At 70.8% G+C, this 44,811-nt stretch carries 49 protein-coding genes; 23 read left to right on the top strand and 26 right to left on the bottom strand.

The genetic code is table 11. From position 1 onward, the window contains the following. Positions 1–168 precede the first annotated feature (168 nt). Positions 169–1,140, top strand: a complete 972-nt coding sequence (locus MTF69_RS40480) for a spherulation-specific family 4 protein (RefSeq protein WP_243341812.1) — start codon at positions 169–171, stop codon at positions 1,138–1,140. On the opposite strand, the gene MTF69_RS40475 is transcribed toward MTF69_RS40480, so the two are convergent. The 3 genes from MTF69_RS40475 to MTF69_RS40465 all read right to left on the bottom strand — a co-directional run bounded on the left by MTF69_RS40475 (position 1,126) and on the right by MTF69_RS40465 (position 2,657). Continuing rightward, positions 1,126–1,572, bottom strand: coding sequence for a hypothetical protein (locus MTF69_RS40475; protein WP_308401517.1), 447 nt, complete (start codon positions 1,570–1,572; stop codon positions 1,126–1,128). The two genes, MTF69_RS40480 and MTF69_RS40475, sit on opposite strands and share 15 nt — an antisense overlap. Continuing rightward, positions 1,565–1,813 carry a DUF6332 family protein gene (locus MTF69_RS40470; RefSeq protein WP_243341811.1) on the bottom strand — a complete coding sequence of 83 codons (249 nt, stop codon included), beginning with the start codon at positions 1,811–1,813 and terminating at the stop codon, positions 1,565–1,567. Before MTF69_RS40470 ends, MTF69_RS40475 begins: the two co-directional genes overlap by 8 nt. An 88-nt stretch (positions 1,814–1,901) precedes the next feature. Continuing rightward, positions 1,902–2,657 (bottom strand): maleylpyruvate isomerase family mycothiol-dependent enzyme, encoded by a 756-nt coding sequence (locus MTF69_RS40465; protein ID WP_243341810.1) that lies wholly within the window; start codon positions 2,655–2,657, stop codon positions 1,902–1,904. Positions 2,658–2,702: 45 nt separating this feature from the next. On the opposite strand from MTF69_RS40465, the gene MTF69_RS40460 reads away from it, so the two are divergent. Further along, the gene (locus tag MTF69_RS40460) at positions 2,703–3,455 is read left to right on the top strand and encodes an alpha-ketoglutarate-dependent dioxygenase AlkB (RefSeq protein WP_243341813.1); all 753 of its coding nucleotides are present in this window, start codon (positions 2,703–2,705) and stop codon (positions 3,453–3,455) included. A 270-nt stretch (positions 3,456–3,725) separates the two neighbouring features. Then, positions 3,726–5,024, top strand: coding sequence for an ROK family protein (locus MTF69_RS40455; RefSeq protein WP_243341809.1), 1,299 nt, complete (start codon positions 3,726–3,728; stop codon positions 5,022–5,024). Between the two features lie 46 nt (positions 5,025–5,070). Here the strand turns inward: MTF69_RS40455 and MTF69_RS40450 are convergent, their stop codons facing one another. After that, positions 5,071–5,691, bottom strand: a complete 621-nt coding sequence (locus MTF69_RS40450) for an ATP-binding protein (RefSeq protein WP_243341808.1) — start codon at positions 5,689–5,691, stop codon at positions 5,071–5,073. 228 nt (positions 5,692–5,919) lie between these two features. Here MTF69_RS40450 and MTF69_RS40445 point away from each other — a divergent pair, with 228 nt between their 5' ends. Next, positions 5,920–7,050 carry a PLP-dependent cysteine synthase family protein gene (locus tag MTF69_RS40445; RefSeq protein ID WP_243341807.1) on the top strand — a complete coding sequence of 377 codons (1,131 nt, stop codon included), beginning with the start codon at positions 5,920–5,922 and terminating at the stop codon, positions 7,048–7,050. A 79-nt stretch (positions 7,051–7,129) separates the two neighbouring features. Then, positions 7,130–7,792 carry a hypothetical protein gene (locus tag MTF69_RS40440; protein ID WP_243341806.1) on the top strand — a complete coding sequence of 221 codons (663 nt, stop codon included), beginning with the start codon at positions 7,130–7,132 and terminating at the stop codon, positions 7,790–7,792. Between the two features lie 61 nt (positions 7,793–7,853). Here MTF69_RS40440 and MTF69_RS40435 read toward each other — a convergent pair whose 3' ends face one another. Beyond that, positions 7,854–8,330: an SRPBCC family protein gene (locus tag MTF69_RS40435; protein ID WP_243341805.1), complete on the bottom strand. Its 477-nt coding sequence runs from the start codon at positions 8,328–8,330 to the stop codon at positions 7,854–7,856. Between the two features lie 188 nt (positions 8,331–8,518). On the opposite strand from MTF69_RS40435, the gene MTF69_RS40430 reads away from it, so the two are divergent. After that, positions 8,519–9,091 (top strand): GNAT family N-acetyltransferase, encoded by a 573-nt coding sequence (locus MTF69_RS40430; protein WP_243341804.1) that lies wholly within the window; start codon positions 8,519–8,521, stop codon positions 9,089–9,091. Here MTF69_RS40430 and MTF69_RS40425 read toward each other — a convergent pair. From MTF69_RS40425 to MTF69_RS40405, 5 genes are all read right to left on the bottom strand, one after another. Next, complete coding sequence (locus MTF69_RS40425; protein WP_243341803.1) at positions 9,064–11,613, bottom strand: right-handed parallel beta-helix repeat-containing protein; 2,550 nt, start codon at positions 11,611–11,613, stop codon at positions 9,064–9,066. The genes MTF69_RS40430 and MTF69_RS40425 overlap by 28 nt on opposite strands. 287 nt (positions 11,614–11,900) lie before the next feature. Continuing rightward, entirely contained in the window at positions 11,901–12,512 is a 612-nt protein-coding gene (locus MTF69_RS40420) for a hypothetical protein (protein WP_243341802.1), read from the bottom strand. Positions 12,513–12,755: 243 nt separating this feature from the next. Continuing rightward, positions 12,756–13,580 (bottom strand): MOSC domain-containing protein, encoded by an 825-nt coding sequence (locus MTF69_RS40415; protein WP_243341801.1) that lies wholly within the window; start codon positions 13,578–13,580, stop codon positions 12,756–12,758. Positions 13,581–13,652: 72 nt separating this feature from the next. After that, entirely contained in the window at positions 13,653–14,237 is a 585-nt protein-coding gene (locus tag MTF69_RS40410; protein ID WP_243341800.1) for a DUF6643 family protein, read from the bottom strand. A gap of 257 nt (positions 14,238–14,494) precedes the next feature. Continuing rightward, entirely contained in the window at positions 14,495–15,916 is a 1,422-nt protein-coding gene (locus tag MTF69_RS40405) for a glycosyltransferase (protein WP_243341799.1), read from the bottom strand. A gap of 457 nt (positions 15,917–16,373) precedes the next feature. On the opposite strand from MTF69_RS40405, the gene MTF69_RS40400 reads away from it, so the two are divergent. Further along, positions 16,374–17,198: a glutamate racemase gene (locus MTF69_RS40400; RefSeq protein ID WP_243341798.1), complete on the top strand. Its 825-nt coding sequence runs from the start codon at positions 16,374–16,376 to the stop codon at positions 17,196–17,198. Between the two features lie 56 nt (positions 17,199–17,254). Here the strand turns inward: MTF69_RS40400 and MTF69_RS40395 are convergent, their stop codons facing one another. Next, positions 17,255–18,193 carry a GlxA family transcriptional regulator gene (locus MTF69_RS40395; RefSeq protein WP_243341797.1) on the bottom strand — a complete coding sequence of 313 codons (939 nt, stop codon included), beginning with the start codon at positions 18,191–18,193 and terminating at the stop codon, positions 17,255–17,257. A gap of 212 nt (positions 18,194–18,405) precedes the next feature. Between MTF69_RS40395 and MTF69_RS40390 the strand changes: the two genes are divergently transcribed. The 11 genes from MTF69_RS40390 to MTF69_RS40340 all read left to right on the top strand — a co-directional run bounded on the left by MTF69_RS40390 (position 18,406) and on the right by MTF69_RS40340 (position 26,670). Beyond that, positions 18,406–19,095, top strand: a complete 690-nt coding sequence (locus tag MTF69_RS40390; RefSeq protein ID WP_243341796.1) for a DJ-1/PfpI family protein — start codon at positions 18,406–18,408, stop codon at positions 19,093–19,095. Positions 19,096–19,174: 79 nt separating this feature from the next. Then, positions 19,175–19,363 (top strand): hypothetical protein, encoded by a 189-nt coding sequence (locus MTF69_RS40385; RefSeq protein WP_243341795.1) that lies wholly within the window; start codon positions 19,175–19,177, stop codon positions 19,361–19,363. Beyond that, complete coding sequence (locus MTF69_RS40380) at positions 19,360–19,890, top strand: hypothetical protein (RefSeq protein WP_243341794.1); 531 nt, start codon at positions 19,360–19,362, stop codon at positions 19,888–19,890. Before MTF69_RS40385 ends, MTF69_RS40380 begins: the two co-directional genes overlap by 4 nt. A 240-nt stretch (positions 19,891–20,130) precedes the next feature. After that, positions 20,131–21,327 (top strand): hypothetical protein, encoded by a 1,197-nt coding sequence (locus tag MTF69_RS40375; protein WP_243341793.1) that lies wholly within the window; start codon positions 20,131–20,133, stop codon positions 21,325–21,327. Between the two features lie 548 nt (positions 21,328–21,875). After that, the gene (locus MTF69_RS40370) at positions 21,876–22,280 is read left to right on the top strand and encodes a WXG100 family type VII secretion target (RefSeq protein WP_374325559.1); all 405 of its coding nucleotides are present in this window, start codon (positions 21,876–21,878) and stop codon (positions 22,278–22,280) included. Positions 22,281–22,324: 44 nt separating this feature from the next. Then, positions 22,325–22,630, top strand: a complete 306-nt coding sequence (locus tag MTF69_RS40365) for a WXG100 family type VII secretion target (protein WP_243341791.1) — start codon at positions 22,325–22,327, stop codon at positions 22,628–22,630. Then, entirely contained in the window at positions 22,630–24,330 is a 1,701-nt protein-coding gene (locus tag MTF69_RS40360) for an RNase A-like domain-containing protein (RefSeq protein ID WP_243341790.1), read from the top strand. Before MTF69_RS40365 ends, MTF69_RS40360 begins: the two co-directional genes overlap by 1 nt. An 11-nt stretch (positions 24,331–24,341) precedes the next feature. After that, complete coding sequence (locus MTF69_RS40355) at positions 24,342–24,926, top strand: hypothetical protein (protein ID WP_243341789.1); 585 nt, start codon at positions 24,342–24,344, stop codon at positions 24,924–24,926. 146 nt (positions 24,927–25,072) lie between these two features. Beyond that, positions 25,073–25,648: a hypothetical protein gene (locus MTF69_RS40350; protein WP_243341788.1), complete on the top strand. Its 576-nt coding sequence runs from the start codon at positions 25,073–25,075 to the stop codon at positions 25,646–25,648. A gap of 33 nt (positions 25,649–25,681) precedes the next feature. Beyond that, positions 25,682–25,981, top strand: a complete 300-nt coding sequence (locus tag MTF69_RS40345; RefSeq protein WP_243341787.1) for an RNase A-like domain-containing protein — start codon at positions 25,682–25,684, stop codon at positions 25,979–25,981. Between the two features lie 14 nt (positions 25,982–25,995). Further along, entirely contained in the window at positions 25,996–26,670 is a 675-nt protein-coding gene (locus tag MTF69_RS40340; RefSeq protein ID WP_243341786.1) for a contact-dependent growth inhibition system immunity protein, read from the top strand. A 659-nt stretch (positions 26,671–27,329) separates the two neighbouring features. On the opposite strand, the gene MTF69_RS40335 is transcribed toward MTF69_RS40340, so the two are convergent. Further along, positions 27,330–27,857 (bottom strand): hypothetical protein, encoded by a 528-nt coding sequence (locus tag MTF69_RS40335; protein WP_243341785.1) that lies wholly within the window; start codon positions 27,855–27,857, stop codon positions 27,330–27,332. A 496-nt stretch (positions 27,858–28,353) separates the two neighbouring features. Between MTF69_RS40335 and MTF69_RS40330 the strand changes: the two genes are divergently transcribed. Beyond that, positions 28,354–28,926: an NYN domain-containing protein gene (locus tag MTF69_RS40330; RefSeq protein ID WP_243341784.1), complete on the top strand. Its 573-nt coding sequence runs from the start codon at positions 28,354–28,356 to the stop codon at positions 28,924–28,926. Between the two features lie 257 nt (positions 28,927–29,183). On the opposite strand, the gene MTF69_RS40325 is transcribed toward MTF69_RS40330, so the two are convergent. The 11 genes from MTF69_RS40325 to MTF69_RS40275 form a co-directional block, all read right to left on the bottom strand. Then, a complete protein-coding gene (locus MTF69_RS40325; protein ID WP_243341783.1) occupies positions 29,184–29,540 on the bottom strand; it encodes a hypothetical protein in 357 nt (118 codons plus the stop codon). Positions 29,541–29,648: 108 nt separating this feature from the next. Continuing rightward, complete coding sequence (locus tag MTF69_RS40320; RefSeq protein ID WP_243341782.1) at positions 29,649–31,238, bottom strand: ISL3 family transposase; 1,590 nt, start codon at positions 31,236–31,238, stop codon at positions 29,649–29,651. Between the two features lie 41 nt (positions 31,239–31,279). Then, positions 31,280–31,558, bottom strand: coding sequence for a hypothetical protein (locus MTF69_RS40315; RefSeq protein WP_243341781.1), 279 nt, complete (start codon positions 31,556–31,558; stop codon positions 31,280–31,282). 288 nt (positions 31,559–31,846) lie between these two features. Next, complete coding sequence (locus tag MTF69_RS40310) at positions 31,847–32,305, bottom strand: NUDIX hydrolase (protein ID WP_243341780.1); 459 nt, start codon at positions 32,303–32,305, stop codon at positions 31,847–31,849. Beyond that, positions 32,302–32,961, bottom strand: a complete 660-nt coding sequence (locus MTF69_RS40305; protein ID WP_243341779.1) for a hypothetical protein — start codon at positions 32,959–32,961, stop codon at positions 32,302–32,304. The genes MTF69_RS40310 and MTF69_RS40305 overlap by 4 nt, the downstream gene beginning before the upstream one ends. Then, on the bottom strand, positions 32,951–33,760 hold the full coding sequence (istB, locus tag MTF69_RS40300; RefSeq protein WP_243341778.1) for an IS21-like element helper ATPase IstB: 810 nt from the start codon (positions 33,758–33,760) through the stop codon (positions 32,951–32,953). The genes MTF69_RS40305 and istB overlap by 11 nt, the downstream gene beginning before the upstream one ends. Next, positions 33,757–35,097, bottom strand: coding sequence for an IS21 family transposase (locus MTF69_RS40295; protein ID WP_243341777.1), 1,341 nt, complete (start codon positions 35,095–35,097; stop codon positions 33,757–33,759). The genes istB and MTF69_RS40295 overlap by 4 nt, the downstream gene beginning before the upstream one ends. Positions 35,098–35,220: 123 nt before the next feature. Beyond that, positions 35,221–35,481, bottom strand: coding sequence for a hypothetical protein (locus MTF69_RS40290; protein ID WP_243341776.1), 261 nt, complete (start codon positions 35,479–35,481; stop codon positions 35,221–35,223). A 295-nt stretch (positions 35,482–35,776) separates the two neighbouring features. Then, the gene (locus tag MTF69_RS40285) at positions 35,777–36,415 is read right to left on the bottom strand and encodes an HAD-IA family hydrolase (protein ID WP_243341775.1); all 639 of its coding nucleotides are present in this window, start codon (positions 36,413–36,415) and stop codon (positions 35,777–35,779) included. A gap of 216 nt (positions 36,416–36,631) precedes the next feature. After that, a complete protein-coding gene (locus MTF69_RS40280; RefSeq protein WP_243341774.1) occupies positions 36,632–37,006 on the bottom strand; it encodes a transposase in 375 nt (124 codons plus the stop codon). Positions 37,007–37,155: 149 nt separating this feature from the next. Next, on the bottom strand, positions 37,156–38,235 hold the full coding sequence (locus tag MTF69_RS40275; RefSeq protein WP_243341773.1) for an ISL3 family transposase: 1,080 nt from the start codon (positions 38,233–38,235) through the stop codon (positions 37,156–37,158). Between the two features lie 524 nt (positions 38,236–38,759). On the opposite strand from MTF69_RS40275, the gene MTF69_RS40270 reads away from it, so the two are divergent. Both MTF69_RS40270 and MTF69_RS40265 read left to right on the top strand, forming a co-directional pair. Next, positions 38,760–39,200: a peptidase inhibitor family I36 protein gene (locus MTF69_RS40270; RefSeq protein WP_243341772.1), complete on the top strand. Its 441-nt coding sequence runs from the start codon at positions 38,760–38,762 to the stop codon at positions 39,198–39,200. A gap of 1 nt (position 39,201) precedes the next feature. Further along, complete coding sequence (locus tag MTF69_RS40265; protein WP_243341771.1) at positions 39,202–40,095, top strand: hypothetical protein; 894 nt, start codon at positions 39,202–39,204, stop codon at positions 40,093–40,095. Positions 40,096–40,258: 163 nt separating this feature from the next. Here the strand turns inward: MTF69_RS40265 and MTF69_RS43240 are convergent, their stop codons facing one another. Continuing rightward, complete coding sequence (locus MTF69_RS43240) at positions 40,259–40,387, bottom strand: hypothetical protein (protein ID WP_279346847.1); 129 nt, start codon at positions 40,385–40,387, stop codon at positions 40,259–40,261. Between the two features lie 240 nt (positions 40,388–40,627). Here MTF69_RS43240 and MTF69_RS40260 point away from each other — a divergent pair, with 240 nt between their 5' ends. Further along, positions 40,628–40,885, top strand: a complete 258-nt coding sequence (locus tag MTF69_RS40260; protein WP_243341770.1) for a transposase — start codon at positions 40,628–40,630, stop codon at positions 40,883–40,885. A gap of 171 nt (positions 40,886–41,056) precedes the next feature. Here the strand turns inward: MTF69_RS40260 and MTF69_RS40255 are convergent, their stop codons facing one another. After that, entirely contained in the window at positions 41,057–42,619 is a 1,563-nt protein-coding gene (locus MTF69_RS40255; protein ID WP_243341769.1) for an alpha/beta fold hydrolase, read from the bottom strand. A gap of 252 nt (positions 42,620–42,871) precedes the next feature. Here MTF69_RS40255 and MTF69_RS40250 point away from each other — a divergent pair, with 252 nt between their 5' ends. Next, entirely contained in the window at positions 42,872–43,447 is a 576-nt protein-coding gene (locus tag MTF69_RS40250) for a recombinase family protein (protein WP_243341768.1), read from the top strand. Positions 43,448–43,537: 90 nt separating this feature from the next. Here MTF69_RS40250 and MTF69_RS40245 read toward each other — a convergent pair whose 3' ends face one another. Further along, positions 43,538–44,083: a hypothetical protein gene (locus tag MTF69_RS40245; RefSeq protein ID WP_243341767.1), complete on the bottom strand. Its 546-nt coding sequence runs from the start codon at positions 44,081–44,083 to the stop codon at positions 43,538–43,540. Positions 44,084–44,811 lie beyond the last annotated feature (728 nt).

Raw genomic sequence — 44,811 nt, 5'->3', positions numbered from 1 at the left:
CCGATCAACCAGTCAAGCGGTCACTAACCGCCTACGATCACTGACCGCAACGACACCCCTTGGACTCATTCATCTAGTGTTCCTCGGGCCGGGCTCCCGCCCGGGCTGTCGTCCCCGGCGCCCGGCCATCGCCCCGCCGCCGCCCTGCCGTCGCCCCGAGGAGCAGTCATGACCCGCGCCGCGAAGGCCGTTTACGCCGTCCTCGCCACCCTCTTACTGGCCGCGCCGGCGCCGGCCGTCACCGCGTCGGCGAGCTCGGAGCCGGGCCGGGCCCAAGCCCGGGACCGTACCCCGGCCCCCGCCCCGGCCCCCGAGGTGAGACCGACCCCCCGGGCGGCCGGTGTACGGGGCCTGGAGATAGCCGTCCCGGCCTACGTCTGGGCCGACGACCCGATGCTCGTCGATCTCACCGCCACCAGCCCCGCCGCCTCGGTCGTGGTCCTCAACCCGGGCAACGGCGACTCCCCGTTCGACGCCCCCTGGCGGGCCCGCGCCGACGTCCTGCGCACCGGCACCACCGCCACCGGCGAGAAGACCAAGGTGCTCGGCTACGTCCACACCGACCACGGCAACCGCGACATCGCCGCGGTCAAGGCCTCCGTGGACAACTACCTGAAGACTCCCGACGGCCGCCTCCACGTGGACGGCATCTTCTTCGACGTCGTCAGCCGCGACTGCGGCCCGGCCGACGCCGTCCGCGACCACTACGCGGAGCTCCGTGGCTACGTGCAGGACACCATGGAAGCCATCGCCCCCGGCACGGCGGACCTCGTCGTCAACAACCCGGGTACGGCCATCGCCGACTGCTTCCTGGAGCCCGGCCACCGCACCGCCGACGTCTTCGTCACCTTCGAGGACACGTACGCGGCCTACGCGGGTACCGGCTGGCTCGGCGGCAACGTCTTCAACGCGCTCACCGGCTACCGCTCCGGCGCCGAACTCGACCCCAGCGGCACCGCGTTCTGGCACCTCGTACACGACGTCCCGGACGCCCCCGCGATGCGCGCGACGCTCCGCACGGCCTTCGAACGCGGCGCGGGCTACGCCTACGCCACCAGCGCGCGCATGCCGAACCCCTGGGACGCCCAGCCCGGTTGGAAGTACCGCGCCCAGACCTGGTACGCCTCAACCCTGGGCTGAGCCGCACCCCGTCCGCCCGACGGCGGTGATCTCGACGGTACGGCCGTCGGGGTCCACGAGCCGGTGGCGGCCCGGGGCGAGCGGCGGACTGGTGACCTCCGCGTCGACGGCCAGCCCCAGGCCCAGCCGCAGGGCGCCGGTGAGACGGTCGTCGCGGGCCGGGTAGAGCTCGAGGACCAGGCCGTCCGGGAGGACGGCCGCGTAGTGCTCCGGTCCGCGCCCGTGGCGTTCCGCGGTGAACGCAAGGCCCAGGTCCGCGTAGAACCGGCGGCAGTCCTCCAACCGCGGTGTGTACAGCACCAGGAGCGAGACCCGGACGGTGGACGTCCGCCCGTCACCGCCGGGAACGCCGGCCTCCGCCGACGACGCGGGCCGCACGGCCGGGGAGTCCGTGCCGCCCGGTCCAGGAGCATCCGGGGCCCTGTCAGCCACCGTTCTCCGGGCGGCGGGTGAAGCGCCACAGGACGTGGGTGATCCGGAGCAGGAACACCGCCGCGGCCAGGGCGCCGCCCACCGTCGCAAGGGTTCGGCCGGCGGCGGGGGAGAGGTCGAAGGCCAGGGCGGGGGCGTACAGCGCCGCGAAGGTGAGTCCGGCCGCGAAAGCGCCGCTGACGAAGGCGTACACGATCTCGATGGTGATCGCGTCCCGGTCGGCCTGACTGCGTTGTTCCATGCACGCAGTCTCTCCGCGCGGGACGCACCGCCACAAGGGTGCCCCCGGTGCGGCGGGCCGCCGCACCGGGGTTTCGCGGGCCGAGGGGTCAGATTCCGGCCGTTTCCACCCAGAGCCGGGCCAGTTCCGCGTCGCCCGTCACACCCGGTCCGGTGAGCGGCTGCCGGTTCCACAGCGCCGAGTAGAGCCAGGCGGCCTCGCCCGTCAGCGTGCAGTCGGCCTCCGCGCCGTCCGTGCCGTCTGCCGATCCGCGCACCGTGCGCGCCGGCTCCTGGGACAGGTGTACGGTCCATACCGCGCCCGTGTCGGAGGCCCGTACCCGCATCACCCGCGGCTCCGCCGTCCGTACCCGGCTCTGCGGCCGCGCGTGGAACCCGGTCAGCAGCTCGTCCACCCCGTCCTCCGCGAAGGCGGGATCCACCGGCCCGAAGGGCACGCCCAGCGCGGCTTCCGCGTCCATCCGGTGCACGGTGGTCTCGTGTGCCTGGCGCCGCGCCCAGAAGGCCAGCGGCGAAGGCGGCGCGGTCGGCAGGAAGGTCCAGCACTGCGCGTCGGCCGACGTGCCGGTCAGCGTCCGCACCAGCGTCGCGTGGCCCTCGCGGAACCAGGCCAGCAGTTCCGCGCCCACCAGCTCCGGAGCCTCCGGGAACGGCGCCCGCTCGGTCAGGCCCTGCGCCACGTACCCGGTGGCCCAGCGGTGCACGGAGCCGGTGTGGCGCAGCAGGTCGGCGACCCGCCACTGGGGGCAGGTGGGCACCAGGGCGTCCGTACCGGCCCGTTCAGCGGTGTCGGCGAGCTGCTCGCCCTCGCGGGCCACGGTCTTCACATAGCTGATGATCTCCATGCCGGGAGTCTCGCAGCCGCCCGCGGGGACGCACAACGATGGATGATGGAGGTCGCGGAGCGGGCTGTAGAGGAGGCGCTGGTGGTCATGGAGCATCCGGGAGGCGAGCTTTTCCCGCGCGAGCGGACCGAGATCGTGCCCGGCGCCGTGCACGTGCCCGACTGGCTGGGGCCCGGGCGGCAGCGGGAGTTGGTGGAAGCCTGCCGGGGATGGGCCCGGCCGCCCGCCGGGCTGCGGACGGTGCGCACCCCCGGCGGGGGGACGATGACCGCCCGCCAGGTGTGCCTGGGGCTGCACTGGTACCCGTACGGGTACGCGCCCACGGCCGTCGACGGGGACGGCGCGCCGGTCAAGGCGATGCCCGACTGGCTCGCACGGCTGGGACGCAGCGCCGTGGCCGCCGCTTACGGGCAGGCTCCGGATCCGGCCGTCGCGTACGACATCGCCTTGGTCAACTTCTACGAGGGCGACTCCCGCATGGGCATGCACTGGGACGCCGAGGAGCGCTCCGAAGCCCCCGTGGTCTCGCTGAGCCTGTGTGATTCCTGCCTCTTCCGCTTCGGCAACACCGCCTCGCGCGGGCGTCCGTATCGGGACCTTGAGCTGCGCAGCGGGGATCTGTTCGTCTTCGGCGGGCCGGTCCGACGGGCCTTTCACGGGGTGCCGGAAGTCCTGCCCGGCACCGCTCCGCCGGACCTCGGGCTGACCGGGCGGCTGAACATCACGCTGCGGGTCGGCGGGATACGCAAAGAGGTGTTCCGTAATTCCGGTACGATCGCCGAGTCCCGTGAGGGGTAGGGCGAGAAGACGCCCCGTGGGAGTCAACCGCATCGTGTCTGTCCCCGGCTTGCCGGTACGGATCACGCGGCAGCACGGCGTTTGGGCTGTGCCTCTGCTCCCCGAATGCCGGACCAGCGCCCTGAGCGACCCCGGATGAGCCGCCTCCGGGCGACCACGCCGGACAGCCCAGGAACCGCCCCGGCTGCAATCCGTTGTCCCGACAGGAATAACGGATCAAGTCTTGGCGGGCGGCGTCCTCGATGCTTCGACCATGCGAGGATCGCTGTCATGAACGGCAACGGGGCCCCGCGGAAGGCGGGGGATGTGACCACGGTGTCCGCTGGGACGCACGGGGCCGACAGGACCGAAGCGTCCACCACCTCCGCGCGGACCAAGCTGGAGCGGGGCCGTGGCGCGCTCGGGCCGGCGCTGGAGCTCGTCCACACCGGCCGGGCCCCGACCCGCGCGGTCCTGACGGCCGAGCTCGGCGTCACGCGCGCCACCGCCGGCGCCGTCGCCGCCGAGCTGGAGGCGCTCGGCCTGATCCGCGTGGACTCCCGCCCCGGCGGGGCCGGCGGAACCCAGGGCCGCCCTTCGCACCGGCTCTCCGTGGACGAGAACGGCCCGGTGGCCCTGGCGGCGCAGGTGCACTCGGACGGGTTCCGGGCCGCCCTGGTCGGCCTCGGCGGCCGGATCGTCGCCACGGCTCCCGGAAGGGTGCCCGTGTCGGCCGACCCCGCGCAGGTGCTCGGCGCGGTCGTCGAAGCCGGGGCCGCGCTGCTCGCGCAGACCGGCCGGCGCTGCATCGGCGCCGGCCTCGCGGTGCCCTCGGCGGTCGCGGAGCCGGAGGGTACGGCCCTGAACCCGCTGCACCTGGCCTGGCCGGCCGGGTCCCCGGTCCGGGCCATCTTCGCCGACTGCGTGAAGGAGGCCGGCATCGACGGCCCGGCGCTGACCGGCAACGACGTGAACCTCGCCGCGCTCGCCGAGCACCGCCACGGCGCAGGCCGCAGCGCGCAGCACCTGCTGTGCGTGGCCACCGGGCACCGCGGGGTCGGCGGGGCGCTGGTTCTGGACGGCCGTCTGCACAGCGGGAGTTCGGGCCTGGCCCTGGAGGTCGGCCACCTCACCGTGAACCCGGAAGGGCGCCCCTGCCACTGCGGCAGTCGCGGTTGCCTCGACGTGGAGGCCGACCCGCTGGCCTTCCTCACCGCCGCCGGGCGCACCCCGGGCCCCGAGGTGTCCCTGCTCCAGCAGGCCCGCGACCTGCTGCGCGAGGAGGCCGCGGACCCCGGGGTACGGGCGGCCACCGAGGAGCTCATCGACCGGCTCGGCCTGGGCCTCGCGGGCCTGGTCAACATCCTGAATCCGGACCGCATCATCCTGGGCGGACTCCACCGAGAGCTGCTCTACGCCGACCCCGAGCGGCTGCGCGCGGTGGTCGCGGACCGCAGCCTGTGGGGGCGCAGCGGCGGCGTGCCGATCCTGCCCTGCACGCTCGACCACAACAGCCTGGTCGGCGCCGCCGAGCTGGCGTGGCAGCCGGTGCTGGACGACCCGCTCGGGACCCTGGGCGCGGCGGCTTAGGCCGTCTGTCCTGACGGCCCCTCCGGGCGGCTGCGGCGGCCGGAGGCTACCCGGGCCGGGCGCCGACCGAGGCGGTCACCGACAGGCCGGCGGAGACCGGCTCGGGAGGTGCGGCGGCGGGCGGGGCCGGCGCGGGGTCCCGTACGGCCTTCTTCTCGGGCGGCGACGCCGGTTTCTCGGCCAGGAGCACCGGGTGGCGCTCCGGTGCGGCCGGGCCGGGGGTGGCGCGCAGGGAGAACCACACCACCTTGCCCGGGCAGTCGTCCTGCCGCCGGGCGCCCCACGCCTCGCTCAGCGCCTCCACGAGCGCGAGCCCGCGTCCGGAGGTCTCCAGGGCGTCGACAGGGGCAACGTCCGCGGGGCGAGCGGCCCCACAAGCCCCGGCGGCCCCGGAATCCCGGAGCATCGGGAGGCGGGGGTCGCTGTCGTAGACGGAGACCGTCAGCCGGCCGAGGCGGAGCTCGATCTCGACCGTGCAGGTCTTGTCCGGCTGCGCATGGCGGTGGACATTGCTGAGCAGCTCCGTCACGCCGAGCGCAGCCCGGTCTATGAGCGGATCGAGCTGCCAGTGGCGCAGTTGCGCCGAAACGATTCGGCGGATCTGTCCGATCCGCAAGGGCAGGGCCTGCAGTTCGACGACGCAGTGCCTGCGGGAATGACTGATCACGGCTGCGACTCCCCGACATCAGTGTTACGGGTGCTGCACCCTCGGTGACGCCTCCCCAGGGTCACCCACAGTGGGCCGGTGTGCAACCGAACGCGATCGAAAGCGATTCGCATAGATACCCAAAGTGACCGTTTGTGCAGGTGGGCGGGGTACATTTCGAAAGCGGGCGGTGCGCAGACACGCCCGGCGCGCACTCGGGACCTCGGGAAGTACGAAGGAGCACGGCGCATGAGCACCACCACCGGTACGACCGCCACGACCATCGACGTCGACCGCAGCGACGCGGACTACCGCGCTTGGCTGAAAGAGGCCGTCCGCAAGGTGCAGGCGGACGCGAACCGCTCCGCCGACACCCACCTGCTGCGCTTCCCGCTCCCGGAGGCCTGGGGCATCGACCTCTACCTCAAGGACGAGTCCACCCACCCGACGGGCTCCCTCAAGCACCGCCTCGCCCGCTCCCTGTTCCTCTACGCCCTCTGCAACGGCTGGATCCGCCCCGGCCGCCCCGTCATCGAGGCCTCGTCCGGTTCCACCGCCGTCTCGGAGGCGTACTTCGCCAAGCTGATCGGCGTCCCGTTCATCGCCGTCATGCCGCGTACGACGAGCCCCGAGAAGTGCCGGCTCATCGAGTTCCACGGCGGCGCATGCCACTTCGTCGACGACTCGATGAAGATGTACGAGGAGTCGGCCGAGCTCGCCGCCCGCACCGGCGGCCACTACATGGACCAGTTCACGTACGCGGAGCGGGCGACGGACTGGCGCGGCAACAACAACATCGCCGAATCGATGTACCAGCAGCTGCGGTTGGAGCGTTACCCCGAGCCCGCCTGGATCGTGGCCACGGCCGGCACCGGCGGCACCTCCGCGACGATCGCGCGCTACGTGCACTACATGCAGCACGACACCCGCATCTGCGTCCCGGACCCGGAGAACTCCTGCTTCTTCGACGGCTGGACCCGGGGTGACCCGCACGCCACCAGCGACTGCGGCTCGCGCATCGAGGGCATCGGCCGGCCCCGGATGGAGCCGAGCTTCGTCCCCGGGGCCATCGACCGGATGATGCGGGTGCCGGACGCCGCGAGCGTCGCCGCGTGCCGTGCGCTGGAGGGGGTGATCGGCCGCAAGGCGGGCGGTTCCACCGGTACCGGGGTGTGGAGCGCACTGAAGATCATCTCGGAGATGGTGGCGGAGGGCCGCACGGGCAGCGTCGTGACCCTGCTCTGTGATGGGGGCGAGCGCTACCTCGACAAGTACTACTCCGACGCGTGGCTGGCGGAGCAGGGGCTCGACATCGCCCCGTACGCGCGGACGCTCGAGACCATGCTCGCGACCGGTGTCTGGAGCGAGCCCGTCAGCTGAAACGTTTTCCCTGGCCGGTGCCGGGCCGGCTGGCTACGCTGTGCTGACTTTGGGGTGCGGCGGCGCGGGGTGGGGAGCCATGGCGGAGTTCACGGGCGACGGTACGGGCGTACGGGGCCAAGGCGGAGGCGGCGAGGCGGCGTTGGCCTGTCCCCGCTGCGGCCGGGAGGACCAGGTGCTCGGCGTGTCCGCCGCGTACCTGCGGGCGAAAGCCAAGCTGAGCGTGGAGAGCAAGGGGGGCGACGGCGACAACGTCACGACCCGGGAGGAGAACTCGGCGCTCGCCAAGGCCCTCGCGATCGCCCCGGACGAGCCGGACGACAGCACCTTGGGCTGCCTCGGGGCGCTGCTCGTCCTCGTGTCGATCGGCGCGTTCATCTGGGGTGCCGTCGCGGGGAAGTGGTTCGAGAGCGACACGGTCCCACGGTTCTACGGGGGTGACGGCGACCTCCCCTTCGGGGTCGAGGACTCCACGACCTACCTGGGATGGATCTCCGCGGCCTCGCTGCTCGTGGGCCCCCTCCTGATGGCCCTGGCGGGCCGGGCCGTACGGGTCTGGCGCCGCCGGACCGAACCAGGCCGGGTGGCCGCCGACCGGGTCTGGGCGGAGGGCTGGTACTGCGGCCGCTGCGGTGTGGTCCACTTCGCGGGCGAACGGGCCATGAGCTTGCAGGAGTTCCGGACCCGGGTCTGGTCGGCGGGCGGCTACGGGGACCTGGCCGTGCGGCACCCCGCGGTCTGAAGGAACCGCGACGGGCCGGATGCCGCCCGCCGCCGTCGAGTGCCCCGGCCGGCTCGTCCGATCAGCCCCGCGCCGCCAGCCGCAGGTCCAGCGCGCGGACCGCCGAGCGGAACGAGTGGCCGAGTCCCGGCCGCGCCGCGGCCAGGGCGAGGCGTACGGGGGCCGGACCGTCCGCCGCGAAGGTCCACTGGACGTGGGTGCCGGAGCCGGAGGGGGTGAGGCGCCACTCCTCCAGCAGGGCCCGTATGCCGGGGGCGTTGGTCTCGTCGACCCGGTACGCGTAGCGCCGCTCCGGATCCGCGGCCATGATCGTCTCCAGGAACCGGACCCCGCCCGCCAGTTTGATCTCGCGCCCGGCGCCCCCGTGGGTGGGCCGGGCCAGGGTGACCGCCCGGAACCAGCGCGGCCAGCCCTCGACCTCCTCCGCCAGCGCCCGGTACACGTGCTCGGGAGCCGCCGTGGTCCGGCCGGTGAAGGCCAGGCGGGTGGGGGCGACCTCGATGAAGTCCATTCCTACGGGGCGGAGTCGACGGGCCATGGAGGAACTCCCTCGGTTGGGCGGACGGTCGGCTGCATCCGGTCGCACCCGGTGGAATCCGGTGGCATCCGGCGGCGTCCGGCGGCGTCCGGGCGGGCTGTCACCCTAGCTGTCGGTCCGTCAGTTGTCCGCCGCGGGGGTGACGAACCCGTTTCGCCGACCGGGTCCCGGCCGGGACAATGCCGTACATGCTTATCAGAGCAGCGCACATCGACGAGCTGTCCCTCCTGCAGGACATCGAGAGGGCCGCCGGGGAATGCTTCCGGACCATCGGCATGCCGGAGATCGCCGACGACGAACCGGTTCCGCTGGAGGAACTCCACGGCCACCTGCGGGCCGGACTGGCCTGGGTCGCGGCCGAGGGCGCCGGGACGGGGAACCCCGTCGGCTATCTCCTCGCCGACCGCGTCGACGGGAACCTCCACGTCGAGCAGGTGTCGGTGCACCCGGACCGCGCCCGCCGCCGCATCGGCCGGTCCCTGCTGGAACACCTCGCGGAGCGGGCCCGGGCGGAAGGCGCCCCCGCGCTGACCCTCACGACCTTCACCGACGTCCCGTGGAACGCCCCGTACTACGTCCGGTGCGGCTTCCGGACCCTGGACGAGAGCGGCCTCGGCCCCGGCCTGCGGGACATCCGCGACCGCGAGGCCGTGCACGGGCTCGCCCGCTGGCCCCGGGTGTGCATGCGCCGGGACCTGCTCGCGGGACATCGAACCCTGGGGACGGCCTCCGGTCAGAGCTCCGGAAGGTCCGCCGGGTAGAGCAGGGTGAGGTCGTCCTTGCTCGGCTCCGACAGCTGCGCGACCCGCCCCGCGTGCCGCTCGACCATCGACTCGAAGGTCTGGCGCGCGGTGCGGCCGTTCCCGAAGGCGGGTCCCTTGGGCAGGTCGGTGAAGTAGGTCAGCAGTGCATCGGAGGTCTTCTCGCCGAGCAGGTACTCGTGCTCCTCGGCCTGCTGCTCCACGATCCGCAGCAGCTCCCCGGGCCCGTAGTCCCCGAACGTGATGGTCCGGGAGAAGCGGGAGGCCACCCCGGGGTTCACGGTGAGGAAGCGGTCCATCTCCGCCGTGTACCCGGCGACGATCACCACCACCGCGTCCCGGTGGTCCTCCATCAGCTTCACCAGCGTGTCGATCGCCTCGCGCCCGAAATCGCGGCCCGAGTCCTCGGGCGCCAGCGCGTACGCCTCGTCGATGAACAGCACCCCGCCGCGCGCCCGGTCGAAGGCCTCCTGCGTGCGGATCGCGGTGGACCCGATGTGCTCGCCGACCAGGTCGACCCGGGACACCTCCACGAGGTGGCCGCGCTCCAGCACTCCGAGGGAGGCCAGGATCTCCCCGTACAGCCGGGCCACGGTGGTCTTGCCGGTGCCGGGAGAGCCGGTGAAGACCAGGTGGCGGCGGACCGAGGCGGCCTTGAGCCCCGCCTGCTGCCGGCGCCGGCCGACCTCGATCATGTCGGTGAGCGCGCGGACCTCGCGTTTGACGCTGTCCAGCCCCACCAGCGCGTCGAGGTGCCCCAGTACCTCGACCGAACCGCGGGCCGCGGGCTGCCCGCCGGTCGCCGCCGCGTCCGTCTCGTCGGCCGGCCGCTGGGCCGGCACCCGCTCGGCCGTGCCCGCAGCAGCTACGGAGCCCGGCGCGGCCGATACCGTACGGATCCCCGTACGCTCCCCGGCCGCCGCCACCCCCGCACCCGGGCCGGCGCCCGGGCCGGCGCCCGGGCCGGCACCCGAGCCGGCGCCCGGGCCGGCACCCGAGCCGGCGCCCGGGCCGGCGCCCAGGCCGGAGGCGGACCGGGCGGCGAGGCGCGGTCCGGACTCGTCGCTCGTGCAGTCCTCGGCGGCCGGGCCGTCCTCCGCGAACTCGTAGCCCCCGCGCGCGCAGCGCTCGGTGTGGCAGCGGTGCAGGGAGGTCCGGCAGCCGTCGATGACGTGGAAACCGAAGCCCGCGCTGCCCGTGACCCGGCACGCCGTGAAGGTGCCGCGCCCGCCCGCCGACACGTAGAACCCGGCTTCGGCGGGGGAACTGACCGTGCAGCGCTCCAGCGTGGGATCCGCGCCCTTGGTGACGATCACGCCGGTCTGGACGGAGTCGATGGTGCAGTTGGCGAGCGTGCCGCCGCTGCCGTGGTCGCGGAACCAGGCCCCCGTGGCCGCCTCCCGGATCCGGCAGTCGTCCAGCTGGGCCGTCGCTCCGTCGCTCACCGAGACGGCGGTGTTGCGCACTTGGGAGATGTCGCTGTCCACGACGTCCACCCGCGAACCCCGGTCCAGTACGAACAGGGCGTCCGGTACGTCGTGCACCCGGCAGGAGTCCAGCGAGACCCCGGCCCCGTCGCTGATCCAGACGGCCGGATAGTCGCCGGTGCTGTCGTGGATCTCGCAGGAGTCGGCGACGACGCGGGTGCCCGGATCCCACACGGACAGGCCGTTGCGGCCGAAGCGGCGCACGGTGGTGCGGCTGAGCGTGAGCACGGAGCGCGAGCGCAGGTCCACCGCGTTCTCCGGGATGTCGTGGATGTCGCAGCCGGCGAGCGTGAGGACGGCGTCCGTGTCGAGGGTGACCCCGTCGGCCGAGGTGCGGTGGACCGCGCAGTCGGTGAGCACGGCCGTGGCCCGCGCGGCGATCTGCACGCCGGCGCCCTTGATCTCGTAGACCTCGCAGCCCAGCGCCTCCAGGCCAGAACCGTCGCCGGTCACGGCGATGCCGGCGCCCGTGGCGTGGTGGATCCGGCAGCGCTCGAGCCGGGGGCGGCCACCGCCGCGCACGGAGACCCCGGTCTGGCCGGCGGCCACGACCTCGCAGTCGGCGAACACCCCGCCGCCGCCGTCCAGTACGGCGATGCCGGCTCCGGCGGAATTCTCCACCGTGCAGCGCCGGACCAAGGGCCGGGCGCCGCTCCCGCGGACCTCGATGCCGGCCGCCGAGCGGGTGCTCACCCGCAGGTCGGTGAGCTCGGGGGAGCCGTCCTCGACGAGCAGCGCGGGCGCCGTGGGGTCCTGGCCCTCCAGGTGGAGGTCCTGGATGACGGCCGAGGCCCGGACGGTCAGCGCGACCCCGTCGAGCGGTGCGATCCGCACCGAACCGAGCGAGCCCTCCGGACCGCGCAGGGTCACGGCGTGGTGCAGCACCAGATTCTCCCGGTACGTGCCGGGAGCGATGGACAGGACGTCGCCGTCGCCCGCCACGGCCAGCGCGGCGGTCAGCGTCGGATAATCACCGGAGCGGCGACGCCACCGCGAGGAACCGCCGTGCGTCACCTGGACCGTGCCCTGAGCCATGGTGCTGTCGTGCCCCCACCCTCGTGTTCCGTATGTCCGCCTGCTGGTCGTCCGCGGGCCGAAACCGTCCGCGTGTCCGACCGTGTACGTGTCCTGCCGTGTACGTGTTACGTGTCCTGCCGTGTTGCGTGTCCCGCCGTGTACCTGTACTGCCGTGCGCGCCCTGCCGTGCGGGGCCCGCGCCGCCGCACCGTCCGCCCCGATCTCCCGGCCGTTTCGACCGCCCCGATCGGAGCAGCCGCTCCGGCGCTCCACCGTAGCGCGCGCGGGGCCGGTGAGTTGCCAGGTCAGCTGCCCGCGCCCGCCCGGCCCCAGTCCGGTCCCGCCGCGGCCCATGCGCGGTCCAGCCGGATGTACCGCCGATGCATGAGCCTTCGTACGACCAGGCGGCGAAGCGTCTCCACCAGTGCGGCGATGCCCAGGGCCGCCGCGAGCCCCGCCACGCCCGCGTGGAAACTGGCGGAGGAGGGGTCGAGGGGCTGTCCGACCAGGCGGCCGTGCGTATCGGTCCATATCCGGAACCGGTCGCCGGGACGCGGCGGTTCCTCCGCGGCCGGCACCGTGCCCTGGTGGTTGCTGCCGTCGGGCGCCGTCCACGACGCGACGATCTGCGTACGCTGCGGGGTCTGGCGCTGCGCCGCCGGATCGGTGGCCGCGCCGAGGAGCGGATCCGGTGTCGGCCGCACCACCACCGCCGGTACGAGATGGCGCTCGCTCCGCTGTTCGCGCACGGCCCGCTGCAGCGTGCCGTCCACCCGCAGGCCGGCTGCCCAGCCGATGGCCGGAGCCACCAACAGGACGCACACCAGCGCCGCGAAGGCCACCCAGGCCTCGAATAGATCCGTCTGGCGGCGTAGCGGATTGCGCCGCCAGCGCCACACTCCCATTGCTGTCCGCACGGTCCGGCTCCCCCTACTTGTGCCAGTCTGCGCCTGCCTGCCGTCCCAGCCTCCCGCATGCCCCGGCCACCCGCATTCCGGGACGCGCGAGACGTGTGTCACCCGGTCCGGTGCTCACGTCTCGAATGTTCCAACGGGCAAGCAGTGGCGGTTGGTTCCAGGGTGAGGCCAGAGCCCCTCGAAGGTGTCAATCCGGGTGGTCTCACCGGCCCCCTGGAGGCGGCTCCGTCCCTGCGGACGCACTCACGCCAGGACGCGCACCTCGTCGCCGACCCGCAGCGTCCCCAGCCGCACCGGCACCAGCAGCCGCCCGAAGGCCAGGGACTTCCCGATCCGCCGGTGCCTGGCCAGGGTCTGGAGCGGCTCCTTGCCCCGTACCGCCGTCGTCTGGTCGGTGGTCGTCACGACACAGCGTCCGCACTCGCGCGCCCCGCGGAAGACGGCGTCGCCGATCGCGACGCGCTCCCAGCCGTCCTCGGCCCACGCCTCGGCTCCGGACACCACCACGTTCGGGCGGAACCGGTTCATCGGGAGGGGACCCTCGTCAGGATGGTTCCCCCGGGCGATCAGCGCGTTCAGCGCGTCCAGGGAGGCGAGGGTGGCGATCAACAGCGGATAGCCGTCGGCGAGGCTCACGGTCTCGCCGGGCAGGGCGTACTCGGGATCCACCGGCCGCCGTACGGCCGGGTCGTCCAGGTGCACCAGGTGTGCCGGTACGCCCAGGTACGCGGTGAACCAGTCGGCGGCGGCTTCCGCCGCCGCCACGGTCTCGATCTTCTTGCCGAAGAGCACCACCGGCTCCAGCGGACCCCGCTCCGGGACCTCCACCGTCAGATCCGCCATGCCCGGCGCCGAGACCTCGAACCCGCCGCCCCCCAGCGGACGGGCCCGCGCCAAGGCCAGCCTCGGCTGCTGGCGTTGGGTGATGACCGTGCCCTCCCCGTCCACCACCGCCCATCGGCGGTCGCCGGACAGACCCCAGGGCTCCACGGCCACCTCGTCGGGTGCCGTCCCCGCCACCGATTTGACGGGATGGACGTGGAGCGCCTGGACACGCAGTTTCACCATGGGGAAATACTGCCAGCCGCCCTCACGGACTCCGCGGCGACCTCGTCGAAGGGGGCCGGCCGGGCGCGGCGGTCAGTAACCGCGCCCCTGAGGCTGGTACGGACGTCCGTACGGGTCCTCGAACGAGGCGGCCGGCACGGGCGCGGGCTGCGCCTGCATCGGACGCGGCGCGGCCGGGCGCATCGCCTCGTACCCGGTGCTCGTGGCGACCGGGCGGGGCTGCTGCGGCTGGGGCTGCGGGACGTAACCCGTGCGGGCCGCGAACGGCTGCGGCTGCTGCGGGACGTACGGCACCGGCGCCTGCTGGAGCGGCATCGGCATCGACATGGGCTGCGGCATCGGCGGCATGTGCTGCATCTGCTGCATGTGCGGCATCTGCTGGGGTGCCGCCTGCTGCTGGTACGGGTACCCGTACGCCGGGGCCTGCTGCTGTTGTTGCGGGCGGGCGGGCGGCAGGGCGGGGAGCGCGGACGCGAGGGCCGGGAGGTACCCACCGCTCGAGTAGCCGGCGCTCGGTGAGTCGTAGGCGGCGGGCACCCGGATCGGGGCGATCTGCGGGGTCCCGCGTTCGGCGACGAGGGAGTCGTAGATAGGGGTGTCCGGGAAGGAGGGCGCGGAGTAGTAACCGCCGCCATAAGTGGAGCGGGGGGAGGTCATGGACCTAAGTTAAGCCCACGACTTCACCGGGTCCATAGCGAGGTGCCGTCAACACCGCCCTGACCTGCATATTCGCAGGTCAGGGCCACAGGTTTCACTTGACGTTCACGTGCACGATTTGGTCACTTCCGCCCCGTCTTGCGCCTACTCGTACTCGCCGGTTGGGTGTTGCACGGATCGTGCGCCGGTCTTGTGCTGACGAAGCGTCATAACCCACTGACCTCGGACGACGTGAAGGAGAAGGGCGGAGTCCGGTTTCAGGCGTCCTCGGGGCGGGCATAGGTACGTCCCTTCCATGCCGCTCCGCGTCCGCGGTAGTGCTGCACGGCCGAGTCGACGGTCATCAGGAGGTACAGCAGCGCGGTGAGCGGGAGGAGCGGCGCGAGGACCGCCGGCTGGCGGTAGTAGCGCAGCATCGGCAGGTAGGTGCCGGCCATCAGCATCCAGGCCAGGCCGCCGGCCCAGGCGACGGCGGGCCGGCCGGCGGCCAGGCCGGCGAGGAGCGCGGCCGGCGGCACGAGGTACACCAGGACCAGCCCGGCCACCGTCCCGGCCAGGAGCGCGGGGTGGTGGCGCAGTTGTGCGTAGGCGCTGCGCGAGACCATCCGCCACAGGTCCGCGAGGGAGGTGTACGGGCGCACGCTGTCCACCCGCTCCGCGAGCCCGAGCCAGATCCGCCCGCCGGTGCGCTGGACCGCCCGGGCGAGCGAGACGTCGTCGATGACGGCCTGCCGGATCGACTCCGGGACCCCGGCCCGCACGGCCGCCTCGGTGCGCAGCAGGACGCACCCGCCGGCGGCGGCCGCGGTGCGGGCGGCGGGGCGGTTGATCCAGCGGAAGGGGTAGAGCTGGGCGAAGAAGTACACGAAGGCCGGGACGATCAGCCGCTCCCAGACGCTGACGGCGCGCAGCCGGGCCATCTGGGAGACCAGGTCGAGGTCGGCCGCGGTCGCGGCGGAGACCAGCTCGCGCAGGCTGTCGGGTTCGTGGGCGATGTCGGCGTCGGTGAGGAGGAGGTAGTCGGGGGCGGGGCCCGGGCTGGAACCCGGGCTTGAACCGGGGATGGAATCCGGGCCGGGGTCAGGGGTGCAACCCGGGGCGGGGTCAGGGGTGCAACCCGGGCCGGGGTCAGGGGTGCAACCCGGGCCGGGGTCAGGGGTGCAACCCTGGGCGGAATCCGGGCCGCAACCGGGGTCGGGATCCGGGCCGGGATCCGGACTGGAGCCCAGGACGGAGCCGGCGCCGGAGCTGGTGTCGGAGCGGGCGCCGGAACGGGCGTGCGAGACGCCGGAGCGGGCGTGTGCGATGCCGTGCCGGAGTGCCCAGAGCTTGCCGGTCCAGCCGGCGCCGGGCTCGCCGGGGGAGAGGACCGTCAGGGGCAGCCCGGGGTGCGCGTCGGCGAGCCGACGGGCGAGGTCGGCCGTGCCGTCCGTACTGCCGTCGTCGACCAAGATGACCTCGGCCTCGCCGGGATAGTCCTGCGCGAGCAGCGAGGGCAGGCTGAGCGGCAGCACCTCGGCCTCGTCCCTGGCCGGGACCACGATCGCGACGGACGGCCAGCGGGCGGGGGCGTGCCGGGGCGGGAGGCGCGTATCGGTCCGCCAGAACATGCCTTGGCCGAGGGTGAGCCAGAGCCAGACGGCGAGCGAGGCGCACGCGGCGACGAGGAGGTAACCCATCCCGGCAGTGTGCCGGGACGGGCACCCCGGAGGGCGGCGGGACACCGGGGTCGGCGGCTCGGGTTGGGCCGGGGTCGCTGTGGGCCGGGGGCGGGCCGGCGGAATCGAGGCCGGGTGCGGGCGGCCGCTGCCCGACGGGCGCAGGACGGCAGGAGCGTGGGGGTGCCGCTTGTGCGGCGGGTGAGGGGCGCCGGTACGGCGTGGGGTGCGGGGCCGGTGCGAGGTCGGGTCCGGTGTGGGGCCCGGCGCCAGGTCGGGTCCGCTGTGGGGTCCGCTGTGGGTCCGGCGCGCGGCCGGGTCCGCTGTGGGGTCCGGCGCGAGGCCGGGTGGGGTGGTGGCGGTTCGCCGTGGGATCGGGAGTGGGGGCCGGTGGCCTTCTGCGGTGTGGGGCGGTGCTGAGGGTGGGGTGCGGTCCTGTTGCCCCGGGTGGGGTGGGGGGATCGATTAAGGTGACCAAGTGAAGATCGCCCTCATGGACTCCGGTATCGGCCTCCTCGCAGCGGCTGCCGCCATGCGACGGCTGCGGCCGGACGCGGACCTGGTGCTGTCCTGCGACCCCGACGGCATGCCCTGGGGTCCGAGGACCCCGCAGGACCTCACCGGGCGGGCCCTCGCCGTCGCGCGGGCCGCCGCCACGCACCGGCCGGACGCGCTGATCGTCGCCTGCAACACCGCTTCCGTCCACGCACTGCCCGCGCTGCGCGCCGCGCTGGAGCCCGCGATCCCGGTCATCGGGACCGTGCCGGCGATCAAGCCCGCCGCGGCCGCCGGAGGCCGCGTGGCCATCTGGGCCACCCCCGCCACCACCGGAAGCCCCTACCAGCGCGGCCTGATCCGCGACTTCGCCGACGGGGCGCGCGTCACCGAGGTGCCCTGCCCCGGTCTGGCCGACGCCGTCGAGGCGGGCGACGAGGCCGCCGTCGTACGGGCCGTCGCCGCGGCCGCCGAGCTGACCCCGCCCGACGTCACCGACGTGGTGCTCGGCTGCACCCACTACGAGCTGGTCGAAGCCCCCGTCCGGGCCGCCCTCGACCGGCGCACCGGCGGCGGCGCGTACGTCTTCCACGGCTCCGCCGAGCCCGTCGCCGTCCAGGCCCTGCGCCGGCTCGGCGCCCGCCCGGAGCCCGGTCTGCCGCACACCGGCAGCCTGACCGTCCTGCTCAGCGGCCGCCCCGGCACGCTCCCCGCGCCCGCCCTCGGGTACGCCGAAGGACGTCTGCTGGCCGGGCCGAGCGCCGGCGCCGTCGTCGGGGAAACCGTCGGGGGATCCCTCCAGGGGTGACCCCGGGGCGCGGACCTCCTCGCGCCCGCGCGGGACCCGCCGGGTACGTCCGGCGGTCAGCTGAACGCGCGGCGGTAGGCGTGGGGGCTGACCCCGGTAGTGCGCTTGAAGCGGTCGCGGAAAGCGGTGGGCGAACCGAAGCCGACCTGGGCGCCGATGCGTTCCACGGAGTGCTGCGTGGTCTCCAGGAGGTGCTGCGCCTGGCGGATGCGGGCGCGGTGGAGCCACTGGAGCGGCGTGGTGCCGGTCTGTTCGCGGAAGCGGCGGATCAGGGTCCGCGTGCTCGTTCCGGCGCGCGCGGCGATGTCGGCGAGCGTGAGGTCGCAGGCCAGGTTCTCCTGCAGCCAGGAGAGCAGGGGTTCCAGCACGGAACCCATGGGGGTGGGCGCGCGGTCGTGCACGATGAACTGGGCCTGCCCGCCTTCCCGCTCCAGCGGCATGACGGACAGCCGGGCCGCGTCGGCGGCGACCGCCGAGCCGTAGTCCTTGCGGATCATGTGCAGGCACAGGTCCAGGCCCGCGGCGGCGCCGGCCGAGGTGAGGATCCGGCCGTTGTCGACGTACAGGACGTCCGGGTCGACCTCGATGTCCGGGTAGGTGGCGGCGAGGAGGCCGGCCGCCATCCAATGGGTCGTCGCCCGCAGGCCGTTCAGCAGCCCGGTGGCGGCCAGCGGGAACGTGCCCGTGCAGATGGAAGCGATGCGCGTGCCCCGCTCGGCCGCCGCCAGCAGCGCGGTGCGGACGGCGGGGGCGAGCGGGGCCGTGGGGACGTCGGTACCGGGCACGATGATCGTGTCCGCGCCCTGGAGTCCCTCCAGCCCCCACGGTGCGCGCAGGGCGAACGCACCCGCGTCGACCTCCGGCCGCTCCGCGCACACCCGGATCCGGTAGGCCTGGCGGCCGTCCGGCAGGCGGGTACGGGTGAAGACCTCGATCGGGGTGGACAGGTCGAAGGGGATCACCCGGTCCAGGGCGAGGACGGCGACGGTGTGCATGGCCAGAACATAGCTGGTCGCCGAGCCGGATGGACGGGCCACGGATCCCCGGATGGCAGGTTTCTCCAGGTCAGAGGTGATTGCGCGGGCTGTGGCGTTATCCCGTTGGTAGGTGTCGTTAATGCCACTGGGGCAGGGGGCGCAGGACCCATAGCGTCAAGGGTGAGCCCGGACCGGCACGGACTGGGCCGCCGCACGCGGAGGAATCCTTCATGCACGCCCAGATCGTCCTGTTCGACGGCTTCGATCCGCTCGACGTCATCGCCCCCTACGAGGTGTTCCACGCCGGGGGCACCGCATCCGGCGGCGCGGTGAGCGTGGAACTGGTCTCCGCCGAAGGGCCCCGCGAGGTGGTCAGCGGCACCGGGGGCCTGGTGCTGCGCGCCACGGGCGGCCTGGACCCCGGCCGCGCGGGCCTGGTCCTCGTTCCCGGCGCCTCGGGCCGCATCGGAGAGCCCGGCGAGGTCCCGGACCCCGACGCGGGCGAGGGGCCGTGGCGGCAGGACGAGTTCATCCCCGTCCTGATCGGCCGCACCCTGACCACCGAACTGCCCGCGCTGCTCAAGGCGGCGATGGCCAACCCGCGTACGACGGTCGCCGCGGTGTGCGGCGGCTCGCTCGTCCTGGCCATGGCAGGCCTGCTGGAGGGCCGCCACGCCACCACCCACCACCTGGGCCTGGACGTGCTCGACACCACCGGCGTCCACGCCGTCCGCGCCCGCGTCGTCGACGATGGCGACCTCGTCACCGGCGCCGGCGTCACCTCCGGACTCGACCTGGGCCTGTACCTGCTGGAGCGGGAGGTGGGCCCGCGGATCGCGCAGGCCGTGGAGGAACTGTTCGCCTATGAACGTCGCGGCACCGTCTGGCGCGAGCGGGGCCCGGCCCCGGTCGGCTTCTGACCGGCGCGTCCCCGGCCTGGTGCCCGCGTCCGGTACCCGCGTCCCCGCTCACCCCGAACCTCGAGGGAAGAACCACAGCATGCCCGTTGAAGGAACCTGGGACCTGACCGTCTCCACACCCATCGGCCGGATCAACGCCGTAGCCGAGCTCCTGCGCCAGGACGGCGTCCTGACCGGGACCTCCAAAGCCGGCCGCCTCCCGGCGTCCAAGGTCACCGGCCGGCGCCGCACCACCGGCGTCCCGGCGGACGCGGAGCCGCGCCCGTGACGAAGCTCTTCCTTTCCCTCCACGTCCTCGCCGCCGTACTGGCCATCGGGCCGGTCGCCGTCGCCGCGAGCATGTTCCCCGCGGCGCTGCGCCGCGTCACGGGTGAATCGGGGGCCGGCGCCCCGGGCGACCGTCCCCCGGGTGACCGCGACGCCCTCGCGAACCTGCGGATGCTGCACCGCGTCTGCCGTGTCTACGCGGCCGTCGGCACCGCGGTTCCCGTCCTCGGGTTCGCCACCGCGAGCAGCCTCGGAGTCCTCGGTAGCGCATGGCTGATCGTCTCGATCGTGCTGACCACCGCGGCGGCCGCCGTCCTCGCGCTGCTGATCCTTCCGGGCCAGGACGCCGCCCTCGTCGCACTGCAGGAGCAGGCGGGACCCGATGCCGGTCCCGGTCCTGGTCCCGGTCCCGATCCCGGTGCCCGGTCCGCCGCTCGCCTCGCGATGCTCACCGGGGTCTTCAACCTGCTGTGGGCCACGGTTACCGTCCTGATGATCATCCGCCCGGGCTCCACCACGGGAGCCTGACGGTTCCGCACCGCCGGCCGGGGGCCTACGCCTACCGGGCGGCGGAGGCGGCTCCGGCCGTCGCGAGGCGCCGGGCCAGTTCCCGTAGCCCGGCGGCGTCCAGCACGTGGTCCCCGTAGCCCGGCACGGGTACGTGCAACGGGTCCGTCCAGGACTCCGGGACCGCCGCCGCGCCGTACCGCGGCCGCGGAGGCCTCCGGGCTGGCGGAACTCGGCAACGACCGCGACGCGAGGAGCCGCTTGGACGAGGCGCTCGCCCTCCTGCCGATCGCAGGCACGGGGGCGGGCCGGGCACCCCGGTGGATGCCCGCCCTGGCCGCAGCACTCGTACGGATCGACGCGGCGGGCGACGTCGAGCCACTGCTCGACCCGTGGCAGGAGCCCGGCGACCGGGCGCGGGCGTTCGCCGCAATGGCCCTGGCCTACGCGGACCTCGGCCGCGTCGGCGATGCACGGCTGAGCGCGCAGCAGGCGGCACAGGCCGCCGACGGGTCGCCTCCCGACAGCACGTGGGCACATGTTGCGCAGGCGCTGGCCTGCGCGGGAGCTGGGGAGGCAGCGGAGGAGCTCCTCCGGCAGCACCTATTGCCCACGGACCGCAGCAAGAAGGGGGAGTGGCGGCGTGCGGACCGGCTGGCCCGCCTCGCCGTGGCCGCGGGGCTCGCGGCGCACGATCAGGAGAGGTCGGACAAGTTGCTCCTTCCGCTCCTCGAAGACCTGCACGCCAGTAAGGACTCACCACAAGGGCGGTCCACCCTGCTGGCCCGCCTTGCCGCTCTCCTCCCAGTCGTGACCGCGACGGGGGCCGACGGCCGGCACCCGTACGCCGCGCTCCTCCAGGAGGTGCAGGACGTAGGGCTCGGCTATGCGGACCGGAAGGATCCGAACACCTGGCAGCCCGAAACGGTCCTGGTGCACGCTCTCCTGCGCATCGGTGCGGATGAGGACCCCGGCGGTCAGCTGGAATGGCTGACCCGCGGCGTGGCGAACCGCGGGCCCGAGCATTTCCCCACGGCCGCGCTCGCGGTGGTCCACGCGGCGATGGGCGACGCCGAGACGGCCCTGCGGGTGGCCGAGCGCGCCGCCGACCCGCGGGCCCGGGCGGTCGCGCTCACTGCCGCAGCGGGTCACCTCGCCCGCGTTCCGGTCCGCCCGCTTCCCGCTCTCGACCCCACTACGCAGCCGGACTCCTTCACGCGAACCGTCCAACACCTGGCCCTGGAGGTCACCTCGCACACACCTGCCGACTACCGGGCGGCCAGCAGCTTTCTCCGCCTCGCCCTGAGCACCGCGGGCTGGCACCACGCACTGCCGGTCCTGGCCCTGGTCGAACCCGAAGCGGTGGCCCGTGTCCGGGACATCGCGGTCGTCCATACTCGTGCGGCGGGGCGTGGGGGCTCAGAGGAGGCGGAATTCGACGGTCGCTGGGGCCGGTGAGGGCCGCAGTGCCGCCATGGGATAGGCCGGTTGCCGGCAAGCGACGCCCTGCTCGACGGCCTCTGGAATCCGGAATCCGCAGCCGTGCGGGCCCTTCCTCAACTAACGTGGGGGTCGGGCATCCAATCCGCTCCCGCGCACGCGGGGATGACCCCGCTCCTCACGGCAATCCCTTCGCCATCACAGGCTGCTCCCTGCGCACGCAGGGATGTCCGGCCAAATGAGGGTGGTTGGAGCCGCACACCAGATGACCCGGGGGGATAGCGCCCGGCCCTCTCCGGACCAAAGATGATCTTGCTGTGGCTGCCCCCGGACAGCGTGCTGCCGACCCCGGCTACGCCTGCCTCCTGTCCCCGAGTGGAACGTCGCTGCCCCCGGGCCCACGCACAGAAGCGACGGTCCCGGCAGCAGCGTTCTTGAGCCAGTGGGGGGACTCCCGCCCCATTGGCGCTTGCTACGGTCGAACAGATGACCATGAGGCCGCACTTCCGGGGGAGGGGACACCATGAATGCAGCTTCTGACGCTCCGGGTTCGGGCGGTACGGCCGATGTCGCCGGGGCGGCGGATCTCGCCGTCCAGGGCGACAAGCTCAAGAACGCTCGCGGGCGACCTCGACACGATGCAGGAAGTGCTGAAGAAGCAGCTCCTGCGCATGGACGAGATCGTGGACGGGATCGAAGCCGGCTGGCACGGACCGGCCTCGGAGGCGTACCGGGCCAAGCACCGAGCCGCTGCCGAGGACGCCGCCCGCATCCGTCAGACCATGAAGCTCCTCGCCAGCGCCGTCCGCCTGAGCAAGGGCGGGTTCACGGCGCAGGAGCTCGAGATCCTGGACGGCTTCAGGCGCGTCCGGTCCGAGGCGGACATCCAGGCGGAGACCGACGAGCTCTCCACGCCCGCCGCCGTGCCCGCGCCGCAGACGGGACCGGGCAGCCGCCTGAACGACCTGTAGGACAAGGCCACAGCCACACCACCACACCAGGGGGAGGGGGATTCATGTCGTCGAGCGACGACTCCATATCGGTCGACTTCGCGACGCTCCAGCGCGCCGCCGGGGACCTCGAGGAGATCCTCAAGACGCTCAACGAACAGCTCGACGCGCTCTACCGGCGCGTCGAGAAGGCCGTTCTGGCCTGGGACGGTGAGGCGCGGCAGGCCTTTGTCGACCAGCTCGACATCTGGGACCGCTCCGCCCAGGACCTCCAGGCCACCCAGGCCTGGCTGCACGACATCGTCGTCAACGGCCACCTCGCCTACGCCTCCGCCCACCGGGCCGTGCTGCGCGGCTGGGGGGCCGCCTGATGGGCACCCCGCCGCCTCCCACCGCGAACGGGGGCTTCGACGTCCAGCCGGTGCACGTCCACCACGCGGCCGACCTGGTGAAAGGGGCCCAGTTCGCGCACGGCGAGCGGGCGGCCGTCCTCGTAGACGTGCTGAACAAGTACAGCCAGTCGGCCGGGGCGGGCCGGGGCGCGGACGCGTTCGCGGACGCCTACGGGGAGCTGGCCGCGAAGTTCCTCGAAGCGTGGGGCCACAGCGTGGTGAGTGCCGGCGGCGCCGCCGTAGGCCTCAACCACACCGCCAACCACTACGTACTCGCCGAATGGGAGGCGGGCGGACGCAAGGGAACGGCGCCGGTCCACAAACCCGTGCCGGTGGTCATCAACAAGCCGCCGCGCTACGGACCCGTGAACCCCGTCAAATGGACGGGTACCGGCGAGGACGTCGACTCCTGGTGGATCTCCGGCGTCCTGGGCGAGTTCCCCGACCTTCTCGCGGACGTCATCCGGCCCGCCATCGAGCACGGCCTGCGCCTCGGCAAGGTCCACGAGATCACCCCGCGCATGAAGGGGGACGAGGTCCGGGACATGGCCAAGGCCTGGCGGACGCTCGCGTCCGAGGCCGTGAAGGCCTCGGACGAGTTCAACGACGCCATCTCCGGGATCACGAACCCGAAGGACAAGGGCGAGTGGCAGGCGGCCATGCGGACCTTCGGGCAGACGATCTGGGGCACCACGGCGTGGGGCCGGCAGCTGGACGCGGCGGGGAACCGCAGCCAGACGGGCCGCCAGTGGCGGACCACCAAAGACCTCCCGCCGTCCGGACGGCGCCCCATCATCGACGTACTGAAGGAGACGGCGGACGAGATCGCGGGCGTCCTGGAACACCTCTGCGACGTCGGGGAGAAGACCGGCAAGTTCACGAGCCAGGCCGGCATCAACGCGGCCAAGGCCACGGCTGCCGACCTCACCGACCTGAGCGTGATGAATCTGACCAAGCTCGCGGTGGGAGGGATCGTGGGCCGGATCGTGTCCATGTTCCGCGGCCACATGGACAAGGAGGGCTGCAACGCCGTCGTCGAGACCTACCACGAGGAGTTCACGGACGCGGCGGTCAAGCTCAAGGCACTCCTGCCGGAGCTCGACATCGCGATCCGCAGCGCCCCGACCTACCAGGCGGAGATAGCCCGCGCCCAGGGCTTCGGCTCCCGGTCCCTCAACGAGTTCAAGAAGGAACACCGCTGGCAGATCGGCGGGGAGAGCCCCTCCCCGTACATGTACTCGCTGGACCTGGCGACGAACGAGGGGCTGAACGGCGCCCACACCATCGACAAGCACGTCGGCAAGACGGACGATCAACTCCTGCAGCGGATTCAGGACGAGCAGCGACCGAACGGCAAGTTCAATATCCTCACCTCCTCGTCATTCCCGGATCTGGAGTCGGCGCAGCAGTTCACGCAGTACAACATCCGGCAGAACACGCAGGAGATCCAGGACTGGCTCAGGAATCCACCACCTGCGAAGGATCTGAAGATAGACGTCGCCTCAGTACCGGGCCAGGGCCCGCTCACCGGCTTCGCCGTGACCGGTCGGACCATCGCGGTGGACCCGGTAACCGGAACGATCACGCCCGCCCGAGACACTCTTAAAGTGACCACTCGTCTCAAGTACGACCCGGACCTGAACCCGCCGTTCGTCGTTCACACCTCGGCACCGGAATGAAGGAACGATTCATGGAGCATGACCAGCCCGATGCGGAGGCATGGTCGGATGCGCTCAAGCTCTACACGTGGCTCTGTACGTTCGTCGCCGTCTCTCCGCGGGAGCACGACGAGTGGTGGGTCGACGTGGGGGCGATCATGCGCCTCGAGACGCAGGATCCCCGGGGGTGGGAGTCGATCGACCCCTACGAGGGAGAGGAAGAGCGCATCGAGGACCCATTGTTCCCCTGGCTGGAGACGCCCTCCAGCCCTGAGGACGCGGAACGCTACCGGCGGCTCGTGGACGAAATCCCCCGTTCCTCGGTGAGGTCGCTGATCGTTCGACTCGGGGCCGGATCGGACCGCAGGGACCTGTCCAGCGTGCCGGGCTGGGAGGACTCCAGGCAGGAGATGGAACGCCGGGCGGATGTGATCCTGTCGCGCTTCCCCGGCACCACCCGCTTCTACACCAACCTTGTCTGGAAGCCCGCCCAACCGGACTTCTACGAACAACCCGTCCGGGGCCACGCCCCCTTCAGCCAGTACGACTGGGACGCCGGGCTGATCGCCGTGAACGACGAGGAAGTCGCCGTGCTCTGGAACTTCCTGTCCACCTGATGCGATCCGGCCGAATCAGGAAGGTCGAAGGCTGACGAGATCCCCTGATCTCTGAAGCCCGGGCGGATGCGCTGAACGACAACGACGTCGGGTGTCCGTGTTTCGGATCCCACCTGACTCGACCCGGCGGCAGGAACAGGATGCTGATGCGGCAAGAATCGACTGCGGAAGCATGGGGCGATGCACTCAAGCTGTACGAGTGGCTCTGCACGTTCGTCGCCGTCTCCCCGCGGGAGCATGACGATTGGTGGCTCGACGTGGGGTCGATCATGCGTCTGGAGACGCGGGATCCTCGGGGGTGGGAGTCCATCGACCCCTACGAGGGCGAGGAGGAGCGGCGCGAAGTCCCGCTGTTCCCATGGCTGGAGACGCCTTCGACCCTTGCGGACGCGGAACGCTTCCGCCCAAGGGTGAGGGAGCTTCCCCGGTCCTCGGTGAGGTCGTTGGTCGTCCTCCTCGGAGTACTCGGCCTTGACGTCGGCAAGACCCCGGGCTGGGAGGAACGCAGACCGCAGATGGAGCGCCGGGCCGGCGTGATCCTTTCGCGCTTCCCGGATGCCACCCGCTTCTATTCCAACATCGGCTGGAAGGGCGACCGGCCCGATTTCTACGAGCAGGGCGTCCGGGGTCTTGACCCCTTCAGTCACTACGGCTGGGATGCCGGGCTGATCATGGTGAACGACGAGGAAGTCGCCGTGATCTGGAACTTCCTGTCCATCTGACCCGACCCCGCCGACCGGAAGGCCGAGTGCTCAGTGCTCACCAGATCCGCCACGTACCCCGACCGGGAAACCGCCCAGTGGGCCACCCAGCAGGTCGTCACCCGCAACGAGCAGGCCGTCCACCGCTGGCTCGCCCAGAACACCCGCCCGCGCCTGACCATCGAAGCCGCGTGGCCCTCGCGTGAGGAACCCGTCGGCCGCGTCCTGCTCCAGGCCATGGCCCTCGCCGGGCGCGGGGCCGTGGACGTACGGGCCGCTCGGGTGGTGCTCCGACGGGAGCCCACGAGCCCGCTGGGCTTCGCCGTGCACGCCACCTTCCCGATCTATCTGTAGAGGGCACTCCACCCATGTCCATGAAGCCCCTGGAGTTCGACCGCCGCTACGGCGAGCTGGACCACGTGATCAGCGCGTACGCCGGCCTGGCCGCCGACGACACCCCCGACCGGCCGGGTCAGGCCCTCACCGCCTACCTGCGCCTTACCTGGCACACCCGCCCCTGGGCCCTGTCGGTCGCCGAGCAGCAGCTGCGCACCTACGCCCAGAACCCGCCCGGCCGACTGCGCCAGCGTCTCGGCGAGTTCTACCCCGTACCGGACATCGGCCTGCCCGAGACCGAGATCCAGGAGTGGCTGCTGCTGGCCGCCGACCACATCAAGCACAGCGTCGAGGAGGGCCGGGTCCCGCCCCCGTCGGCGGTACCCGAAACGCACTGGGAGTGGCACGCGCGGTTCCCCGAGCTCGGCCAGTTCCTGGGCGGCTGGTTCTCGCAGGACATGCCCGACGAGTTCGACGACCACGAGGCCGCGGTCCTCGACTACGCCGGCTCCGCCGCCCCGACCGTCGTGGCGCGGCTTGTCGGCGAGGTACGCGAGCTGCTCGCCCTCGGCCTGGAGGAGGCCGACTACGCGGTCGGCGTGGCCGAGCTGGGCATGGAGGTCGACCCGCCGGCCCCGTACACGCCGGGCGCCTGGCTGGCCGTCGTGTCCGAACGCCTGGCGGGGCCCCGGGCCGAGTACACCTGATCCCGCCGGGGTGACATCCCGTCGTCCGGGGCGGTACGGGCGGCGCCGCGAACCTTCGATGCTGCTGCAGAGTGGTGACGGGGTCTCTGCGTGGGTGCTTTGGCGGAGTCCAGCAGCTGGCTCGAGGCGTGGCCGCTACAGAGTGCCAGGTCAGTCAGTCTGCTCCCCGCGCCCGCGCACGCGGGGATGACCCCGGCTGGGGGAGCTTCAAGGCCGGTGACCCGTGCTGCTCTCCGCGTACGCGGGGATGACCCCGTCGTGCACGGCACGTCTCCCGTCGAAGCACCCCCGGTTTTGAAGGCAGTGGTGGAGCTGGCCGGCTGCTCGATCGGCAGGAGGGCCGAGGCTTCCGCATCCTGGAGACCCCGCCCGAGCGCAGACGCCTGCCACCGGGAGACGCCCCGCCCACCGTCGGCCATCACCACCACCCCGCCGACGACCTCGGACTCGACATCGTTACCGGCACACCCCGGCCCCTGCCCGAACAGCCGGGCGGCATCGTTCTCAGCGACTCCTTCGGCTTCGGCGGGCACAACGCCGTCCTCGCTCTCCGCTCTGCCACCTGAACGCCCCACAGAACGGGGCGCCGTTTCCATGGGAAACGGCGCAGCGCACGGCCGCCGCATCCTTCGTGCGCGCCCACGGAGTTCAGGTTTTCGTTATGCCCCGGCCGGTCTGTGCCCGGTGGGGTTGAAGGCGACGACGTAGTCCTCGAACCCTTCATGTGCGCCCCACTCCTCCCGGGCCATCGCCGCCTCGAACCTGGCCCGGGAGTCCTGCCGGCCCTTGGCGTAGACGTGAACGGCGTAGCGTACGGCTGGGTCGAGCTGCAAGGTCGGGGTGAACCCCTCGCCGTCCGCAAGCCAGCCCGCTGGCTGTGCCGCGGGGCCGCCTGTCACTCCCCAGACACCCATCAGGCCCCCGGAAACCGGCAGGTAGGACCACGTACCGAGCAACTGCCACGGGTCCATCTGCTGGAGGGGCTTGGACTTGGTGAGCATGAGCGTCACCCAGGCGTCGTGGCACTGGACCCGGCTGATGATGGTGATCTGGCCTGGCGTGATGATCACCGGCTCGTCCGTATGGAAGTCGGGGGTCTGGTCGGTGTCCTCCAGCCAGGGATCGAACTGCTCTCTCACGTAGAAGTGCGAGTACTCGATGCCGACAACACCGCTGGCCATGTCCATCTGGGGAACCATACGGATCACCGCACCGAAGAGAGCTGGACTTGCCCGAGCCGTGATGCTCGAGTGCCGGGCGGGACGACCGGGGGCATGGTGCTGCGGCAAGCCACGCAGCCGTCCGGTTGGTCTTCCCCGCTGAATCCTGCAGCCGACCGGGCGCCAGGCGCACGGCGGTCGCCACCGCCGAGAAGGCCCAGGCGTCTCCCCAGGCCATCGAGAGGCTCAGCGCTGACTTTGCTGAGCTTCACGGCCAACCTTCGGCGCCACCCGCCTCTCGGTGAGACGTGTGGTCAGGACGCCGCCGCTCCTGACCGACCTTCACAAAGATGGCACGGCGGATGCCGACAGCCGCTAACCTCGTGACCACTCAGGGCAGCCGACCACCACAGACCGGCACTCCGGGCAGCAAGCTCAAGGATAAAAACAAAATACTTCAACGTTAAGTCAGACTCTTTTCCGCTACGCGGAGAGGAGTTTTGTTGCGTTCTAGGGGGAAACAATGCCGAACAGCAAATCTCGTCCAGTTGGTTTTGGCTATGTAGACGGATCTAATGTTTTCGTCGCCGGGATGCAATATGCCGCAGCGCGACGGGGCTTTGCCCCGTCCGCTCACGAGGCCGCGGTCCACCGCATGGCTGATCCGTCGTGGCGGTGCAACTTTCGCGCGTTGCACGAGCTGATGTTCCCCCCCACCTGCGCAGAGGGCCAGGCCGTCATCTTCGGTTCGTATGGGGAGCCCGGGACGGCAGTTTGGGAACATCCGGCTCAGTACGCGGGCTTCACGGTGGATCTGCTGCGTCGCAACGCGCACAACCGTGAGAAGCAAGTCGACAGTGCCTTGACCACGATGATGCTCACCGACATCCGCTACATGCGCCCGGAACGTGGGGACATCGTGACGCTGGTCTCTGGCGACAGCGACCTCGTACGCCCCGTCCAGGCCCTCCAAAAAGCAGGGGTCAAGGTGCGGGTACGCAGCTGGGAGCACGCTGCGAGCCGCGAGCTCATCGCCACAGCCGACGAATACATCCCTCTGGATCCGCACTTCAATGAGCTGACATACACAGCCTGATCCGTCGGCCGGCCCAACGCGCGCGGAGCGAGGCCAGCGCGTCAGCCACGGAACCGCCTTCGCCCACGTCGCCTGGGGCGGCCCTGCTCACCACCTTCGACACCCCCATCGCCGATCCCCCTCCGCACGGGTCGCCGTTTCCAATGGAAACGCCGTGCGCACGGAGCGGCGGGATCTAGGAGGGGGGCGGCTGGGTGAGGCGGAGGTAGGCGGTGAGCGCGGCCTGCAGTTCGAGTACGGCCGGCCGGTCGAGGGGTTCAGCGGTCCGACCAACGTGGGGGGTGACGGCCGGGACATTGATGCTCCAGCCCACGGGGAGGCGCCCAGGCGAGTGGATGGGTCGTGCCGTGGGCGAGGGTGCGCATCATGGCTTCTACCCGGGGCGGGACGGGTGCCTGGCGGGGCTGCCAGGTGATGTTCCTCTGCCGGACGGGCAGTCCGAGTGCGGCGCGGAACTCGTCGACGGCGGTATCCACTGGCTGCTCGGTGCCGGGTGCAGTCCCGATGAAGGCTTCGGTCAGCTTCGGGTGCGGCCGGGCACTGCGCAGGTTGCCCTTCGGGGGCAGTGGGTGCTCCTCCACGTCCAGGTGTACGCAGGCCGGCGAGATGAGCACTTCGGTGTATCCCCTCTGCGTGGCCGTGACGTGCAGCTCCCGCAGGGCGCTGATTGGGCCCGTTGATGAGACTCTTTGAAAACGGCTGTGACCGCGCTTCCGTGACGACTACGGCTGGATGAGGATCCGAGCTCTCAGCACGCGGAACGAGGCTCGGCCGTACATCTGCCGCTTGATCGTCTTGATGCGGTTGACGTGGCCTTCTACGACACCGGAGCTGTACTGCAAGGTCAGGCCGGCTGTCACGGCATCGATGTCGAACTTCATGAACCGGGCGAACCCGCGGATCGGCTGAGGCGCGTCACGCTCCACTTCGCTGATCCAGTCCTGCAACAGATGGCCGGTGCGGTCGCGGACCAGGTCGGTGAACCGCTGCGCGATCTCCCGAGCGCGGGCAATGTCCGGGCAGGCCAGGCAGACCTCGCCGAGCCGGGACTCGTCGTCTTCACTCAACGACTCACGCCGACGCATGATCCAGGACGTGATCGCGCGTGGGCTCGGAATCGGTGCTGGCGCGGGTATGGCAGTGCCGTCTCGAAGAGTCGCGACGTATCGGCGGACCGTCTGAACCGTGCCCCCGAAGCCCCGCTCACGGACTTCACGGAAGAGTCGGCTGGCGTCCGTACAGCCGTTGAGGAAGCGGGCTTGCAAGTAGGAGTGAAAGGGTGCGAGGAGCCCCGTTCGACGATGCCGAGCGGATTCGATGAGTACGGTGAGATCGGTGTCCCGGAAGTGCCGCACTGTCTTGCGGTCCATGTCCAAGCGGCGCGCGATCGCGCTGATCGTCCAGCCCTTGTCCACCAGGTCGAGGATGTCCGCGTGCCGGTGGAGGGTTCGCTCGACGATGGCGGTCTTCGGCAGCGCGGCTGGCTGATCCGGCACCCATGTGTTGGGGACCGGGGCGTCAGGTCGAGCTAGCTCCTGAGCGTGTTTCCGCAGGCAGGCGCGGTGCTGGTGACATGTTTTCTCCACCACAACGGACAGGTTCTGCAGCAGATGCCATCGGTCGGCCACTTCGATCGCCCCGGTCGCGGCCTGCTTGATCGCGCGGGTATAGCCGGTGGCCCGGTCCCGGCAGATGACTTCTGCTCCTGGATGGGCCTCCAACCAGGCAAGGAAGGTTTCCGAGCTTCGGTCGGGCAGAACATCGAACGGCTTGCCCCGCTCAACGTCCACGAGCACCGTTCCGTATGTGTGACCACGCCGGAAGGCAAAATCATCCACCCCCAGGACCCGAGGAGCCCAGGCCGGCACCACCGGCGCCGACAGCAGACGGATGAGCGACGTCCGGCGGCCGGACAACGCCAGCCTCCGGCAGAGCCGTTCTCCCGGGCGGCCCCCAAGCTCCACGGCCACAAAACGGGCAAGGTCACGCATGGCCACCGACGACTGACCGTGTGACCTGGTGAAACCCTCGACCTGCTCAACGAACGTCCGGCGGCGGCACATCGGAACGTCACAGAGGAACCGCCTCACCCGCAGTCGGACGAGCACCTCTCGACCGCCGACAGGCCTATCAGCCAGCCTCCGCCAGTACCGGCTGTGAACCCGCCGTGCACCGTTGCCGCAGTCCGGGCAACGGCCAGGAGGAGCAGTACCAACCGCGTCCACAAGCAGGCTGCGGCCCGCGACATGCACCCGCTCGATCCTCAGCTCAATCCCCGGAAACAGGACATCCGACAGCTCACGCAACCCCATACAGAAGTTGTGCCGCGAAGAAACGATCCGGCATGCCGGCCCTACGCGCGCGGTCCGTAGGGTCGCTGAATGCCGTGGGCTTCCAACGCACTCTCGTAGCGGTTCAGCAGTCCGTCGAAGTCGGCCAGGAGGAATGTGGCAGCCTCGAGGGCCTCATCGACATCGCCCTGGGCGCAGGCCGCCACGATTTCGGCAACGTCGCTGCGGATGCTCGACAGCGAGTCACCCTGGATCAGCACCCCGGGGAAGCGACGTGGGGGCAGACGGACGACCGCGTCGTTGCCTGCATCCGTGAACAGCTCAGCCTCAATGAGTTCCATCGGGTCATCCAACAGCAGACGCCCTACCGCACCAAGCCGTAGTCATCACGGAAGCGCGGTCACAGCCCCGCATGAAGAGGATCGCCATGCGTGACCGCAGGGCCGATCGGCCACCGTCTTGGGAACACGTCGGCCGATGCTGGGCAAACAGTGCGGCAGGAGTGGACGCACCACTCAAGATCTGATGGCACACGCTCAACCTGCGGTGTTACAGGACACCTGTCCCGTGTGATCAGGCGGGCCGGACCAGCTGGGTCCGGCCCGCTGCATGAAGAGCCTGAGTGACGGTCAGGTGTTGTCGGCGTAGTAGACGCGGAGCATGCCGTCGATGTCGTTGACGATGGTCGAGATGCTGATGCTGTCGATCCAGCGGTGTCCGAGGTGGGCACTCTGGCAGATGCTGTCGGGGTGCTCGACGGTGACGGCGAAGACGAAGACGCGGGTGATCTTGCCGTGGTCGTGGAGGTGGTCGTTGTGGCCGAGGTATCGGTCGACCTCGGCGGATGAGAAGCCGAAGTGCTCGGCCAGGACGCGGTGCATGCCCATGACCAGGGTTTCGCCGGCCCAGACGCTGCCGGTGGGCAGTTCCCAGACGGTCGGGGTGTCGAAGTCGGGGGCGGCAGCCTCGATGAGGAGGAACCTCCCGCCGTGCTCGATCAGGGCCGCGGCGGCCAGTTCGGTGATGCCGTCGCTGTGGGTTCGGATGACCAGTTCGTCGAGGTGGCCGTTGTCGAAGAGGCTGATCATGGAGTCCTCCGCAGCGGGATGATGTCGGGGCTGCGGACCGGCATGGCTGGGCGGGCGGCTTCGGGGGTTGCCAGCAGGGCAACGATGGTGACGGGCTGCTGGCAGTGCGGGCAGTTGCGTGTCGCGGCAGGCTCCAACGGGTCGCGTTCGGCGGCCATTTGGCGGGATGCTCCGGGTCGGTGGGCAGGTTTGGGCTGCGGTGGCAGTTCGGGAAGGGGAGGCAGCGGCGGGGGCGGGGTTTCGCCGAGGCGGCGGGCTCGTTCCTCGTCGCGGACCTGGCCGCGGTGGCGGTCGGCGTCGCGGCGGCAGGTGGGCGAGCAGTAGACCTGCCGGATGGTGCGGGCGGCTTTGAAGGCGCCGTCGCAGGATGGGCAGGTGCGGTTCTCCAGGGCGTCCTTGCTGGTGCGGACCGTGTTGCGGCACTCGGCTGAGCAGAAGAGGCGCCGGGGGCTGACGTCGGTGGTGAACTCGTTCTGGCAGACGGGGCAGATCCTCTGGACGGGGATGTGCTGGCGGCTGGCCACTCGGCAGGCGGGAGAGCAGTAGACCTGGCGGCTGGTGCGGCTGGCGATGGTGAACGTGGCCTGGCAGACCGGGCAGTGCCGGGCCGTGTCGTCGGGGGCGCCCTTGGGGTTGGTGTGCCGGTCAGGAGACACGCGCGTTCACTCCCTGACGCAGGACCTGGGCCTGCTGCTGGTGTCCGCGGAGGCGGTAGGACGGGCCGTCGATGCCGGCGACCGCGGCCCGATGGAGGAGCCGGTCGAGCATGGCGGCGGCCACCGTGGCGTCACCGAAGGCGCCGGCCCAGTCGGCGATACCGACATTTGTGGTCAAAATGGTGGACGATTTCAGATACCGCTGGTTGATCACCTGGAACAGCGCGGAGGCACCGTCCTCGGGCAGCGGGAGATAGCCCAGCTCGTCGATCACGAGGAGCCGCGGACCGGCGAAGAACCGCATGCAGGTCTTCCACCTGCCTTCGAGGGCGGCCTTGTGGCACCTGGCCGCCAGCTCGGCGGCGGTGGTGAAGTAGACGCGGTGACCGGCGTCGACCGCGGCCCGGGCGAGCGCGACCGAGAGCATGGTCTTGCCGACCCCGGGCGGGCCGACGAACAGCACGTTCGAGGCGTCGTCGAGGAACCGCAGAGTGGCCAGGTCGCGGATGAGTTTCTCATCGACGCCGGGCTGGGCGGCGAAGTCGAAGTCGTTCAGCGTCCAGGGCTCCGGCAGGCAGGCGAACCTCAGCCGGGCGGCCAGCCGGCGGGCTTCGGTGGCCTCCACCTCGATCTCCAGGAGGCGTTCGAGAGCCGCGGTCAGCGTCATCCGTTCGGTCCGGGACTGGTCCAGGACCCGGTTCAGGGCCTCGGCGGCGTCGTTGAGTTTCAGGTAGGACAGATGGGCCCTCAGCTGCTGATAGCGGCGTGCTTCGCTCATCTGCATCGGCGTCGTACTCACTCCGTGTTCTCCTCCTCGTCCGGCGGGCGAACGTGCCGCAGCTGCTCGGCCACGGCGGCATAGTGGGACAGGTCGATCACGACCCGTTCGGCGGTCGACCCGGTCGCATGCCCCTGACGCAGCCGCTCGGCCTCCGCCAGGGCCGCGTCGGTGGGCGGCCGGCGGACCTTCGACTTGCAGGGGGCCCGGTCGGAGAACGACGCCAGCACCGACCGTTCCAACGCGATGACGTGGCCGGCGTCGCGAACCGTCTGCCGGGACCCGCGAATCGCCTTGCGGTGCCGGGCGATCACGGCCCGCCCGGCGGTGGCGATGTTCAGGAAGTCCTCGCCCAGACGGTGCACCACCGTCACCCGGGCACCGGGCAGGCCCGGCGGCACCGAGTAGAAGTTCCCCTCGAAGGGCACCAGGCTCTGCGCGGTGACCGTCCGTTCCACCGACAACTCGGCCGGGAACGGCAGCGCGGGAAGACCCAACAACGGCTCCGTCTCGGCGAGCTCGGCCACCGTGGTTCGCGATCCGTCGACCGTGCGGCGACGCTCGTCCATCCTCACGGAGAGCTTGTCGACGCCGGACTGGGCCTGCTCGACGCTCAGATCGTCGGGGACCGTTCGCCACCAGCGCTGAGCGGCCGAGTGGTTGGCCTTCTCCACGACGCCCTTGCGGTTGCCGCGGCGAGAGGGACACACATCCACTCCGACGCCGTAGTACTTCGCGACGCCCGCGAACGCGGCGGTGACCTGCCCGCTGGACGGGTAGCAGACCGTGGCCATCCGGTCGAAGCGCCATCGGCGGGCCGTCCCGCCCAGCTTGCGCACCACCTGGTCGAGTCCCTGGACCAAATGCGGGAAGTCCTCGGACTCCGCGAGGACCGCCCGCCACCGGCCCGAGTGCGCCAGGGCACCGACCAGCAGATGCGCATGCCCGCCGACGCCCCATTCCCCGGGCGGATCCGGCAACTCAAGCCAGTCGAACTGGATCTCCTCGCCCGGACGGTGCCCGATGATCGCCACGTCACGACCCTTCGTCGAGTGGCAGGGATCGCAGTGCGGCCGCACGTCATACCGGCGAAGGGCCCGCGTGAACGTCGAGTAGCCGCCCCGATAGCCCAGCTCCACCATCTCGTCGAACAGGGCGGTCGCCCACAGGTGCGGGTCGTCGGCCAGCCGCTGGCGGCAGTACTCCAAATACGGCACGAACTCGTCCGCGGCCAGGCGGCGGTGCCCAGCCTCCTGTTCGCCGTTCAGGTATGCGCGGATCGTCTTGCGGTCACGCCCCAGATGCCGGGCGATCGCCGAGATCGTCCACCCCTGACGACGCAGAGCATGTGCGTCCACGTCTTCCTCCCGCGTGAGCATCCGGGCCTCCGAACAGGCCGACCGTCAAGCACACGCAGGCTCTCCACAACACGCCGACACCAGTTCGACACGCCGATCAAGACCACTCAAACGATGGGGAGATCAACTGAGCAGGTTTGGGGACACAACTGAGCACGGGTGGGGAAAATCAAAGAGCGTCATCACCGTCAGGATGTGCTCGCCCTTCATCCACGACAGGTCAGGGTGCAGATAGCGCAGCGGCAGTTTTGGCGTGTCCAGTTTGGGCGGCTGCCCGTAGAGGCCGTGGGAGCGGTGCAGCACGCCGGACTCCGTCAGGAGAACGGTCACCTGCCTGCCCGTGGCCGTGCGGCCCAGCCGGAATCCCACCACGGTCATCGGCATTGTGCGATGTGGCTGCGTAGATGAGATGTGGGTTCTGGCACAGATCTTGGGGAGCCATCGCGGAGGGTGACCGTGTCGTTTGATTTGCAAGGGATGCTCACGAACGCCGCCAGCCCCATTTGGTTGGACGAAGACCTTCAACGGTCCCCGTCTCTGCGCGTGTCGGCCGCCTCACCATCATGGAAACGGGTGCTGACGCCTACCGCCTCGCCAGCACCCGGGCCAGCACGCAGAAGCCGCTGATCAACTGCTTCAACGCCTGGCCGGCAACCGCTGAAGACCGGCCAGGCCGACGTCATCCGAGCGGGACCCGCTCTGGGGCCAAGGGCCCGGCATTCAGATGCGCTGCGATGCGCGTGACGGTCCGGGTGTTGTCCTCGAACAGATGCGCCTGCATGCCCGCCGCCTGGGCGGCCGCAACGTTGATTGCGACATCGTCGATGAACAGGCAGTTTTCCGGCCGCACGTCCAGGCTGGCGCATGCGGCCTCGAAGGCCCGCAGGTCGGGCTTCTCGATGCCGATCTCGTGCGAGTAGACGATCTGCTCCACCAGTTCGTCGAAGTGGTACAGCGTCGTCTCCCGCTCCCGGGCGCCGACGAAGCTGTTGCTCAGGATGCCCAGCCTGCAGCTTCCGCGCAGCCCTTTCACATAGTCGATGAACTCCTCGTTCGGCGTCCCTAGATACTCCGCCCAGAGATCAGCCATGAAGGCTTCAACGTGGGGGGCGTCGAGACCCAAACGGGCCGCCACCTGCTCGTGGACCTCTCGCTCGCTGATGCTCCCAACGCTCCCAGCCCGCCACACGTCGTGCATCCGTTCGTGGACAGTGCCCGGAGGCAGCTTCAGCCGCTCTTCCCACCGTTGCACCCATCCCGTTTCCGGCGTGATCTCCAGCACGCCGCCGATGTCGAGAATGACGCAGGTCGCTGTCACGCGAACTCCCCTCTTCGTCCTGGTCTGACCAGCGAGTACGGACACCCCGGTCATGTGATCGACTCAGACACTGTCGTCTCTCCCTCTGGGGCAAGGTCAAGCGATCTTCGAAGCTGTGACAGCCCTGTCGCAAGCCGCCGACCCGACTCGCCTGAATACACAGGTGCCTTCAAAAAGCTCGGTCTGTCACAGATCCTGGGGAGCCGTCCCTGAGCGTCACTGGAGCAGGATCATCTTGCGGAGTAGATCGAATCCGGCTCGGCCGTAGAGCTGCCGCTTGATCTTCTTGATGCGGTTGACGGCTCCCTCGATGCTGCCGGAGCTCCAGTCAAGAGTGAGCCCGGCTGTCACGGCGTCGAGGTCTCGGAGTAGGTGGAGTGCGAAGCCGGTGAGGCCGGGTAGCTGGCTGGCGTCGACTGCGTCGATCCAGGTGCGGAGCGTGGAGCCGAGGCGGTCGGTGAGTATCTCGCCAAAGTCGCGGACATGCCCGGCGGCCTTGTCCAGTTCAGGGCAGCGGGCCAGGACCTGCTTCAGGCCGGCCTGGTCTTGCTCGGTCAGGCTCGTGGGGTGCCGGGTGAGCCAGCCGGTCACCTGCCGCACCGTCGGCGGCCGGGGCGGCGCCTCGGACGGAGCCCGCGCAAAGTGACGATGTGCGCGCGGACCATGCCGTAGGTGACAGGAGCGTGCTCGGCAACCAGCTCGCCGTGCAGTCGGGTGACGCTGGTGCATCCCGCGGCGAATCACCGCTCCAAGTAGGCCTTGTAGGGGTCCAGTCTGCTGGGCCGGGGCCGACTCTCGCGGATGGTGTCCTGCCAGCGTGCGGCGTTCGCGTACCGGAGCACGGTGTTGAGGCCCCAGCCCAGGTGCCGGGCAATCGCCCGGCGTGAGTGACCTTGAGCAAGGAGCTCGTGGACCAGGGCATGTGCTGCCTTCTTCCGCTCGGCCCGTCGGCCGATGGGCGCCGAGTCGTCCTGCGGCCGACCGGAAGCCAGTCGGGTGGCCTCCGGCAACATGCCGCTGGGCGAAGGACTGCTCAGGCAGTCGCGGTGGGCGGCGACACAGGTCTCCACGGCTCGGCCGAGGCCCTGCCACAGATGGAACCGGTCGGCGACCTGCAGAGCTTCGGGGGCACCGCGCCGGGCACCCTCGGCGTAGGCGCCCGCCCGGTCCCGGCAGATGATCTCCACGCCTGGGTGACGGATCAGCCACGCGGCCAGTGGCCCGGCTTCACGGGTCGGGAGCACATCGACCACGCGATGGTCTTCGACACTGGTCAAGACGGTGGAGTAGGTCTGGCCGCGACGGATCGCGAAGTCGTCCACGCCCAGCACACGCGGCGTGCTGAACCGCGGATCGGGCAATGCCATGACCCTGCGTAACAAGGTCATCCGTCCCGCGCCGAAACCCAGCTGGGCAGCCAGCCGAGCGCCGGCCCGCCCGGCAAGCGCGAGCCCCACTCGCTCCAAGGCGTGGTTGAGCCGCATGGTGAACCGTGCGTGCGGTGCTGCCAGCCGGGAGAACGGCTCGGCAAACGTCCGGCGCGGGCAGTCCGCAGACCCGCAGATGAAACGCCGGACCGTCAGCCGGATCGCGAAGCCCTGCTCAGCGAGCGGAAGGTCCTTCAGCCTGCGTTGGTATCGGTCGTGGACTCGGACCGAGAAGCGGCCGCAGTCCGGACACTCAGAGCCGGCCGCGCGGCCTCTCGCCACCACCTCGACCATGCCGAACGCGGCCGTCACCGCCTCGACATCCACATCGTCGACCCCGGCGAACACCAGCGAGTCCCAGAGCGGTGCATCGGTCTGCATGACCAGCACCATCGCCGTACACAACCGACCGCAGCAGCGGCCGGCAGACACCTGAGGGAGCGTCAATTCTGATCGTCGGACGACACGGCGTACGCGATCTCACACGAACCCGTCTCCTCACAATCGAACATCCGGGTAACGCTCCGCGACGGCTCCCCAAGATCTGTGCCAGAACCCGTAACTCGCTGACAAAGCCATGCGATGCCACTGCGCGAAGGCCCAGCGTCTCTGGCGGGGCCACAAGCGATGCAGGCTGAGGATCCGACTCCGTGAAATGTATGCGGAGCAACTAATTCCCCCTTGTCGCGCGTGCTGGAGCCCTGCCAAGCTGCGTGCGGCCCCGGCGAGGGGCGCCCGCTGACCTCGTGTCCGTACGCAGGAGGCCGACCATGTTGAAACGGCGGACCAGCCGGCGGGCCCGACGCGCTGGGGGAAGGAAGCGACTTGTCTGACCCGAATGTCGTTGTCGCCCATGGGGCTCACCTTCGTGATTGTCACGTCAGGAATCGTCACTGACCAGCACAAAGGAGATCAGAGTGGCCGAAAACGTACGATCCAAGATGGCCATGACCGGGGCCGCGGCCCTGCTCATGGCAGGCGCCTTCTCCACACCGGCCCTGGCCCAGGCCGATCCCAACGCCGCCGAAATCGCCGCCATCGTGGCCGGCACGAATGACTGCCCGAGGGGGTACGCCTGCCTGTGGGTCGACGCGAACTGGAGCGGGTCGCGGTGGCAGGGCCAGAACAACAATCCGACCCTTCCCTCCTTTATCGACGACAAGGCCTCGTCGACGTTCAACAACGGCAACAACTGCCCCGTCCACTTCGCCACCGCCCAGTGGTACGGCGGCCACATCATGACCGAGGGGCTGGGCAGCATCCGCCAGAACCTGGCACTCAACCCGATACCGCACGGGAACGGCGCCCACGACAACTTCAATGACCGGTTCTCGTCGATGTACTGGTGCAGTTACTGACATGCGTCCCGCCACCGTCAAAGCCACCCTGTTGGTGGTGATGGCCGGCATGCTCTCCGGCTGCGGCAGCTCGCAGCCGGAGGGTGCGCGGGTACCTGACCACCTTGACCAGAGCACAGTGGACATGGTCACCAACACCGGGGACTACCCGGCTCGGCTGTACCAGGTGGCGCTGGTCGACCTTGCACTGACCGAGAAGTGCATGCGGGACGCCGGGATCCCGTGGAAAGGCAGCGTCGACCGGCCCAACCCGGACGCCGACGAGGGCGGCGGGGTCAGCGCCGACTGGGTCCGGCAGCATGGGTACGCTCTGTCCGAGGCCAAGCCGTCCGACGGGCAGAATGGGCAAGCCGGCAACAGCGACGATCCGCGACTGCGCGAAACCCTGCTCGGGCCGCGCACCGCACTCGCCAAGCTGACCGCCCCGGGCGCCATCGTCTACTGGTACCCGAAGCAGGGCTGCGCGGCGAACGCCCACGCCTCCGTGTACGGCGACCTCGACACCTGGGCACGGATCACATACATGCCGCAGGAGATCAGCCTCGGCCTGTTCAAGAAGGCGACCTCCGACCAGCGTTACCAAGCCGCGCTCGGGCGCTGGCGCACGTGTATGAGCCAGTACCGGTACAGCTACGATTCGCCGTCCAGCATCCCCTCGGCCCTGAGAAAGGCGTTCGAGGACTCCACCGAGCCGCTGGACCAGCGCCGGGAGAAGGAGATCACCATCGCGGTACGGGACATGGGCTGCGACCAGCAGGTCGAGCTTTCCAAGACCGGGCTGCGGCTGCGGCGGGAGCTCGCGCGCACCATCGAGCCGCAGCAACGTGCGGAGATGACCCGGCTGTCCGGCCTGTTCACCAAGGCCGAGCAGCGCAGCAAGACCCTATCCCGCTGACCGCCCCTGGTGACGGGATCGGAGAGCGGAACCAAGGCCGGCCGGCGAGCCCTAACCGACGACGAACGCACCCGCTCCGAACAGCAGGGGAAAAGACGGCCCGGGGCGCCACAGGCCCGCGGTGAGGGCGCACGGTCAGCCGGCGAACCGTTTGGCCGGCCAGTTACTCCTCATTGATCTCGGTGATGAGGATGCCGAAGCGGTCACCGAGCTCCGCGTCCGCGTGCGTCGGCGCCGACGCGAACGCACTCAGCACCGATGGGGCCCCGCCGAACCGACTGCGTTTCGTCACCCGGGGCGGCCCATTTCGCCGGTAGCCCTCTACCGGGCCAACGAGCTGGCTGGCCTCAGCACAAGCTCGTGCCGCCCGCGTGGCGCAAGGCGGTGTACGTCAACCCTGATCTACCGCAGGGCGCGGTGGACCGGGACGCGTACGCGGTCTGCGTGCTGGAACAGCGGCACCGGGCCCTGAACAACCGCGATGTCTTCGCCTCGCCTTGGCACCGCTGTCGGCCGAGGACGAACAGGCGTGGTGCCTGACGCTGCTGACGAATTCGGTGGTGACCTGGACGACGGACACTACGGCCTGGCCGTCGCGCAGATGCGGGCCGAGGGCCGGGCGGTCGACGACGAGCTCCTCGCGCACATCTCCCCGGCCCATAGCGAGAACGTGAACTTCTTCGGCACGATCAACGTTGAGGTCGACACCGAGCTCGCCAAGCTCGACCCGGCCGGCTACCGGCCGCTGCGCCCCCGCCGACCGGACCGGACCGGACCTGACCTGACCTGACAGAGCCCTGGCCGATGTCGGGGCGCCGGTTCCCCGGGGCCATCAGGCTGATCTTGCTCGACGGGCGGCATCCTGCACGGCCTGCCGGAGCGTGTGTGTGGCTCCCATCGCGCGGAAGCCCCCCACACGCTCCGGGCCCGACTGAGCTCAGGGCCCGGGCCCTCTCTTCGTCTACGTGCCGGGGCTGGCCACGCCGCTCGCGTCGACGGTGAACCGTCCGTTCGTGGCGCCGTTGAAGGTCCCGTTCTTGATCCACTCGATCAGTGCCGCCTTGAGCGTGGCATGGGGACCGGCCCAGGGTTCGCCAGGGCGCCCGCCGTACGGGGTCCCCGATTCCGGCGTGCAGCGCTGCTCGGAGCAGCCCTCGTTCAGGAGTGCGTGGCTCGCGCATTGGACCTGCACGAGCACTTTGTTCGTCATCGGTGCCGGGAGGGCGTTGTAGATGGCGGGCGCGTTGGCCGGCGGCGCGACCGTGTCCTCGAAACCGTGGATGACCAGAGAGGGGGTGGTCAGCTGTCCCGCGACGGTGGTGTTCCAGCCGTAGCTGGAGAACACCGGCGAGCGGGTGAGGCCGGTCGGGTTGTTGGGGTCCGTCCCTCCCCACTCACGTCCCACGGTTTCCTGCTCCAGCAGCTGCGACCGGAACTGCTCCGGGCTGCCCGGTACGACGTGGCCTGTGCAGGCCGCCTCGCGCTCTGGCGGCATTCGCCAGAGCGCGGCCGCGGCCGATGAGGGGTCGTTGACGCGCAGCGGGAACGTGGCGAAGCCGGTCGGCGGCGGCGTTTCCTCGGTCGGGAAGCCGAAGGCCGACGACAGGAACACGGCGCGGTTGACCTTGGCGATGTAGCCGGCGCTTCCAGCAAGGACCGGATTGGCCGCGTACAGCGTCCGGGCAGCGAGCTGCCCGCCGAACGACCAACCGAGCAGGGTGACCTTGCCGTCCGTCGGCTTCGAGCGCGCGATGGCGTCGTCGATGACCTGGCGGATGTCTCGCACGAAGGTGTCGACGCGTGCGAAGCGGACGTTGCTCGAGTGTGCGCGCCGCTCTCCGCCCAGCGGATTCGTCAGGAGCAGCGTCCCTTGCTGATCGAGGGGGAACGGGACATGAGTGCGGTCGCACCCCTCGGGGTGGGGGCAGCTGCCATCCGTGTTGTAGGGCCTGAGGCTCGCGTTGCCGGGATCGTTCAGACCGTTTCCGAAGTGCGTCGAGCGGCCGAAGCCGATCAGGTTGGGGGCGAAGGTGTCGACTCCCGCCCGGGCGAGGGCCCTCTGCACACTCAGCTCGCCGCCGCCGGTGGCGGGGTGTCGCAGGTCGAACACCGGCGGTCCGGTTGTTGTCGCGCCGTGGATCAGCACCGCAGTCCTGTGAGGCACCGACCGGCATTTGCCGTTCGCGTACACCGGGCTGACGCGGTGGACCTGGAGCCTGGCCGGGCGCCCGTCGAACTGTGGGTCCGGCATCAGCCCGGGCGGCACCCTGAAGCGCAGCCAGTGATCCCGGACTGCGACGCCGGTCGGTACCTCATCGCAGAGCTTGGGCGACGATACGAGGCGGCTGGCAGCAGCCATTGACTCGCCAGAGCCGACGCCACCCGTGATCAGGCAGAGAAACAGCACGAGCCACCGCCTCCGGCCCCCGGCCGGCCATGCCCGGCGTCGCCGGCCTTGCGACCCCCGTCTCTGGTTCGCACACCCGACCGGCGGGCGCTGACGGCTTTCTGGTCTGGTGTGCATCGCTTCTCCTGGCTGAGGCTGCCCATCTTGGTCTCGTACGGCCGTCCTCAGGCTGTGCCCCACCCGTCACAGGAGGCGGTCGTCAGCAGCATCTTTCGGCGTCGTGCGGTTCCCTGCCAGACAGGCTCGGCTGAACGGACCCGCACGGTCCGCCTCCGCGCATGACACCGACTGCCCGGGCACCCACGAAGTTGTCAGACGCCCAGGGTGGTCTCACTTCGGTCGGTACGAGGGCAGGGCGATGCATACGCCGTGTCGATAAACGACCGTCTGCATCAGATCGACGCCCTCCTGCGGACCGGCGTCGACCGCGGCCACATCCACGTCGACACCGCGAGCGGCGCGAAGGCGCCCCGCCCGAAGCTCGACCTCGTCATGCAGCTGCTGCGCGAGGGCGACATCCTGAAGGTCACCCGGCTCGACCGGCTCTCCCGCTCCGTCCTGCACCTGGTGACCCTCGGCGCAGACCTGCGCGAGCGCGGCATCGGCCTGCACGTCATCGAGGAGGGCATCGACACCTCCACCATGGAGGGCCGGGCCATGTTCGGGATGCTGTCTGTACTGGCGGAGCTCCAGCGCGAGCTGATCGTGGCGAACACCAACGACGGGCTCGCCGCCGCGCGGGCCCGCGGCAGGGTCGGCGGGCGCCGGCCCCGCCTCACCGCCGACCAGGCCTCGCTCGCCCGGCAGCTCTACGACGCGCGCGAGAAGACCGTCCAGCAGATCGCCGACCTGTTCGGCGTGCCGCGCTCGACGGTGTACGGACACCTCGACAGGGATAGGACCGTGCCCCGCCAACCGAAGAAGACCACGGTCACGAAACACTGACCTCGACTTTGCACCTGTGGTTCTGTTCACGAGAACGGAACTCGTGAACAAAGCCACACCTGGGGTCAGAAACAGGGGTCCCGCGCCGAACTACCACCAGACGACGGCGTACGCGTCACCTCCGGCGGTGCCCGGGGGCCCGTTGAATTCGTTGGTTTGCCCGCTGCCGCCGCTGCCGCCGACCCACCGACCGGCGGGTAGATCGACGATGCCGTCGATGGGAGGGGAATCGCCCGCATTGCTGGGGGAGGGGCCCAAGGTGCCCGAGGTGCCCGAGGGACCCGTCCGTGCCACCGCGCCGTTCGTGCACGTGCCGGTGCCGCCGAGGCCGCCGCTACCGGTTTGGGCGCCCCCCATGGGGTGCAGAATGCGGGCTCCGCCTCCGCCGCCTCCGCCGCCGGTGGCGGAGGCCAGTACGGTGTTGCCCGGTGCGGTCAACATGGTCGGGGTGCCGTCGCCGCCCGGGGAGCCGTCCTCGGAGGGAGTCGACTCTGTGGGTGCCGCGCCGCCGGCGCCGGCGGCCCCGCCGTCTCCCAGGGTCAGGGTGTAGGGCGTGTTCGGCGTGACCGGTACGACGCACCAGACGAAGCCACCGGCACCGCCGCCGCCCCCGCCTGCTGTTCTGGCGCCGATCACACCGGCAAACGGGCCTCCTGCCCCGCCTCCGCCGCCACCCGCGCCCCACACCTGAACATGCACGGAGGTGACGTTCGCGGGGGGAGAGAACGTTCCGTCTGCCGTGAACTCCCGGAGACCGTGAGGGGTATCCGCGGGAGTCTGATTCCAGGTCACCATGCGCTCGTTGAATCGGCACATCTGACCCGCTTCGAGATCGATGAGCCGAAGCGCACCGCCGATCCGGGAGTAGCAGCCGGTAAGGACGCCGTCAGCACCGGGAATGTCTGCGTGCGCCACGCCGCCGAGCAGGCCGGCGGTCAGGCTCAGCGCCGCAGCGGCGATCGTGCCTGTTCGGGCACTCCTGCGGTGCCTTGAAGAAGGCGCGGATGGAGAGCGAGACATTGTGGTGATCCCCAGAGGACTCGGGAGCAGTACGTGGACCAGGCCGCGAGGGCCTCTTGAAGGGTCCAGGATTTCGCTCACGCAGACGATGATTTGGCCTGGTTCATACCTCTTGTGCCGTAGTGGATGCCGCCATCGGTGTTGGCGTGGCAGGACAACTCCAGGGATCAACTGGGCAACGTTTCCAGTCGCTCGCCAGCAGCTCTTCCGACAACCACTCCTGACGCACACCCCGCCCCTCCCATGCCGATCGTCTCTCGACCAGTCCAACTAGTACTCCAGCAGTACTTTGTGGCTTGACCTGGGGAAACGTCGAGCGGTGGGAGTGTAGCGGGCAGGTTGCC

The organism is Streptomyces sp. AP-93 (genome assembly GCF_022808175.1).
Taxonomy (GTDB): domain Bacteria; phylum Actinomycetota; class Actinomycetes; order Streptomycetales; family Streptomycetaceae; genus Streptomyces.
The sequence above is the reverse complement of the archived record's forward strand: the minus strand, read 5'-3'. Positions and strand labels throughout refer to the sequence as shown.

Bases quoted from the DNA above. Each gene is read 5' to 3' on its own strand.
- MTF69_RS40480 (WP_243341812.1), top strand. From the start codon at position 169: ATGACCCGCGCCGCGAAGGCCGTTTACGCCGTCCTCGCCACCCTCTTA.
- MTF69_RS40470 (WP_243341811.1), bottom strand. From the start codon at position 1,813: ATGGAACAACGCAGTCAGGCCGACCGGGACGCGATCACCATCGAGATC.
- MTF69_RS40465 (WP_243341810.1), bottom strand. From the start codon at position 2,657: ATGGAGATCATCAGCTATGTGAAGACCGTGGCCCGCGAGGGCGAGCAG.
- MTF69_RS40460 (WP_243341813.1), top strand. From the start codon at position 2,703: ATGGAGGTCGCGGAGCGGGCTGTAGAGGAGGCGCTGGTGGTCATGGAG.
- MTF69_RS40455 (WP_243341809.1), top strand. From the start codon at position 3,726: ATGAACGGCAACGGGGCCCCGCGGAAGGCGGGGGATGTGACCACGGTG.
- MTF69_RS40445 (WP_243341807.1), top strand. From the start codon at position 5,920: ATGAGCACCACCACCGGTACGACCGCCACGACCATCGACGTCGACCGC.
- MTF69_RS40440 (WP_243341806.1), top strand. From the start codon at position 7,130: ATGGCGGAGTTCACGGGCGACGGTACGGGCGTACGGGGCCAAGGCGGA.
- MTF69_RS40435 (WP_243341805.1), bottom strand. From the start codon at position 8,330: ATGGCCCGTCGACTCCGCCCCGTAGGAATGGACTTCATCGAGGTCGCC.
- MTF69_RS40430 (WP_243341804.1), top strand. From the start codon at position 8,519: ATGCTTATCAGAGCAGCGCACATCGACGAGCTGTCCCTCCTGCAGGAC.
- MTF69_RS40425 (WP_243341803.1), bottom strand. From the start codon at position 11,613: ATGGCTCAGGGCACGGTCCAGGTGACGCACGGCGGTTCCTCGCGGTGG.
- MTF69_RS40415 (WP_243341801.1), bottom strand. From the start codon at position 13,580: ATGGTGAAACTGCGTGTCCAGGCGCTCCACGTCCATCCCGTCAAATCG.
- MTF69_RS40410 (WP_243341800.1), bottom strand. From the start codon at position 14,237: ATGACCTCCCCCCGCTCCACTTATGGCGGCGGTTACTACTCCGCGCCC.
- MTF69_RS40405 (WP_243341799.1), bottom strand. From the start codon at position 15,916: ATGGGTTACCTCCTCGTCGCCGCGTGCGCCTCGCTCGCCGTCTGGCTC.
- MTF69_RS40395 (WP_243341797.1), bottom strand. From the start codon at position 18,193: ATGCACACCGTCGCCGTCCTCGCCCTGGACCGGGTGATCCCCTTCGAC.
- MTF69_RS40390 (WP_243341796.1), top strand. From the start codon at position 18,406: ATGCACGCCCAGATCGTCCTGTTCGACGGCTTCGATCCGCTCGACGTC.
- MTF69_RS40385 (WP_243341795.1), top strand. From the start codon at position 19,175: ATGCCCGTTGAAGGAACCTGGGACCTGACCGTCTCCACACCCATCGGC.
- MTF69_RS40370 (WP_374325559.1), top strand. From the start codon at position 21,876: ATGTCGCCGGGGCGGCGGATCTCGCCGTCCAGGGCGACAAGCTCAAGA.
- MTF69_RS40365 (WP_243341791.1), top strand. From the start codon at position 22,325: ATGTCGTCGAGCGACGACTCCATATCGGTCGACTTCGCGACGCTCCAG.
- MTF69_RS40360 (WP_243341790.1), top strand. From the start codon at position 22,630: ATGGGCACCCCGCCGCCTCCCACCGCGAACGGGGGCTTCGACGTCCAG.
- MTF69_RS40355 (WP_243341789.1), top strand. From the start codon at position 24,342: ATGGAGCATGACCAGCCCGATGCGGAGGCATGGTCGGATGCGCTCAAG.
- MTF69_RS40350 (WP_243341788.1), top strand. From the start codon at position 25,073: ATGCGGCAAGAATCGACTGCGGAAGCATGGGGCGATGCACTCAAGCTG.
- MTF69_RS40340 (WP_243341786.1), top strand. From the start codon at position 25,996: ATGTCCATGAAGCCCCTGGAGTTCGACCGCCGCTACGGCGAGCTGGAC.
- MTF69_RS40335 (WP_243341785.1), bottom strand. From the start codon at position 27,857: ATGGACATGGCCAGCGGTGTTGTCGGCATCGAGTACTCGCACTTCTAC.
- MTF69_RS40330 (WP_243341784.1), top strand. From the start codon at position 28,354: ATGCCGAACAGCAAATCTCGTCCAGTTGGTTTTGGCTATGTAGACGGA.
- MTF69_RS40320 (WP_243341782.1), bottom strand. From the start codon at position 31,238: ATGGGGTTGCGTGAGCTGTCGGATGTCCTGTTTCCGGGGATTGAGCTG.
- MTF69_RS40315 (WP_243341781.1), bottom strand. From the start codon at position 31,558: ATGGAACTCATTGAGGCTGAGCTGTTCACGGATGCAGGCAACGACGCG.
- MTF69_RS40310 (WP_243341780.1), bottom strand. From the start codon at position 32,305: ATGATCAGCCTCTTCGACAACGGCCACCTCGACGAACTGGTCATCCGA.
- MTF69_RS40290 (WP_243341776.1), bottom strand. From the start codon at position 35,481: ATGCCGATGACCGTGGTGGGATTCCGGCTGGGCCGCACGGCCACGGGC.
- MTF69_RS40275 (WP_243341773.1), bottom strand. From the start codon at position 38,235: ATGGTGCTGGTCATGCAGACCGATGCACCGCTCTGGGACTCGCTGGTG.
- MTF69_RS40265 (WP_243341771.1), top strand. From the start codon at position 39,202: ATGCGTCCCGCCACCGTCAAAGCCACCCTGTTGGTGGTGATGGCCGGC.
- MTF69_RS40255 (WP_243341769.1), bottom strand. From the start codon at position 42,619: ATGCACACCAGACCAGAAAGCCGTCAGCGCCCGCCGGTCGGGTGTGCG.